Here is a 55,451-nt window from a genome sequence, read left to right as displayed (position 1 = left end):
TGGGCATCTCATCCTCCGCCGTGCATGGTACTGCCCGTCGAGCTAGTGCCCGGCCCCGGTATCGTGGTTCACTGTGCCGTTGGTCATCTGCACCCGGCAGAGAGTCGCGCTGTACGTGGCCGAGTAGGGCGTGTTCGTCCCTGTCCGGGGATCGATCGGCGTCCCATCAGGGAAGTACGCGGTATTGGCCAGGAACGCCAGGAAGTCCGCGCCCGCGGTCGGGCACGCCCCGCTGTTCCGGTACTGGTAGAGGGCCAGGGCGGAGTTGATCGCCCGGACGTTGGCCATGTCCACCGAGCGCCGCGCGTCGGCCTCGGCGCCGAAGTAGTTGGGCAGGGCGATGGCGATCAGGACCCCTAGGATCAGGATCACCGCCAGTACCTCGACAAAGGTGAAGCCCCCTTCACCTGACACACGCTGTTTCATTTCCTTTCACCTCCTGTTGTCGTGTGACTTGCCCTGAGTGGTACGCCTGCTGAACTAGTGCCCGTCCCCGGTGTCGTGGTTGACGCCGTCGTAGTCCATGAGCACCCGACAAATGGGAGCCGGCCTATACGTCTTAGCGTACGGGTCCGGTGTGTTCGTCCGAGGGTCTCTTGGCTGCCCGTCCGGGAAGTACGTGACGTCGGCTAGGAACAACTTCAAGAACTCGCCCTCGTCCGCCGGGCAGGCCCCGCTGTTCCGGTATTTGTAGAAGGCCAGAGCGGAGTTAATCGCCCGGACGTTGGCCATGTCCACCGAGCGCTTTGCGTCGGCCTCGGCGCCGAAGTAGTTGGGCAGCGCGACGGCGATCAGGACCCCCAGGATCAGGATCACCGCCAGGACTTCGACGAAGGTGAAACCGCCTTCACTTGACAGCTGCTTCCTCATTCCCGCTTACCTCCCATTGTCATGTGCCTTACCTTAGGATGGCCCTGGGCAGGCCGAAGACCGGCAGGTACAGGGCCAGCAGGATCAACGCTATGACACCTCCTAACGCCAACGTCAGCAGTGGTTCGGCCAGCGTGACCAGCCGCTTGATCGAGAGGTCTATGTCGCGGTCGAGCAGGTCGGAGACCCGTTGTAGCATCTCGTCCAGGCGGCCGGCCTCCTCGCCCATCGCGGTCATCCGGTACACAATTGGCGGAAAGAGGGCGACCCCCCGCATCGCCTCGCTCAGGCGCTTACCAGAGGAGATCCTCTCCTTGAGGTAGCCGGCCGCGGCCTGCACCTGCGGTTCGGAAACCGACCCGGCCGTGATATCCAGCGCCTGTATTATGGGAACACCGCTGGCGTACATGGCGCCGAACGTCCGCAGGAGGCGGTTTACTTGAAGAAGCCGCACCACCGCACCGATGCGCGGGATCCGGCAGAGCAGGCGCGCCATGGCTGCCCCGAGCTTTGCCAGGGTGCCGGTTTGGACCAACGCCCATCCAGTTGCCGCCGCCGCGACCAGACCCACCAACCAGTATCCCCGCAGCAGTCGGCTGAACCCGATCAGGACCGTTGTGGCCAGCGGGAGGGGGGCTCCGGCCGACCGGTAGACCTTCTCGAACGCCGGGATTACGAAGACGCCGAACACGCTGATGACCACCGCGGCCAGGATGAGGACGAACGCCGGGTAGACCACTAGTGAACCGACCTTCTGTCGCAGCGCCACCTCGCGGTCGAGGTAGTCGGTCAGGCGCAGCAGGGCCTGGTCCAGCACGCCGCCGACCTCGCCGGACCGCACGACCCCGACGTACACCGGCGAGAACACCTTGGGATGGTGGCCCATAGCGGCCGACAGGCTCTGCCCGGCCTCGATGCGGTCGCGCAGGTCGCCGATCACCTCGCGCAGCGTACCGTCTTCCTCCTGCTCGCGGGCCACCTCGAGGCCGCGCAGCAGCGGGATGCCGGACGCCGCGAGCCCGGCCAGGTGGTAGGTGAAGGCCGCCACCTCTTCCAGGCCAGGTCCTTTCCGCCGCCAGGCCGCGACTGCCCAGCGGGTCCGTGGCCGCAACGAGGTGATGAACAGCCCCTGCTCGCGCAGCCGCGCGGTGGCCGCCGCCTCGCTCTCGGCCGCGACCACGCCCCTGACCGGAACCCCGGTGCCGTCCCTGCCCGTGTACGTGTAGGCCGGCATGGCCCGCTCCATCTCAGTCAATCGCCGCGAAGACTACGCGGCGCAGTTCTTCCACGCTGGTCGTGCCGTCGAGCGCCCTGGCCACACCGGCCTCGTTCATGACGCGCATTCCCTCGCGCCGCGCCGCCTCGCGGATAGTGGTGGCAGGACGCCGCTGCAGGATCAGGTCTCGAATCCCGTCCGTCACCTTCATTATCTCAAGCACGCCGGCGCGCCCTCTGTATCCCATGTGGCCGCACTCCGGGCAACCGCGTGGGCTCCAGACTGTGGCCGGCGGGTCGGCCGGAAGCCCCATCTCCACCGCCTGGTCGGGGGTGGCCTCCTGGGGGTGACGGCAGGCCGGGCAGAGCGCGCGTACCAGTCGCTGGCCGATCGAGGCCAACAGGGTGGAGGTGATGAGGTAGGGCTCCACGCCCATCTCGATGAGCCGTACGATCGCACCGGCGGCGTCGTTGGTGTGGAGCGTGCTCAGCACCAGGTGGCCGGTCAGGGCGGCCTGGACCGCGATCTGGGCGGTCTCGCTGTCGCGTATCTCGCCTACCATTACCACGTCGGGATCGTGGCGCATGATTGCCCGCAGCCCAGCCGCGAATGAGACCGCCATCTTCGTTCGCACTGCGATCTGGGTGATGCCCTCCAGGTGATACTCCACCGGATCCTCGACTGTCATGATGTTGCGCGTTCGCTCGTTGATCCGGTTTAGACAGGAGTACAGTGTGGTCGTCTTGCCCGAGCCTGTGGGTCCCGTGACAAGGACCATCCCGTACGGCCTGGCCAGCAGCCCTTCAAGTACCTTCTGCTGGTCGGGGAGAAGGCCCAGCCGCTCCAGCCCCAGCAGCACGCGGTGCTTGTCCAGCACCCGGACGCTCACACGCTCCCCGAAGTTGGAGCCGATCGAGGCGATGCGCAGATCGTGTTCGCGGCCGCCGAACTCGTACAACAGGCGGCCGTCCTGCGGCCGCACCCGCTCGGCAATGTCGAGTCCTGCCAGGGCCTTGATGCGCGAGGTCGCCGCGCCGCCCACACTACGGGACAGCCGCGCCTTGTCGTAAAGCATGCCGTCTATGCGGTAGCGCACGGTGGTGTCGTTGGCCTGCGGCTCTATGTGGATGTCGGTCGCTCCCTCGCGCACGGCGCCCTGGATTACCGAGTCCACCAGTCGCACCATCGGTGGGTCGAGCGGGGAGTCGCCGGCGACCACCGTGGCGAAATCGGGCTCGGCACCGGTGGCCCCCTCGGCCTCCAGGTCCTCGCCCACGGTCTGCGTGACGTTGAACCGCGTGGACAGCAGCCACTCGAAATCCCGCTCCGTGGTGAAGTAGGGCCGCACGCGGGCGCGCAGCAGGCCGGAGAGCCGGTCAATGGCCACGACGTCGGAGGGATCGGGCATGGCCACATGGACTTCCTGGCCGGCGCGCGCGAAGGGTGCCGCCCTCAGCTCTGTGATCACCGACAGCGGGACGCTGCGCAGTACCTGATCGTCAATCGGCGCCGTAACCAGGTTTACGTATGGATTGCTCCGCTGCGTGCCCAGCGCCTCGCCCACGGCGTGCTTCGTGACCAGGCCCCGCCCGATCAGCACCTGGCCCAGGCGCAGTCCGGTCTTGACCTGCTCGGCCAGCGCCTCCTCCAACTGGGCTTCGGTCAGGAGACCGGCCTCGACCAGCATCTGGCCGAGAGGCTTCTGCGTCGAAGTCGGTGCGTATGTCGTTTCTGCCCCGACCCGGCGCACCAGCGCGCCATCCTCCACAAGTGCATCCAGGGCAGCCTGCACATCATCGAGATCGGCGCCCAGGTGCGCCGCGATCGCTGCGGCGGCCGGGAGTTCGCGGGTATGGGCCTGGACATATGCCTGCACGCGGCTCTGCAGCAAGCCGTTGGTCTGCACGGGCTGGCCACGGCTAGCGGAGGGCACGGCGCCTCGGGGTGGAACGCCCGCGTGGCTTGGCGGGCTTGGCGGGCTGATCTTGGGAGTTGGATTCGTGTTTGTGCAGCCAGGAATCTATCTCGTCCTTCTTGAAGCGCCAGCCGCGGCCGACACGGATCGCGGGCAGTTGGCCCAGCCGGATCATCCGGTAGACGGTGATCGCGTGCACCCGCAGATAGCGGGCAACCTCCTGGACGGTCATAATGGTCGGCCTGCGTTCCAACATGGCGCCTCCGAGACAGTGTGCACTATTCAGTACTCTATATGCCATAAACAGTCTTGTTTTAGTCCTGGGTAGCATGACAGAACTTGAATATTCTCGAAGAGGCGTACGGATGCAGCCGTGCCGGGGAGGGAGAGGGCCGTCAGATAGCTGGGATCAGGACCTCAAGCGCGCCCGGATGGACCCGGAAGGTGGCCGGTAGCGTTCCGATGGTCTCGCCGTCCGCTTGGACCGTCAGCGGAGTTGTGCTCGTGACGATGATCTCGCGGCCCTGGGCCTGGCGGACTTTGGGGTGCAGGAGGTGGCGCCCGGAGTAGACCCTGGGCAGCACCCCCAGCGTCTCAATCCGGCTGAGCGGCCCCGCAATCACCACGTGCAGGATACCGTCATCCGCTCGGGCGCTGGGGACCATCCACATCCCCCCGGCGTTCCAGGCGGTGTTGCCGACCGCTATCAGGAAGAGCCGCTCGCGGTCCGGTATCCCGTCGGTGACAATCTCGACCTCAACCGGCCGGTAGATGACCAGCATCTTGAGGATGCCCAGCACGTACATGACCGTGCCGCCGAACACCTTGGGCCACGCGTTCACCTGTTTTGCAACCTCGCCGTCGAAGCCGGCGCCCGCGACCGTCAGGAAGTAGCGGTCGTTAACGACCCCGACGTCGAGGAGCTTGGGGCGTGCCGTCAGAAGCATGCCTGCGGCGGCGGCGGGGTCCCGCGGCAGCCCGAGGGCCCGCGCGAAGTCGTTGCCCGTTCCCACCGGCAGTACGCCCATGACCGGCCGCCAGCTGCGCCGGAGCAGCCCGTTGGCCACTTCGTGCGCGGTGCCGTCTCCGCCGACGGCCAGGATCACCTCGGCGTCCGAGGCCGCGGCCAGCTCCACGGCATGGCCCGGCCACAGGGAGAAGCTCTCGGTGATTTCCCAGCCGGCCGCTACAAGGACGGGCTTGGCGCGGGACCACGCTCGGGTCCCACGGTTACGGCCGGCTATCGGGTTGATGATGGCGTGTACGCGCATTCGCTGGATAGATACCAGAAATCCGCCGTAATTCCTGCTGGGGCGGCAGGAGTTATGGCCTTGTTGCTCGGAGTCTTCGTACATGGAGGACCTTCCTGACGGGATTCGGTCGCTGACGGTCGAGGTCCTGGCGCGCGGCCTGACAGGAAGCGGCCCCCCACGCCCCTCTGCCCCGGACTCCGGCGCGGACAGGGGCGAGGTCTACCGCCTCTTCCATCTTCTGGACCGGTTGCACGAGGTGTTCGGGGGGCGGGTCGCCGTGTATCTGGTTGAGCCGTTCTCGCTGACGTGGATCGCGCGCATCATCCGCCACCGCCCGCGCCGCTACCCGGCGTTCATACTGGGTGGGCGTGAAGTGATCGCCGGGCTCGATGAGGCGGCGGTCCTCTCGCGGGTGGCAGGGTTGCTGGGATCGGTCAAGGAGTTCAGTCAAGACGAGCAGAAGCAAGGATGAGTGGGGGTGAATGGACGGGCTAGAGGTTGAAGGGAGGTAGAGCAGATATGCACCGTACCATCTGGATCGTTGTTGTCGCCGTCAGCCTGGCACTGACGGCTCTGAACGCGGTACCGACCAGGGCACAGGTGACCATCGAGGACCGGCTTGTGTTGATCACGCCCGTGGCACGGACCGTCGCAGACCCCACGGCGGCGGCCTTCACAGAGTTCGCGCGCCGGCAGTTCGGCACCGCCGTGCGCGTGACGATTGTCTCCGCAGGCACTCCCGTGGCCTACGGCCGGATCCGCGAGTGGGGCGGTCGGCCCGAGGCAGACGTCTTTTGGGGCGGCGAGCCCGCGCTGTTCGACGACCTGGCCGAACGCAGGCTCCTAGTGCCCCACGAGGTTCCCGAGGCGATCCTTCGAGAAATCCCGGCCACGATCGGGACGCCCAAGCCCATCCGGCTCAAGGATCCCAAGGGCTTCTGGGTGGGTTGCTGTCTGACGCCGTACGGGCTGGTCTGGCACCCACGCCTCCTGCGGCGTCTTGGGGTGGAGACGATCCGCGACTGGGATGACCTACTCGATTGCCGCCTGAAGGGGCAGATTGCACAGTGCACTCCTGACAGGTCCAGCTCCAACCATGCCTCGTATGAGGTCATGTTGCAGATGCTCGGCTACCAGAAGGGTTGGGAGTGGTCGCAGAAGCTGGGCGCCAACACCGGAATCTTCGTAGCCCGCAGCCGCGACGTGCCCACGGTCGTAGCCAAGGGTGAGTTTGCCGTCGGATTTGCCGTGCCCGCCTACATGGCCTTCGAGGATGTTCTGGGCGGCCACGATCTCAAGTACGTGACCCCAACCGCCGGGTTTGTTACCCCCGAGCCCCTGGCAGTCCTGGCCGGGTCTCGGAGCTTGAGGGCTGCCAGGGCCTTCATCCAGTTCGCGCTCAGCGACGAGGGGCAGCGGGTGATGATGTCGCGCGGGCAGTTCGGCATCGCGCCCAAGTACCGGTTGGAGGGGCCGGCCGGTTCACCGGTGGAGCGCATGGCGGAGTTCGCCGGCGTGCGGTCGTTCTTCGACAGACCGGTCCGGAACGTCTACGACGACGACGTGGCCGAGAAGCGTTACAGCGAGGTCAACGACGTGTTCCGCAAGTTGATCCTCGAGCGGCACAAGGATCTTCAGAGACTGCACTGCCCATAACATCCGCTTGGATCGGGGGCGTGTGCCTCCCGGCGCCCGCCCCCGGCCTCCGCCCAGAGGAGTGACTTCGGATGCAGGTACGGCTGGTTGACCTTGTCAAGCGGTTCAAGGCGGTCGAGGCGATGGCCGGGGTTTCGCTTACCATCGCCGAAGGCGAGTTCTTCACGCTGCTGGGGCCTTCCGGGTGCGGGAAGACCACCACGCTGCGGATCGTGGCCGGGTTCTACGATCCCGACGAGGGGTCGGTCTTCTTCGACGACACGCCGATGAACGGCATCCCGCCCGCAGAGCGCGGCATCGGGATCGTCTTCCAGAACTACGCGCTCTGGCCGCACATGACGGTCTTCGAGAACGTCGCCTACGGCCTGAAGATCCAGCGCACGCCGCGGGAAGAGATCAAGACCCGCGTGATGGGTACCCTTGAGCAGGTTGGTCTACAGGGGCTGGAGTCCCGTACCCCGGGTCAGCTCAGCGGCGGCCAGCAGCAGCGGGTGGCGGTGGCACGGGCGCTCGTGTTGAACCCGCGGGTGCTGCTGCTCGACGAGCCGCTCAGCAACCTGGACGCGAAGGTGCGGGCCCGGCTGCGCAGCGAGATCCGCCGTCTACAGCAGGATCTGCACATCACCACGATCTACGTTACCCACGATCAGGAAGAAGCGATGGTTCTCTCGGATCGTATTGCGGTCATGGACGCGGGCCGCGTACTGCAGATAGGGACGCCGGTTGAGCTCTACGAGCAGCCGGCCGGGCTGTTCGTCGCCGATTTCATCGGCACCAACAATCTGGTGTCCGGTACGGTGACGGAGGTCTCCGGCGAGATGGTGGCCCTGAAGACCACTGCGGGCATCCTGCGGGGAAGGGCGGTTGGTACTGTCAAGCCGGGCAGCGCGGCCGTCGTGGCGATCCGGCCGGAGAACCTGACGCTTGCCGAAGGTCGAGGCGATCTGGGCGTCGTGGTGCGAGGTCGCGTCGCCGTCTCGCAGTATATGGGCAACGTGGTTCGCTACGAGGTGGATGCCGGCGATGGCGTGGTGCTTCTGGTGGACGTCCACGATCCTAGGCGCCACCAGCTCCTGGGCCCCGGCCGGGAGATAACCGTGGGGTTCACCGCGGCGTCCGCGCTGGTCTTCCCCTCGGAGCGCCAGGCATGACGCCGGGGATCGTTCGGGCAACGGCAGCGCATCCCGTGGCGCGGCGGCGCGTGCCTGCAGTTGTAATGGCCCTGCCGATATATGCGTTTCTCTTCTTGTTTATCGCCTTTCCGCTGTGGCGTCTTTTTGTGGACGCGGTGACGACAGAGGAAGGGAAGTTCACCCTCGCCTTCCTTCGGGACTTCGCCACCGACGGTTTCTACCGGCGGTCGCTCGTGAACTCGCTTATCGTCTCGGCCGGTACGGTTGTCGGCTGCATTGTGATCGGGTTCCTGGCTGCTTTCCTGCTCGTGCGGTACGACTTCCCCGGCCGCGAAACATTCTCGTACCTGACCATCCTGCCCATAATCATGCCCCCGCTGGTGGGCATCATGGGACTGGTGTTCGTCCTGGGCCGCGCAGGCACCATCAACGTCATCCTGATGGACTACTTCGGCCTTGCCAAGCCGATCAACTTCATCTACGGCTGGCACGGCGTGCTGCTGGCGATGATCATGCACTACTTCCCGCTCATCACGCTCAACGTCGTGGACGGTCTCAGCAAACTTGACGCCTCGCTTGAGGAGGCCGCCGAGGCGATGGGCTCCCGCGGCCTGAGAAAGATACGCGACATCACTATTCCACTCGTCACCCCGGGCTTCATCTCGGGCGCCACGCTGGTATTCATCCTGGCGTTTGCGGATTTCGCCACGCCGCTTGTCGTCGGGATGCAGGATCTGATTTCGTCCCAGGCCTACCTGAACATAGTGCAGTACATTGATAACCGGCTGTTCAAGATGGGCATTGTAATCGGCGCCCTCATGGCCGCCATGGCTATCGTCTTTCTGGTGATCGCCCGGCGCATCGTGGGGTTGCGCGAGTATGCCGTCGTCTCCTACCGCGCAGTGGAGAGGCGTCCCCTCAGGGGCGTGGCGAGGGTGCTGGCGCCGGCGTTCTTCGTCGTAATCCTAACGGTGGCGTTCCTGCCGTACCTGGGCGTGACCCTGGCGGCGTTCGGGAAGGCCTGGTCGCTCACGCCGTTTCCAACCCGGTTCACGCTGGCGCACATGGATCAGGTACTGCACCTGACGCCCATCTACCTGATCAACACCCTGCGCTGGAGCGCAATCGCGGTGCTGATCATCCTGGCGTTCGGCGTTCCCATCGGATGGGTACTGGCACGTACCACGCTACCTGGGCGGGGGATGATTGACTCCGCTGTCATCCTGATCCTGGCCCTACCCGGGACCGCGCTGGGGATCGCCTACATCCGAGCGTTTCACTTCCCGCTTCCGGTGATCGGTCTTGTGCTGAGCCGCATGTGGATCATCATGCCGCTCGTACTGGCAGTCCGCCGGATGCCGTACACGGTGCGGGCGGTGTATGCGTCCATGCTGGGCCTTCACCGTTCCATGGAGGAGTCGGCCGCGAGCGTGGGCGCCTCCGGGCTGCGGACGTTCTTCGACATCACGCTTCCGCTGATCTGGCGCGGGGTGCTGGCAGGCGCCCTGTTCTCGCTGATGTTCGCGCTCCAGGAGGCGGCGGCGACCATCCTGCTGGTCCTGCCCGGATGGGAAACGATGACGGTGGGCATCTTCACCTTCTACACCTCGGGCACGATCGGGCAGGCCGCTGCCCTGGGGTTCGTCCTGATCCTGCTCTGCGCAGCCACGCTGTACGGGGTCTACCGGCTAACGGGCGCGCGCATGGGCGGCTTGTTCGGCTCGGGCGGGGGGTAGCGTGAGCCCGGCGGGAGGCATGGGCCCGGCGGGAAGCATAGGCCCGGTGGTGCGGCGGCCGGACCGTCTGTACGCCGGGTATGCCTTCGACCTGGACGGCACGGTCTACTTGGGCGAGATCCTGCTGCCGGGAGCAGAGCGCACCGTGGCCTCGTTGCGGGCGGATGGCAGGCCGATTGTTTTCCTGTCCAACAACCCGCTGCGCAACCGGGAGGAGTACGCGGCTAAGCTAACGTCGCTGGGCATTCCGGCTGAACCCGGTGATGTGATCAACTCGTCCTATGTACTGGTCAGGCACCTGCTGGCCACCGCTCCAGGCGCCCGGCTCTTCGTCATTGGGGAACCCTCGGTGCGGTCGGAACTGGAATCGGCGGGATTTGTGCTCACCGATAGTCCCCGCGAGGTGGAGATCGTGGTGGCCTGCTTCGACCGCACGTTTGACTACCGCAAGCTCCAGGTGGCCTTTGACGCGATCCGCTCCGGAGCCCGGTTCGTGGCCACGAACCGGGACGCGTATTGCCCTACGCCGGAGGGCGGGCTGCCGGACTGCGGTGCGATAATTGCGGCGGTGGAGGCCGCTACCGGCCATCCGGCGGAGGAGGTGGTGGGCAAACCCTCACGCATCATGGGCCGCGTGCTGGCCGAGCGGCTGGGCGTGCCGCCCGCCGATAGCCTGATCGCCGGGGACCGGCTGGAGACCGATATCGCGATGGGCCGTGCCTCGGGAATGGTCACAGCGGTGGTGCTGACGGGCGTCACCACTCCCGATGAAGCGCTGGGCGCCGACCCGCAGCCGGACTTCATACTGGAGCGGCTGGACCAGCTGTTGCAGGACTGAGGTGTTGAAGTGAGCGGCAGGATTCCCCTGATAGTTGCCCACCGCGGCGCCTCAGGTGAGGCCCCCGAGAACACGCTGGCCGCGTTCCGGAGGGCCCTCGAGATCGGCGTGGACGGGGTGGAGTTGGATGTACACCTTACCTCTGACGGCGAGCCGGTTGTGATCCACGATCCCATGCTGGACCGTACCACTGACGGCCTCGGGCTGGTTAGGGATCAGACCCTGGCGGCTGTGCGCCGGCTGGACGCAGGGCGGTGGTTTGGCGAGCGGTTTGCAGGTGAGCGCGTTCCAACGCTGGCCGAGGCCCTTGATTTGCTCCGGCCCGTTCGCGTCATCGTCGAAGTGAAGAACGGTCCCATCTACTACCCGGGGATAGCTGCGCGCGTGGCCGCGGAGGTTCGCGCAGCCGGACACCCCTCGGTGACCGCGTCGTCGTTTGACCACCCGGTGCTGGTGGAGCTGAAAGCCGAGGCGACCCGCCTGGGCACCACCTTGGACACCGCTGTGCTGTACGTGGGCCGACCGGTGAACCCGGTCGGCCTGGCCCGCGACGCAGGAGCGGATGCTCTGCACCCACACTGGGCCTACCTGACCCCTGAGCTGGTTGGCGCGGCGCACGCCGCGGGCCTGCGCGTGGAGACCTGGACCGTGGACGACCCGCTGTACCTAGCGCACGTGATGGGGATGGCGCCGGATGGCGTGATGTCCAACCATCCGGGCCGGCTACGTGAGTTCCTGGCAGCGCACGGGCACCCTCTGCCGCCGGCTGCCGCGTCCTAGCGGGTCTTCCAGCCGGACTCTCGGTCGCGCTGCTCCTCGTAGGCATCCCGCTGGCGGCTGACCTCGGCTGCATCCCAGCCCAGCTCGGCCGCCATGAGCGACACCACGGTTTCGACTGCGGCGTAGGCCGCCCCGGCGTCCAGCACCGCCAGCCGCGTGCGCAGGAACATGCAATCGGCCAGTGTCGCGGTCTGCTCGGCCCTGCAGGAGTAGACGACCTCGGCCGCGGTGACCGCGATGCCCGGAACGAGCCGATCGGCCAGGGCAGGTTCGGACTGAATTAGCGCCAGCAGATCGAGGCTCCCTGCCCCGTAGGACTCGAGCAGGTGGATCTGCTGGTCCGCGGCCAGGCCTGATGTGGACAGTGCCGTGCGGGCTTCTTCCAGTCCGGCGGCGCCGGCCAGCGGCAGGTTCGCGGTGCGGCACTGCCGGCGGCTGCCGTCGCGCGCGGTGATCGCGTCCACCGTGTCCTCGGCCATGGCCCGGTAGCCGGTCAGCTTACCGCCGACTATGCTTATCAGCCCTCCAGGGGAGACCGCCACGTGGTGGTCGCGTCCCATCACCGACGTGGGTCCGGATGCAGAGGCAACCAGCGGCCGGATGCCTGCAAACGCGCCGGTCACGTCGCCGTTCCCCAGAGGACGCCTGAGGTATCGGTTGGCGTGGTCCAGCAGGTAGTCGACGTCGGCTTCTGTCACGAGAGGCGACGACAGGTCACCATTGTAGGCGTCATCGGTCGTGCCCAGTACGTGGCGACCCGCCCACGGCACGATGAAAGCCAGCCGGCCGTCGTCGGTCTCCGGGATCACAATGGCTTCCTTGTGCGCCACCGCCCCTGGGCGCAGCACCAGATGCGATCCCTTGCTGTGGCGGATCCGAAACTCGGGTTTGGGGTCCAGCCCTGCGACCTGTTCCCCCCAGATTCCTGCGGCGTTGACCACAAAACGGGCGCTCACCTCGAACGATCGGCCGGTGAGCCGATCCTCGACCGCCGCGCCCATGATGCGACCCCCCTCGCGGCGCAACGCCGTGACCGCGGCGTAGTTGCAGGCCACGGCGCCGTGAGCCCTGGCCGTTGCCAGGACGGCGTGTGTCAGCCTGACGTCGTCGGCGCGCGCGTCGTAGTAGACCAGGGCGCCGCGCAGGCCGTCTGGGTTCAGGTCAGGCACGTCGCGCTCCACCTGCGCGCGCGACATCGTCCGGTGGTGGAGCGCCGGGTCCCTGGCGAAAAGGTCGTAGGCCGCCAGGCCCATCCGGATTCCCAGCGGAGCGAACGGCCGCAGTAGTGACGGGACCCGCACGCCCAGCGGGCGCCGGAGCCCGGCGTAGAGCGGCACGACGAACGAGAGGGGACGGACCAGGTGGGGCGCCAGACGCAGCAGACGCCCGCGCTCGCGCAGCCCCTCGCGCACCAGCGCCAGGTGTCCCTGGGGAAGGTAGCGGATCCCGCCGTGCACGAGCTTCGTGGAGCGGCTGCTGGTCCCCCCGGCGTAGTCGGCCTGCTCGACCAGCCCGACGTGGTAGCCGCGGGACGCCGCGTCCAGCGCCACACCCGCGCCGGTAATCCCACCGCCGATGACCAGTACCTCAACCCCGCTCTCCAGCGCCGTCATGGACTCGGTTCGCGAAACGATCGTCATTGTGGAATCTCGGCGAGCGTGACCCGCCTTCCCTGTTCAGCCGAGAGATACCCGGCGTAGATCACGTCCACCACATCGTAGGCCAGCTCCGCCCCTGAAAGCGGCTCGTCTCCAGTGGAGATCGCGCGGGCGAAGTCGGCCATCTCCTGAGGGTACCCCCGCATCCAGTCCTCGTCCGGGGACGCGAACTGCCAGCCCGCGGTGGTCTCGACCTTCTCGGCGATGTACTCGCCGCTCAGGATGCGGCCGTCCGGCGCGTAGGTCATCACCGAGCTGTTGGGATTGATGTTGGCGTACAGCACCGCGTTGGAGAGGTAGGCCTGCACTGTGTTCTTCACCCCGCCCAACGAGACGTCCGTGGAGAAGACGGTCGCGCGGGTGCCGTCATCGAAACCGATCACGGCTACCGACCAGTCCTCGACATCCTCCCAGGCGTCAACAATGAACCGCTCCGCTCGGCTGCGGAAGGCCTCCGTGGCCGTCAGCCGCGCGGTCTCGGCGGTGACCCACACCGGCCGGATGGGCGTCCCTGCCCGCAACCGCCCCTCGAAGGCCTTTAGGTGCAGGACGGCGCCCACCGGATGCGATCCCATCCGCAACAGCGAGCCGCCGCCGGAGGTGCGCCAGCGGCGCGAGTAGGCCGCATGAGACCCCGAGTGGCTCTCCTCGGCGCGCAGGTCAAGGATCGCTCCGCCGCTCTGGCGGATGAACCTCCGGATCTTCTCGACCGGCGGCGCGTAGACGAAGTTCTCCGCGTAGCAGAGCCGCACGCCGGCCGAGGCGGCGGCGTCCAGGATCTGACGGGCGGTCTGGCGGGCCTTGGTCCACATGTGGATTTTTGGCACGGCTTCACCGACGCGCTCCTCGGTTGAGTCCTCGCCGAAATACCCGGTTAGGGGTTTCTCGACGATGATGTGCTTGCCCGCGTGGGCCGCGGCAACGGCCATCTCCGCGTGGAGGTGGTTGGGCACGCACAGATCCACCGCGTCAATGTCGTCCCGCGCCAGGAGCGCCTCATAGCCGGGGACGACCAGCGGGACGCCGTGTCGTCGGGCAAACGCTTCCGCCCGCTCCCGCCGAGCCGCGCAGACGGCCCAAAGGGCCGCGCGGCCCTCCAGAGTCTTGAGCGCGTGCGCATGGATATCCGCGACGAAGCCTGCTCCTGCCAGCCCGATTCTGACCATTTCTACCCTGCACCTCCAAAACGCCGCCTGAGGGCGCGGAACCTGCCTGCCACCCACCCCGGCAGGGGTGTGCGACTGAGCACCGTCGCCGCTGAAAGGGCCACAAGTATCGCCGAGATCGGTCGGGTGAAGAAGGGCGTGGGGTCGCCCGCTGTGAGCGTTAGCGCGCGCCGGAGGTTGTCGTCGGCCATCGGGCCTAGGATGAACCCCAGCACCAACGGCGCAACCGGGAAGCCGGCCGCCTGCAGCAGGAATCCCAGCACCCCGAACCCCAGCATCACGTACACGTCGAACTGGCGCGCGGCTATGGCGTAGCTGCCCACCACCGCGAGCACATACACGATGGGCATGAGCGCCTGGCGCGGGATCAGCAGAACCCGAACCATCGGCCGCACGAAGATCAGACTGAGAACGAACACGGCCAGCGTGGCCGCCACGAAGATAGCGACGATCTCGGCGATCACGTGGGGGTGCTTGAGCACCAGCAGCGGTCCTGGTTGGAGGCCGTGAATCGTCAGTGCCGCCAGCAGCACCGCTGCCGGAGCGCTGCCCGGCACGCCCAGCGTGAGCACCGGGATCATTGCGCCGCCGATGCAGGCGTTGTCACCGGTCTCGGCGGCGATCAGTCCCTCGATAGAGCCCCCCCCGAACTGCTCCGGCGTGCGGCTGGTGCGCTTCGCCGTGTCGTAGGAAACCCACGACGCAATATCCTCGCCCACGCCGGGGATGACGCCGATTGTGGTCCCGATGAACCCCGAGCGGAGTATGTGCCGCCAGTGCCTCAACACCTCGCGCACCCGGGGGAGCACGCGGTCCAGGTTCGTCTCGACCACCAGCCGCTCATCGCGGCGCATCACGCTGAGGATCTCGCCCATCCCGTAGGCGCCCACCAGCACCGGAATGAGCGCGAACCCGGCCTGCAGCTCGACCCGGCCGAAGGTGAATCGCGGGAAGGCGTGGATGCCGTCCAGGCCCACGGTTGCCAGCAGCAGGCCCAGGAACCCGGCCATCCATCCCTTGATGGGGTCTGTGGGCGCCGTGAGGCTTCCGGCTATCACTATGCCGAAGATGGCCAGCCAGAAGAACTCCCAGCTACCAAACTTGAGGGCAACCTGTCCCAGCAGGGGCGCGAAGACCGCCAGCATTGACACCCCAAACAGCGTGCCTAGAGTGGAAGCGGTGACGGACAGACCGATCGCCTCTGCGGCCCGGCCCTGCATCGCCAGCGGATATCCGTCCAGGCACACCGCCGCCTGCGCCGGGGTGCCCGGGATGTTGATCAGCACCGCCGACCGGCTACCGCCGGTAATCGCGCCCACGTAGGTTGCGATGAGCACCGCGATGGCGTACTCAACCGGGAGGCCGAATGTCAGGCCGGTGAGCAGTGAGAGCGCCATCGTCGCGGTCAGACCCGGGAGCATGCCGAAGACGATCCCGACCTGCCCGCCCAGCAGAACCAAGCCTACCATCACCGGGTTCGTGATCAATCGGGTGAACTCTACAAGGAGGGTCCAGGGTGTCATGGCTTCAGGGCAGCGGAACCAGGAACACCCTCGTGAACACCCAGGTTACGGTGGCCGCAGTGATGAGCGCCGATGCGACGGCCTTCCACGCGCTCGTCCCCCGAAACGCCATGGTCATGGTGAAGACGAAAAGGGCGGTCAGGATCGCGAACGGCATGCGGCCCATAAGGAAGGCGAAGGCAAGGGCAAGTACGAGCGTCAATACGACCCGGCCGGCTCCCCACCGGAGCGCGCGGTCAACCAGTTCTACATCACCCGACCGCGCCCGGAGGTGGCGCAGCCCGCGGAGCGTGAGGGCAAGCGCCTGGGCCAGCAGCACGGCTGCCAGGACCGTGGGCACCAGTCCAGGCGCGTTGAGCCAGGTCCAGTGCATGGTGTGCATCGGCATCCGCAGGGCCCCGACCAGAAAGGCCAGGGAGAGGACGCCGAGCGCCAGGCCCGCGGCCACGTCGGCCGGGGCCGATCGGGATGCCGGCACGTTCACGGCTTCGGGATGCCCAGATCCGCCGGCGACCGCTTGGCCAGGCCCGCGTCGAACAGCGTCCAGGCCACCCTTCTTGCTTTGGCTTCGGTAATGTCAGAAGCCCGCTTCCCGGACAGAGACGCATGCGCGGTGCCCATGTGCTTGGCAAAACTGCGCAGCGTGAACGTGTCCGCGGCGTACAGGAAGGCCTCGTCAACCGCCGCGACCACTGCCGCCGGGAGATCCTTTGGGACCATGACCCCGAAGTACGAGCCGGTTTCCGGGAAGTTGGGAATGAAGGTGGTAATGGCAGGGATGGTACCGTACTCGTTCAGCTCCAACGGGGTGCTCGACATGACCGCCAGCGCGCGCAGCCGTTTGGCCCGCAGCATCTCCGCGGCTTCCATGGAGAGCTGCATCACCACTTCCACCTCGCCCGCCACGGCGGCAACCACCGCGGGCGCCCCGCCCGCGTAGGCGATGTGCCGGTAGGTCGTGCCCGCGGCGAGCCTGAAGGTCTCGGCCGCCAGGTGTCCGGAGCTGCCGGCGCCCGCCGAGGAGACCGTCACGGCGCCGGGCCGTGCCTTCATGGCGTCAATCAGACCCTTCACATCCTTGATCGGCGAGTCGGCCCGCACAGCTATCACGTTTGGAGCGTAGAGAGAGTAGAAGTACAGCCAGTCCCTGTGGGTTAGGTCGAGCTGGCCCAGTACCGCGTAGCTGATGGCCGCCGTGCTCGAGTTGGCGGTCCAGGTGTAGCCGTCGCGGGGCCGGTCCCAGACTTCCTTCATGCCGATCGCGCCGCCGGCGCCCGGGCTGTTGATGATCACGATCTTCTGGCCTAGGGGCTTCTCCATCTGGCTGGCCATGATCCGTGCGGTCATGTCCGTGGAGCCGCCGGCCGCCCAGGGAACGATGATGGTGATCGGCCGGGCGGGCTTCCACGGGGCCGGGCCTGCCTGCCCCGGATCCACGCCTATCAGTCCGGCCACCAGGAACATCAGAATCGCGGTTGTTGCCAATCTTGTCACTTCAGACGCCTCCTTCCGGTTCTTCGCATGCTACGAGCCACTTGACTGCGTCAATTCTACCAACTCTGACCGTTACATTGTACCCTACCGGGGGGTCTGCTATCCTCAATCAATGAACGCGTGGCTTCGGGGTGGCGCTTGGAGGTAGTGCTTGCCAGGCATCAGGGGTTCTGCGGCGGAGTCCGGCGCGCGGTGGAGATGTCCGAGACGGCGGCACGCGGGCACGCCGGCGGCGTCCAGACCTGGGGGCCGTTGATTCACAACCCGCAGGTGGTCGGGCGGCTCGAGGAAGCCGGCATCTGCGTGGCCGATGATCTCCGTGACCTGGGCGGCGAGGTCTTCGTCGTTTCCGCCTACGGGGTGGAGAGCGCGGTGCTGGAGGCCGCCAGGGCGCGCGGCATGGCCGTGGTGGACGCCACCTGTCCGGTTGTCACGCGGGCCCACTCGCTCGCCTACCGCCTGGCCGAGGAAGGCTACCAGGTAATCGCGGTCGGCGATCACGGCCATCCCGAGATGGTGACCCTCAAGGAAGCTCTGGGTGATCGTGTGACTGTGGTGCACGATCGCGCGGAAGCCGCGGCGGTGCGCCTGCGCGGCAAGACCGCCGTGATTTCGCAGACCACGCAATCCGTTTTGAACTTCAGAGAGATCGTGGGCGACCTGGCGCTGCGTACCAGAGAGCTGAAGGTCCTCAATACCCTCTGCCCGGCCATCACCGTCAGGCAAGAGGAGGCCGAGATCATGGTTGGAGAGGTGGGTGCTCTGGTCGTGGTGGGCGGACAACACAGCAGCAACACCACCCGCCTGGCCGAGATCGGCCGGTCGCACTCGTTGCCCACCTATCACATCGAGGCCCCGCGCGAACTCGATCCGGCCTGGTTCGCAGGCGTCGATCGGGTAGGTGTGATGTCGGGCGCATCCACGCCTGACTGGATCATTGCCGAGGTCGTCGAGCGACTCCGGCAGATCGGGCTCGAGATGAAGCAGGCCGCCGACCTGCCGGTTCCATGACCACCCGCGCCTCGTTGCCGGTCGTCGCCATCATCGGCCGACCCAACGTTGGCAAGTCCGCCTTGTTCAACCGGCTGGTCAGCCGGCGGCACGCCATCGTGGAGGATCACCCGGGCGTTACCCGGGACCGGCTCTACGCGGTTGCCGAGTGGGGCGGCCGCCGCTTCACGGTGGTGGACACGGGTGGGCTGCGGTCGGCGACGGCAGAGGGCCTAGAGACCAGAGTGCGGGCGCAGTCCGATGCGGCGATCGAGGAGGCCGACCTGGTCCTGTTCGTGGTGGACGTGCGAGACGGGATCCTGTCCGAGGACCGCGACATCGCCGAGATCGTTCGCCGCGCGCGCTCTCCGGTGCTGGTCGTCGCCAACAAGGTGGACGGACCGGCCCAGGAGATCGGAGCCCAGGAGTTCTTCGAACTGGGACTTGGGGCTCCATTCCCGGTCTCTGCCATCCACGGCCGCGGGACCGGCGACCTGCTGGACGCGGTGATAGCCCTCCTCCCGGCCGAGGCTCCGCTGGCCGAGACCGGAGAGGCGGCCGGGGAACCGATCGCGGTGGCGATCGTCGGCCGGCCCAACGTGGGCAAATCGTCGCTGGTCAACGCGATGCTGGGCGAGGAGCGCGTCGTGGTGGACGCCACGCCGGGCACCACCCGCGACTCGGTGGATACGCCGTGCGAGCGGGGCGGCCGTACCTACGTGCTCGTGGACACCGCGGGACTGCGTCGCCGCGCGCGGGTCGCCGCGGCCGTCGAGGCCTACAGCGCCGGTCGCTCACGGGCCGCAATCGCGCGGGCGGACGTGGCGGTGCTGGTGCTGGACGGCTCCGAACCGGTTTCCGACCAGGACCAGCGAATCGGCCGCGAGATCGCCGATGCCGGCCGCGGCGTTCTGGTGGTCATGAACAAGTGGGACCGCATCGCGTCCTCGCCCGCGCCAGACCGGCCACGCGAGCAGGCGGCCCGGCGGGCCCTGCGCTTCCTGAGCTATGCCCCGATCCTGGCCGTCTCGGCCACGGAGGGGTGGGGGATCGCGGAGGTGTTCGAGGCTATCGCGCGCGTGGCCGAGTCCCACCGCGGGCGAATCGCCACCGGCCCGCTCAACCGGGTCATCGGGAACGCGGTGGCCCTAAGAGAGCCACCCGCGGATTCCTTCGGCCGGCGCCTGAAGGTCTTCTACGCGACACAGCCCGCTACGCGTCCGCCCATCGTGGTGCTGTTCGTAAACGATCCGGCCAAGATGCAGCAGGCCTATCTCCGATACCTGGAGCGGGCCGTCCGGGCGGCTTTCGACCTGACCGGCACGCCGCTGCGGCTGGTGATGCGGCGGCGCAGGGGAGAGGAAGGTCCCGCTTGATCGCTTTGGCCGCCCTCGCCGTGGTGGGCGCCTACCTGCTGGGCGCCGTTCCGTTTGGCCTTCTCGTGGTGCGCGCCGCCACAGGACGCGACATCCGCAAGGAAGGCAGCGGCAACATTGGCGCCTCCAACGTGTACCGCGTTGCCGGCCCGGCGGTCGGCGTCCTGGTGCTCGCGCTGGACCTGCTCAAGGGCCTCCTACCCGTGGTCGTCACGCAACGCCTGGGCCTGGATTCCGCGACAACCATCGTCGCGGGCCTGGCGGCGATCGCAGGACACAACTGGTCGGTCTTCCTGCGGGGCGCCGGCGGGAAGGGGGTCGCCACCTCCTACGGCGTGCTGCTCGCTCTCTCACCGGCCGCCGGTCTGATCGCAGCCGGGATTTGGGTCGCCGTGATCCTCATAACCAGATACGCCTCGCTGGCCTCCCTGCTCGGGGTCCTGTCGGTGCCGGTGGTCATGCGCCTGCGTTCAGAGCCGGCCGTGCACCTCGCCTTCGGTCTTGCCGTTGTGATCTTCGCGTTCTACCGCCACCGCGCCAACATCGGGCGTCTGCTGCGCGGGCAGGAGCTGCGGATTACGGGGAGGCGTGGGGGCGCAGAGAGCAACGCAGAGAGCAAGTAGCCATTCCGTAAAGTTGTTCGGGAATCCGGCCGGGTGCTATACTTGGCGTCGGATGTCGGGCCGTAGCGCAGCTTGGTAGCGCGCCTGAATGGGGTTCAGGAGGCCCCGGGTTCAAATCCCGGCGGCCCGACCAGGCTAGAACACAGACAGGACGCTGAAACCGGCGTCCTGTCTTGCTTTCAGCCGCTGCGGTGCTTCCGGTTCATTCCGGGTGCTTTGGCTTCAGTGGGGGTGTTTTGGCCTCCGTAAGGCAACAGTAAGGCAACAGGAAGGCAACAGAACGCCGCCGGCCTGACCTCCTCTCACGGCGCCACACTGTCAGGGGACCCTCCTGCCGGTCCAAGGACGAGGCGGGCCAGCACCGGGTGGTCCTTTCGCAGCCGCGCCCACCGCACCCGCAGCGCGTGGGGACTGACCTGCCTGCCGCCGGCCTGGGGCCACCTATCCGCGAGGCTTTGCCAGTACGCCATCAGGCCACGACGGCGAGGCGGAGGCGGCCCCGCCTTCCGCATGAGCCGCACGAGGTCCAGGTCCTCCTCAGTCGGCAGCCGGCCGCCAAGAAGCCAGATCGGGGCCTGGCTGGCGCGCTTCTGGCGTACTCGTCTTGGCCCCGGTCTCGCGCCCAGCAGGCCCGCCAGGGCCTCGGCGAGGGTGGTCTCGGTCAGACCCCAGGGCCAGAGGGTGATGACCGCCTGCGGGATGCCGCCGATGGCGCTGGTCCACAGTGCCCGCCAGTGATAGAGGGGCGCCCGCCCCGTCAGGACATACGCCACGGCGTCTTCCTGCGGCCAGCCGGTGAAGGTCGAGAGTTCTTGGACGTGGGGTAGGAGTCGGAGCAGCGGGCCCGAGGCCGCAGACAGGTTCGTCCGGCCTCGCAGGTCCGGCGCGTAGACCGTCAGCGAGGGGGCCGCCACGTCAAGATGCAGGCCGAACTGCTGCTCCATCGCCCCCTGCCACCGCAGGATGGCCCTTGCGGCCGCGCGGCTTGTCCCAGGAGCGCACCGTTCCAGCCACCGCCATGCCTTCGCGTAGCCGCCGCGGGCGGGAGGGAATGGTGGCGTAGATCGGCCCCAGAGGTCCTGACGCGCGGCCTCGGCCATGGGGGCGATGCGCAGGGCGATGAGGTCCGGCCAGGAGGACGCGGGCGGGCGGTCCCGCCCCAGCAACTTGGAGATCCGGCGGAAGGGGCCGGCCTGCGTGTCCGTGTTGAGCTCGCGAAGGAGCGAGGCGATTTTCAGGGCATCAGTCGTCGGCATCGTTGGCCTCCATAGTGAACAACTCCTGCTGGATTTGGTGTTCACTCCGAAGAGAAGATTAGCGGAAAAACGCCCAAGAGGCAAGGAGGCAATGATCACCACGCCGGGTAGAATCGGCCGCACGCGGCCGGCGAAGTCCACCAGGGCCGCCGTACCCGCCATCAGCAACGTGCCGCCTCCGCACAACCCCGAGGCGGAGCAGGCCGTCCTCGGTGGACTGATGCTGGCCGGCCGCGATGGCGATGTTGAGACGGTCGCCTCGGCCCTCGCCGGACTTGGCGTGGGCGACTTCTACGTGCGGGGACACGCCGCCATCTTCTCGACTATCGAGGCCCTCCACCGTGAGGCCAAGATGCCTGACCTTGTGGTTGTTTGTGATTGGCTGCGACAACAGGGTCGCCTCGACGAGGCGGGCGGCGCCGCGTACCTGACGGGCCTGCTCGGCGCTACCTTTTCGCCAGTCACCCTCGCGGAGCATATCCCGCTCCTGAAGCGGGACGCTATGCGGCGTACCCTGGCCGAACTCGGCGGCCACCTGCTGCACCATTCCCGCAATGGTGCAGACCTGGAGGCGCTGATGACCTTCAGCGGCCGGGTACTCGATGACGTTCGAGAGGGCCTGGAATTCGTTCATTCACCCTATAGAGAGAGGTCGTGTACGGATCGAATTTCCGGGGCCGCGCTGGCGGCCGATGAGACCTCGCCTGAGGTGGCCTGGCTGCCGTTCCTCCGGCAGCTCGGCGTCGTGGGCCGTGGCTTGGCGACCCTGCTCTCGGCGCACGGCAAGGCCGGGAAGACGACCCTCCTGCTGTATGCCGTGCGGGCGTTGCTCCCGGCGCTGCCAGGCTTCCGCATCACGTGGATCACGGAAGAGCCGCGTGCCTTGTGGCGGGCCCGCGTGCGGCGGTTCCCAGAGATGGCTTCCCCCGCCTTCACCTTGATCTTCGCCAGCGGAAGACCGTGGCCCGATGTGGTGGCCAGGCTGGCGCGGGAAGAAACGGATCTGCTCGTTGTGGACACCGTCCGGGCCGTCTGTGGCATCACAGATGAAAATGACCAGGCATCGGTCACGGCCGCCATTCAGCCCTTGGTTTTCCTCGCCCGGCGGAAGGGCTGGGCCCTGGTCCTCGTCCACCACCTGCGGAAGAGTGCGGCCGACGTGGGCCTGGGCCATGCGGGTTCCCATGCCCTGGTCGGGCTGGTGGACGTTGCAGTTGAGCTTCACCGTGACCCCCACTCCCGGACGCGCCGGGTCTGCAAGACCGTGAGCCGCTTCCTGGAGACCCCTGCGGAGTGGGTTGTAGACCTCCGCGGGGATGAGATGCAGATTCTCGGCGACCCTGGCCTCCTGGCCGCTGCCGAGACCGTGCGCCGGGTTCACACGGTACTCGATGAGACCCCCCGCAGCCGGGATGAGGTCGCCGCACTCCTAGAGCCGCAACCGTCTCGCGGGGCGCTGCATAACGCGCTGAGTGTTCTCGTGAACGAAGGCAAGGCCACTCTCCACGGCAGGGGCACGAAGGGGAACGTCTACCGGTGGAGTGCACGAAAACATTCATTCATTCACGACCTCTCTTCTATACGTGAACGGATGGAATCTGAACCCGAGGGCACCCGTGCCTGACGCCCTCTTCCTCGACGTTCGCGCTCTGGCGGCCGCCCTCGGCGTCACGCCCGCCACAGTCTACGAGTGGACCCGCGCCATCGGTCCGCAGTCCGTGCCACGCTATCGAATCGGCCGCGGCTATCGGTTCACCCTCGCCGAGGTGGTCGAGTGGATCAGGCGAGAACGGGATGCGCGCGGCCTTCCGGCCGGGCGCCGGGGCCGGGTGCTCACGAAGGGTCGGAGGGCCGCGCCTGATAGGCGTTCAGGAAGTCAGAAGGCCAGAAGTGCTGTCAGACCGCGGGTTTCAGCCGACGGCCCGGCGGCTGTTGCCTTGGAGGTGCCTTCAGATGGCTGAAATGGATCGTCGGCGGTATGCCTCCACCCGGCCACGTGGGCCTGACGGACGCTTCCTGCCGACGCATGGCGCCTACGCCGGAAGGCGGCTGCTGCGGGCGCCTGATAAGCGGCGGTCGGTGGTGAAGCAGGCTGCGGCGTTGCGGGACTTCATCGCCCACTGCCTCGGCTACGTGAATGGCTGGGGTGAGATGCCCGAACCCCAGCGCGGCCTGGTCGAACTCGCCGCCGAGGTCCGGGTCTTCCGCCGGCTGCTTGCCTCTCCGCTGTGGCGTCGCGAAGAGCCGCCGGGGCGGTACGTCAACGTGTCCGAGCTGGAGCGCCGCATCCTCGCGGGCTTGGCCGCAGCGCCTGCACCGGCCGGCCCGGACGTGGCGCGGATGTTGGCAGAGATGCGGGCCGAGGAGGAGCGGCGCCGGTGAGGAGCGTCCGGCTGCTGGTCCTGCTGCTGGCGCTGGCGGTACTGCTGCTGGCGGCTGCCGCTGCTGCCGGCGTCGCGGGACCTTCGCGGCCCGGGTATCAGGAGTCATCCGACCCGCGAGAAACGCCACCTGGTGTGGCTGGTGATGCGGTGGAGGCCGAATGAACGCTGCGCGACGGGGAGCGCACTTCGAGCGCCGCGTGCGCCGGCACTTGGAGGCCGCGGGCTGGTACGTGGTGCGGATGGCTGGCAGCCGCGGGGTGGCCGATCTCCTGGCGCTGCGCCCGGCCGGGACCAGCGCCGAGGTGCGGTTCATGCAGGTCAAGGTGCGGAAGCACGCCCTCGGCCCGAAGGCGCGTGAGGCGCTGGCGAAGACAGCCTGGTACGCTGGCGGCACTCCGTGGTTGGCCTATCGTGGGCCGGCGGCCCGTCGCTACGCCGTGATCCTGGAGGCGCTGCCGGTTTTCGCGGAGCGCGGAGAGGAAGCCCACGCCGAATGAGCACCGTCCTGGCCGACCAGCTCACCCTCGCCCGGTGGCGCCAGGACCGCATGGCGTTTCGATGCGAGGGGATCAGCCTGGAGAACGGCCGACCTCTCGGCGAGGTCTTGGAGCCCTGGCAGCGCGAGGACTTCGTGGCCCTGGACTCCGGCGAGTATCAGCATGCTTATCTAGAGCGTCCGAGAGGCCACGCCAAGACGTTCGACCTGGGTACCGAGGCGGTGGCGGAACTCGTGCTGGGCCGGCCGGGGCAGCGGCTGTTTTGCGCCGCGGCCGACGAGGACCAGGCGCGTCTCCTGTTCGAGGACGTGGCCGACAAGTTCCGGCGGTCGCCGCTGCTGCGCGGCAGCGTGCGCGTGCTCCAGCGGGAGATCGTGGTGCGGGCCACAGGCTCACGCCTCCGGGTCCTGTCCAGCGACGCGCCGACGGCCTACGGGCTGCGGCCCGACTGGATCGCGGTGGACGAACTCGCCGAGTGGCGCCGGCGCGAGTTGTGGGATTCTCTCTGGTCTGCCACCGGCAAGCGCCCGACCTGCCGGATGCTGGTGATCACCACGGCCGGGTGGGACTTCGCTGGCATCGCCTGGGAGGTGCGGCAGGTCGCGCAGCAGGAGGCCGACTGGTACTTCTCGGCGCGCGGCCAGTGCGCGTCCTGGCTTCGGCCCGAGTGGCTGGACCAGCAGCGGCGCACGTTGCCAGCGCACGTCTTCGCCCGGCTGCACGAATCCCGGTGGGTCGAGGGCGCCGGTGCCTTCCTGCTGGCTTCTGAGGTGGACGCCATCTTCACGCCTGACCTGCCGACCGGGCCGGGGCCTGTGGCGGTGGGCCTGGACCTGGGCCTGGCGCGTGATGCTGCGGTGGCTGCGGCGGTGCGCCGGCTGAGTGGCGGCCTCGTCGTGGTCGAGGCGCTGGAGACCTGGCAGCCGACGGCGGGCCGGCGCGTAGACCTGCAGGAGGTCGAGGACGCGGTGGCGGCCCTGGCCCGGCAGTTCGGTGCGCCGGTGATTCTCGACCCCTGGCAGGGCGTCCTGCTGGGCCAGCGCCTCCGCGCCCGAGGTGTTAGGGTCGAGGAGTACCAGTTCACGGCCGAGGGCCGGCGCCGGTTGTTCTCGGTGCTGCTGGACCTCATCCGCACCGGCCGTCTGCGGTGCCGGCCGCACGAGGCGCTGCGCCGGGAGTTGCTGGGCCTGGAGGTGGCCGAGACTTCGGCTGGCTGGCGCGTAGATCACCGGCCGGGCCGGCATGATGACCACGCCATCGCGGTAGGTCTTGCCGCGCAGCAGGTGGCCGCGGCGCCGGTGCTTGCAGGGCGCTGGAGCGATGTGAGTGGGATCAACGCGGACCTGCACGAGGCGGCGCAGGTCTGGCCCGGCGATACCGTGCTTGGCCAGCGCCGGCCGCGTGGATTGTGAACATCGCGGTGAGCGAAGGGAGGCGGAGCATGGCACGAAGACGGAAGGCGGAGGCGGTGATGACGATCAACGCCGGACGGGCGCTGAGGGACGACGAGCAGGTGCTGGCCGAGAGGGTGGCCACCTGCGAGGCAGACCTGGTAGCAGCGCGGGCCGCGGTCGTCCGGCTGCGAGGGGCGCAGGATCAGGCGCTGCGGGATGGCGCCGGTAGCCGCGAGAAGGCGTTGGCGATGGTGGGCGACATCCTGGTCGCCGAGCGCACCATCGAGGTGCTGGAGCGCGAGCGGGCGGTCCTCTCCGGCGAGGAACTGGCGCTTCGGGCACGCCGTGAGGCCGAGGCCCTGCGCGAGTTCGGGCGCCAGGTCGCACAGCAGGTCCAGGGCCTAGCGAACGCCGCGGCGGCCGTTGATGCACGGCTGGGCGGCTTGCGCGACGAACTGGCGCACTTCACCGGGCGCCTGGAGGCGCTCTTCGCGGCCACGGCAGGCATTCTCCCTCAGCCGGCGGCCGTGGGCTTCCTGGGCCGCTGGATGTGGTGGGACACGGTGGGCGAGGTCGTCGGCCGGCTGCTGTTCGAGCTCAGAGGCCGCGGCACCGTCGCGCTCCCGCTGGGCACCGCCGGGCAACGCTTCGCCGGCCCCGTGAGCAACCCCGCCGCGATTATCGCCAGCATCGCGCGCGACCTGCGCCGGCCCGAGGCCCTGGCACGGCGGTTCGAGGGCGCGCCGGCGCTGACAGAAGCCGTCCAGCGGGCGCTGACAGAAGCCGAAGGGAGTGAGCATCATGCCCAAACGACGTAAGCCCAACGGATTGGCAGAAGCCGCGGAGATGGCGGTGCTAGGCGCGGAGGCCCGAAAGGCGCTCCGCGAGACCCTCCGGCCACTCCGCCTAGCGCTCGAAGCGCTGGAGGAGGTCGGTGGCGACCCTCGGGCCGCAGCCGCAGAACTGGCCGAGCGGCGAGGCATCAGCCGCGACGATGCTATCGAGGCCATCGCCGGGCTCCCGTACGTCGAGAAGACCTTACGGCGAATGGCGGCGGAGATGGACGACTCGGCCCGCGACGCCTGGGGGGAGGCCGCCGAGGCGGGCGACCCCGACGCGGCGGACATCGTCGAGATGATCGAGGAACTAGACGCGCTGATCCCGCTGCTCGAAGAACTCGCGGCGCGCCAGGAGCCGGCCGGGGATGCCGCGGGCGAGCCGGCGGACGAGGGAGGCGCCCTCAGCCCGGACGAGCAGCGGGAGGTCCGCGCCATCGTGGCCGCGCTAGGCGTCGGCGAGGAGGAGGCGGCGCGCATGGTGCGGCGCGGGGACTGGAGCGCGCTCGCGCCCGCCCGAGAGGAGGACTGAGCCATGCCGCGGCTGTTGCGACGCATAGACGCCCGCGAGGTATCCTTGGTAGAACGAGCGGCCAACCGCCGCAAGTTCGCCCTGCTGAAGGCGAGGAACAGCACACACGAGACACCCGAGGAGGGGAGCAACATGAAGCTGCTTGAGGACGCGAGGGAGGGCATCGCCGGCATCCGCACGGCACTGAATTCCGGTGAGATTGGCGACGCCGCGGACCTGCTCGACACGTTGGAGGGCCTGCTGGAGGCCGCCTTGTCCGAGGAGGACGAGGAGGCAAAGGCGGCCCGCCGCAGGCCCGAGGATGAGGACGAGGACGGGAAGCCGAATCGGAAGCCTGCCACCAAGACCGAGCGGCTGATCGAGCAGCAGGCCAAGGCGCTAGTCCAGAAGAGCGCAGGCACCGAGAGGCCGTTGACGAAAGAGCAGGCCATCGCGACGGTCCTCCGGCACAACCCCGAACTCTGGGAGGACCACGACAAGGAATACTACGCCACCCGGCGCTAGATGCCGCGGCGCAGGGACGGTCGGAGGCAGGTGCAGAGGCGGGCCTTCGGCTACCGGCAGGGCGAGGGGCGCACCCCGGACCCGATGCCGGTACCCGGCCCGCCGCCGCTGTCCGAGGCCGAGGCGACCGAAGCCATCCGGCAGGCGCTCTCCGGCGGCCCGCTCACCTTCCGCGCGCTCCGGGCGGCGCTGCCGCGCGTCGAGGAGGCGGTCCTGGCCCGGCTACTGGGGTCCATGCGGGTGCGCGGCGAGGTCCGGCTGCTGGAGGAGGGCTGGTCGCTGCCGACGAGGTGGGGCCTGGCCCGCGGCGTCGCCGACCCCGACTGACGCCCGGGGGGGTATCTAGACCCCGGCCCGCCTCCGAGAAACCGCTCCTGGTACGTCCTGGAGGCCGGCCCCCCGTCCCGGCCCTCCCACAGCGCGCCGGAGAAGGCGCCTGGCGGCCCCTAGGACAGGCCGGACGCCCCGCACGCTTCCAGGTACTCCTCAACGCGCGCCTCCGGCAATCGGGCGATGGTCTGCCAGCGGGAAGCAGCCATCTTCTCGATGCCCTGGGCTTTCAGCGATGGCGGAAGCTTGGTAACATCATGATACCGAGTTCGTGCTTTCGCAGCGTCGCCCCCGGTTCGTTTCTCCATCCTCTTCAGCAGCCCGCCCAGTTTGTGCGGCGCTGCCTGCCCTGAGCGGCCCCAGGACAGGCCGGAGGCCCCGCACGCTTCCAGGTATTCCTCGACGCGCGCTTCTGGCAAGGTGGAAATCGTCTGCCAGCGGGAGGCCGCCATCTTGTCAATGCCTTGATCTGCGAGAGTCGGAGGGAAACCAGTAACATCGTGTTGCCGGTTCTTTGAGGGCTGGCCGCCACCAGCTTTCTCCATCCCCTTCAACAGCCCGCCCAGTTTATGCGGCGCTGCCTGCCCTGAGCGGCCCCAGGACAGGCCGGAGGCCGCGGAGGGTATGTTGCCCTCCCCCCGCTCCTGGAACCGCGCCACGGCCTGTTTCAGAGCCTGAAACACGAAGCGACGAACCGGCCGGGACTGTCCCGGACCTCCTCTTGCAATCCTGGCCACGCCTGCTATACTCGATAGCAGGAGGTGAGCACGATGCCCACACGCAAGCCCACCCGCGGGAAGGCGCCCGATCTTCCGCGCCACCCCCAAGAGACCGTCGTGCTGTTCGTGCGCGGGCTTCCCGCGTCACTCCTGCGCGAGGCGCGAGCGCTGGCCAGCCTGCGCGGGGTGAACGTCCGAGTGGTCCTCGTCGAGGCCCTGCGCGAGTACCTGCGGAAGGCGCCAGACTGGAGGCGATGAGCGATGCCGCGATGGCCCACGGAAGGATCTCCGTGGCGCTCTGAACTGCACCGGCTTGCGGCAGAGGCCACCGATCTGCCCAGGGAGCAGGCCTACAAGCGCCTGGGGGAACTCCTCCACCAGGCGACCTCAGAAGAGGACAGGGCCATCATCGCGGGATTCGGCGAGGCCCTGGAGATGGCGCGCATCCGTCGGCGCCGGTACGGCCAGGGGCAGGCGGGGAGTGTCGGCTCCAGGGCCAGGAAGCCATCACGACGTAGGAGGTGAACTGTGCCAGACGTGGGCAAGAAGCCGGGAGAAGGCGAGCCCTTCTGGGTCGCGTCCACCTACCAGCCTCAAGAGCAGAAACGGCTCGGCACGAGCGCCGCAGTTGCCTGGTGGCGGCGGCAGCACCTCATCGTCAAGGTCGTGCTGGCGCTCTTCGCGCTGGGCATCGTTGGCAATGCCCTGAATCTCGCCCAACTCGGCGGCCCGAGGCGTCCGGCCGGTCCTCCCGCTGCTGTTGTACCAGTCCGCCCAGGTGCGGTTCAGGAGATGCTAAGTCAGCTTGTGCAAATCTCTTTCGTGCGGTCGGTCCGGGCCGATCCCTCGACCAGTACCCTGACGATAGTCGTCGAGGACCAATGGTATCGCGCGGCTCCCTACGAGCAGCAACGAGCAGTAGAAATGTTCGCTGCCTTGTACGTCCAGGCGCAGAAGCAGGAAGGGCATCATGTGCCGGAGGCGATCTACGTCGATGTTCTCGATGGCTTTGGCACCAAAGTCGCCTCCTACAACGCCCTGCGGGGTGTCCGAATTGAACGATCACGGTAGAATCGCCAAGCACGTGACGGAGGAGGTGAAGCGATGGGCAGCGTGAGGTTCAACGAAGGGCGCGGCACATGGTTTGTTGACTACATCGCCGCCAACGGCGAACGGGTCCGGCAGACCATCGGGCCGGGTGAAGAGGGCAAGCGCCTGGCCCGCAAGGTCCTGGCGCAGCGGGAAGCCGAGGCGCAACTCGGGATTCACCATCTCCCGCCGTCGCGGACGCAACACTTCGACGAGGTGGCCGCGGCCTGGCTGGAGCGGATGCGGCCGCCGCGGGTCCAGGCCAAGACGTTCGAGGACTACGAGGACGCGGTGGAGCGGCTCCTGCCCTTCTTCGCAGGCAAGCGCCTCGGCGCCATCACGCGCGAAGACGTGGAGGCTTGGCTGGTCTCCGGCCAGCGTGCGCGGCGGCATCATCCGAAGCAGAAGAAGGAGCCTCAGCCGCTGTCAGTCACGACGATGAACGACACGCTGAACATCCTGCGGATGATCCTCGCCGATGCGGTCGAGCGCGGGGCGCTGGCCTCGAATCCTGCGGTGAAGGCGAAGCCGCTGCCGACGCGCAAGGGCGCCGAGGGCCGGGTGCAGTACCTCACGCCTGAGCAGGTAGACCGGCTGCTGGCCATCGCACAGGAGCCCTATCGGACGCTGTACCATCTCACCGTCAACGCCGGTTTGCGCCGCGGCGAAGTCTTGGCGCTGAAGTGGGACGACCTCGACCTGGCGAACCGGCGCCTGCGCGTGAGGGCAAGTCGCAAGCGCGAGCGGCTGGGCGAGAGGTACGTCGTGCATGACGCGGCACCGAAGACGAAGGGATCGGCGGCCGTGGTTGACGAGCTCTCGCCCTCGGTGGTGCAGGCGTTGCTCGCGTTGCCGGCCAGCGATGATCCGGGGCAGCCCTACGTCTTCCGCAACCGGGCCGGCGGGCCGATTGACCCTCACAACCTCCGGCACGCCTTCACCCGCCACCTCAAGCGCGCGGGCATCCCGCCAGTGAAGTTCCACGCGCTGCGGCACTCGACGGCGACGCACCTCATCGCGATGGGGGAACACGCCAAGGCCATTCAGGCCCGGATGCGTCACGAGCGGATCGGCACGACGATGGACACCTACGGGCACCTGATGGCCGGGGCGTTCCAGGGGATGGGCGAGCGGATGGACGCCTGGTTCCGGGCGCAAGCCGGCGCCAAAGAAGGCAACAGGAAGGCAACAACGGGGCACCGGCAGAAGGAGCGAACGTCAGAACCCGCGTCCTGACTGCATCCTCGCCGTCGGACGTGCGGGAACGCGCCTGAATGGGGTTCAGGAGGCCCCGGGTTCAAATCCCGGCGGCCCGACCAGGTCAAAAGATAGACAGGACGCGGGTTCTAGCCGTTGGGCGGGGCTCGCGTTCGTGCTTCTTACTGGGTTCGTGTACGTGTTTCCACGCAGCCGCGTGCTCGTGTCCCTGCTGCCCGAAAGCGCAGTCAATTGGCTTCGGCACGCTGCTCATGGAACTTCGCCAGCCAAGAAGCCTCGCAGGTTCTGGAAGGACGCGGAAACCCTGCGGGTGCGTGCCGAACGAAGCGCAGCGGGCCGCCAACGGGTAGGCTGCGTGGGCCCGCTGACGTCACGCGCTCACGTTGTGTTCCACTCTGGGCGTTGAGCGCCCAGCAGGGTGCGGTAGAATGCTCTATTTCACCCCTCGACGGAGCAGAGGACGGTGCGTGGATACGATCTCAAGCACGACGCCATGTTCAGCTACGTCTGGTTGGTGAACCGCCTGATGCGCACCCGCCGAAAGAAGTGCTTGACGAGTATACGCAAATTGCGTAGGATTTGCTTCGGTGGAGTTCATCGAGGCACCGCTGTTCACACAGCTCGTCCCGGAGTACCTGAGCGACGACGGCTACAGGATGCTCCAGCTCCACCTGGCTCGCGATTTCGAGGCAGGAGCCGTCATCGCTGGGACTGGCGGATTCCGAAAGCTCCGTTGGGCGGATCGCAGGAGAGGCAGAGGGAAGCGTGGCGGTCTGAGCACGACAAGGACGAAGTGGCAGATTTGAGCCCCGACCAGAAGCGTCTCCTCAGGGCCGCGATCGAGCAAGAGACCCGACAGCGCGCACAGCGTCGGGGGACGCGGAGGGAGTAGGCAATGGCCAAGAGCAGGAAGCGAGTCAAGGCAACGAAGGAACGGAACATGTTCCGTGAGCTCATGGCGGGTGTCCAGGCGATGCGCGACCATCGGGAGGGGCGCGTGACCCTTCGGACCCACGAGGTGGAGCCCATCGTAGTTCCGCCCGTCGATTCGGATTTCGTTCGCGAGACGCGGGAAGCCCTCCACATGTCGCGCCAGGTCTTCGCCTTCAGGATTGGGGTCAACCCGAGGACCCTCGAGCGGTGGGAGCAGGGCCGGAGCAAACCCAATGAACAGGCCGCTGCCCTCATCTGGCTCGTCCGGAAGTACCCGGACACCCTACAGCGACTCGAGTCACTGAGCGTCCCAGCCTGAGGGAGCTACCCGCTCCCTCTCGTGGACGAGTCCCTTGGGAGCGCCAACTCCCAACGACACTCAGGAGTTCTGGAAAGGCCTTTGGTTGGCGTCAGCGGCTGGTGCCTTCCTGGTGTCTTAGCCGGGCGAAGAAATGCGGATCGAGCCCAAGCAGAAATCGGGTTCAGGGGGTCCCGGGTTCAAATCCGGGTGGCCCGACCAGGTGAAAGGCCAGACCGGACGCGGGTTTCGGCGATTGTGCCGGGTCCGCGTTGTCGTGTGTCTGTAGGTTTGGTGCCTTACCAGTGTGCCTTGGGGCGGAGCGTAGGCACCACTATGCCGCGCGATTCACGCCCCAGGCACGGCCCGCTCCAGCAGACGGGCGAGGTAGCGCGACTTCATCTGCCGGCTCGCCATCGCCTGCTTCACGGGCGGCAGCCGCAGGATGACGCCGAGCACCGCGGCCATGGCCCGGTGGCTGGCGAGGGCCCCGTTGTCGAAGATCAGGTGCTGGAGCGTGCCGCGCTCGATGGCCATCAGCACCGTCCGGTGCGCCGAGTTCACGGGCGAGATAACCCTGACCCCTCGGGGGGAGAGCGACAGCGCCTTCGGCGGGCACGCGCGCACGCAGACCCCACAGCCTAGGCAGATCGTCGAGTCCACGCGCGCCTTCTTCGACAACTTCGGCCGCCGGGCATCGTTGGTTGATACTAGGCCGATGGCCTCCACGGGACAGGCCGCAGCGCAGGTGCCGCACCCGGTGCACGCGGCCGACGCCACGACAGGCAGCCAGTTCGTTGTCTGGATGGGGTTGAGCACCGCGAACCGGCGCGCCGCGATCATCGCCTCGCAGCAGCACCCGCAGCAGTTGCAGATGAAGCTCACCCCACGCTGCACGTTCTCGCCGAACTGGACCAGGCCCCGGGCCTGGGCTTCCTGGAGAAGGTCGAGCCCCTCGGCCGGGTCGACAGGCCGGGCATAACCATTGCGGACCAGCGACGCGGCGCCGCCGCCGAAGGTCATGCAGTTGTTCTTCGTCGCGTCGCAGTCCCTGCCGAGGTGCTCCATCTTGTGCCGGCAGTAGCACACCCCCACGCCCCGGTGGGTTGCGGTGCGCACCACCTCGCTTGCGCGCTCCCAGTCCAGCACGGTGAGGATGCCGTCGGCCGGAAGCACCGCCTCCTGCACGAACGTCCGGCCCGGCTTGGTCTCGCCGGTGAACAGGGCCTTGATGAAGTCCTCCTCCACATTGAGGTACTGGTGGTACAGCTCGGCGAGGGCTTTCTGGTCCACGTCGGACCTGACACGCATCATCGAGAACTCGAAGAAACCCGCCATGGGCGGGGGCAGGAAGAACGTGTGCTGCCCATCCGGACCTTCGGTGTCCACGAGGATCGCCCTGCCCGCGAGGGTGTCGAGAACCTTCAGCGCCTCCGCCTCACCGATGCGCCACGCCTTCGCCGCCTGGGCCGCAGTGAACGGCCTGATCGGCAGGCGCGCCACGAGGCCGGCCTCGCGCTCGCTGAAGAGCATCGCGAGGATCCTGAACAGCACCTCGGACGCCGGGGCGCCCTGGGGGAACCGGTTGAGCCGGTCCGCGAGCGAGGCGTAACCGGACTTCAGGGTGGCGTGCGCCATCAGATCCTCCTGCCGGCCGCGTCAGAGCGTAGGCACCACAAAGGCCCTTATTGGCCCTCCCTTCGGGGACAGCGACGATTCCGACCGCTTCTGCATGCCCACCGCATCGCTGGCAGGACGGCCACTCCACGGTACGGAGCGGATGATGAGCCTGTCAAGAGGTCCACCGCCAGGCATCCGAGGTCCTTGGACCCTGCGCATGCCTGCTGGATCGCGGCCGACAACCTGTTGCCTTCCTGTTGCCCAAACGTTTACGATTACCCCTGGTTCATGCCAAGCAGGACGAAGCGAACCCAGAGATTACCCTATAGCCGAGTTGAAGATCTCGAAGCGCAGGTGCGTGCCCTCGGGGGCCACCACGTTGAAGGATGGGGGGAGAAGATGGCAGTCAGGGAGTTCGAGGAGTCACGCGAGGAGATCGAGAGGATCCTGCAGGAGCAGACGGTGGGCTTTCTGGGGTTGTCGCTGGACGGACAGCCATATGTCGTCCCGCTGAACTACGCGTACGTCTCCGGCAAGGTTCTATTCCACTGTGCGCTGACCGGAAAGAAGCTGGACTACCTGAAGGCGAACCCGCGGGTTTGTTTCACCGTCGGGCGTCAGGTCGGGGAGGTCAGGCGGCATCCAGAGGGCGATCCCTGTCACCAGGACAATGACAGCGTCATCTGTCACGGCAGGGCGCGTGTGATCGAGGACCTCGAGGAGCGCAGGAGGGCGCTGAACGACTTCAACCAGTGCCTGCGGTCTGGTGCTGGGGAGATATCTCTGGAAGACGCATCCAAGTGCCTGGTTGTTGAGATCGCAATCACCGAGATGACGGGCAGGCAGGAGCGAGAGAAGAAGCGCACCTACTGGCGGTACCGATTCCATCCGTAGCGCCGGTGGGGCTCTACCGCGTTGTCCACCGCATAGGGTCCACCTTGGTCCCGTTCACGCGCAGCCCCCAGTGGAGGTGGGGGCCGGTGGACAACCCTGTGCTCCCCACACGGCCCAAGATTTCGCCCCTGCCAACCTTCTGCCCGACGCGCACGCCTATCTCCGACATGTGCAGGTACGACGTGACAACCCCCAGGCCGTGATCCACCAGCACCGCGTGACCGCTGAGCGGAAGAAACTCGGCCAGGCGCACGATGCCGCGGCCGGCTGATCGGACCGGTGTGCCTGGTGGCGCCTGGATGTCCACGCCTCCATGGAAACCCCTGACCTGCTTCTGGTAGATGCTCAGCACGCCGTATTCAGAGGTGAGCTTACCTTCGAGCGGCAGGGTGAACGGGTCTGTCCAGAGATGGGACGGATGCAGGACCCGCAGCGCTTGCACAACGCGCCTGCGCTCACGCTCCGCGGCCTCTTGCGTCAGCAGGGGTGCCAGGGCGGGATCAAAGGTGATCTCGCGCCTTGGAAACGCTACGCGGACGACCGTGACCGTGCGCCGGGCGGTGAGACTCGCCAGCCCCAGGTCGGACACCTCCACGGTCAAGGTGTGGCGGCCTGGCGGCGTGTTCGGGTCGGTGCCCAGGACCGTGCGCCACCCAGACTCCCCGGCGCGGTAGGCAGGCCACCGTCGCCCGGCAAAGCGGATCTCCACGCGTGCCGCCGGCGCGGATGTCCGCACGAAGAGCCCTAGCGCCTCACCCTGGCGCACCGAGGACCGTGACAGTTCGACCGCGACGAACGGCTGCGCCCCGCCGGTAGCCGGCGAGGCCCCTAGGATAAGGGCAACCCCCGGGATCAGGGCAGCTCCCAGGACGAGACAGCTCAGGACCCGGGAGGAGAAGCGCCGCCGGCGGCGAACGAGCCAGACGAGTAGGTCATTTCGACAGTCTGCCAATGTGATCCCCACGGCCATTCATCGTTTTGCCAAGTGGTACCAGGTTCCGGCGGTCCTCGTCAACCTGAACTGGTACTATGCCATCCAACCCCACGTCAAGGACAAGGCACACGGCGGGCCGTTCGAGACGCCCTTCGTCCACGCCGACGAGTGCGAGACCTCGTACTCGCTGGCTGTGTTCCCCGAGACGATCCGCATGGAGGATGCGGTGGACACCGAGGTCCATAGTTTCCTGCCGCCTGGCCATGTGGACTCGGCCGCAAACGCCTACCAGAGGGCGATCCCATGGTACGGGCACGCCGGCCTGGGGACGATCGAGATCGTGGGCAATCCCGAGGGCGTGGTGGGCAGGGCTACGCTGGCGGACGCCGAGAAGGCCCGGCCGGGCGTCGAGGCCCTGCTCGACTACATGGTGAGGCTGCACGACGACATCATGCCCCGTTTTCCTCCGGGGGTGCTGCCGGACGCCTCGCTCGTCACCCAGCGGTTCACGCAGGCCGAGGTGGACGAACTGCTGAAGGGTCCGCTGGCCGGCGGGAAGCACCTGTACACGGTGGCCTGGCCGCCGCGATGATGACGTACGACGTGGTTACCTTCGGCGAGGCGATGGTGCGCCTCTCGTCGCCGGACTACCGGCGGCTGGAGCAGACCCCCACCCTGGATGTCTCGGTTGGCGGCGCGGAGCTCAACGTGGCCGCCGGCGTGGCGCGGCTCGGGCTGGCCTCTGCCTGGGTGAGCCGTCTGCCTACCAACCCGCTGGGGCGATTGATCGCCAACAAGGGGCGCGAGTTCGGGGTTGACGTAGGCCACGTCATCTGGGTAGATGGTGAGCGCGCCGGGTTGTACTTCATCGAGCACGGGGCGGCTCCGCGTGCCACCCAGGTGATCTACGACCGCAAGGAATCGGCGTTCGCCGGGATAAGGCCGGGGATGGTGGACTGGAGGGCTTTGCTCTCGCGGGCACGTCTTCTCCACGTGGGCGGCATTACCCCAGCGCTGAGCGCATCGGCCGCACAGACACAGCGGGAAGCCCTGGTCGCAGCGCGCGCGGCAGGGTGTCTGGTGAGCTACGACCTCAACTACCGCGCCGCGCTGTGGAGCCTCGAGGAGGCCCGTGCCGCGCAACTGCCGATAATGGAGTTTGTGGACATTCTGGTAACCTCGCTTCCGGATCAGCCCAACGTGACCGAGTTGATCTCGGGGGAGAGCGGCACCGACCCTGCGGAGGTCGCGCGACGCCTGGCGGAGCGGTTCGGTTTCCGCGCGGTGCTGGTGACGATGCGGGGGACACCGTCTGTGTGGCGCACGACGTGGACCTCGATTGTCTGGGCCGCGGGGGAAGTGCTCGCAGACCGGCGCTACGAGATCGAGGCAGTGGACAGGATCGGAGGAGGGGACGCCTGCGTGGCCGGGTTCCTGGTGGGCTACCTCGAAGGCGACCCGGGTCGTGGAGTACGGCTCGGAAATGCTCTGTCTGCGCTGAAGCAGACGTCGCCCACCGACTGGCCGTGGCCGACACGCGCCGAGGCCGAAGCCCTGATCGCCGACGGTGGGACGCACCTGGTACGCTGATCGCCGGCCTTTGGGGCCGAGGGGAGGATGGAGTTTGATCCGCGTTGCCTTCACCGACGTGATCTTTGAGGACCGAGAGGCGATTCGGCTCGACGGGTGCGAGTTCAGCCTCCACGGTCCGCTGCGCACGGCCGATGAGATCGTGGCCGCGGCCGATGGGGCCGATGTACTTTGCATGCGCGACCAGTTCGGACGCGTGACCGGCGAGATCCTGGGCCGTCTCCCGAACCTGAAGCTCATCGTGACGCGGTCGGCCGGGTACGACCACATTGACTTGGCCGAGACCGCTCGCCGCGGAATCCGGGTGTGCAACGTGCCGGACTACGGCGCCCACATGATCGCCGAGCTGGCATTTGGGCTGCTGCTGGCCGTGGCGCGCAACATCGTGCGGGGAGACGAGCGGTACCGTCGGGAACGGCGCTTTTCCGACGAGGGGCTGAGGGGTATCGAGCTGCACGCCAAGACCCTGGGCGTGGCCGGCACCGGACGCGTCGGACTGCACGGCATCCGTATCGCCAAGGGGTTCGGGATGCGGGTAATCGCTCACGATGTGATCGAGAACCCCCAGGCAGCGAAAGATCTCGGTTTCGAGTACGCGCCGCTCGAAAGGGTGCTGGCGGAGGGGGACGCGGTAACGCTCCACATCCCTCTGACCGTCGGAACGCACGGTTTCCTCGACGCCCGCCGCCTGGCGATGATGAAGCCGGGGGCGATCCTGGTCAACACCTCGCGCGGCGCGATCGTGGACACGCAGGCGCTCATCGAGGCCCTCCGGTCGGGACACCTTGGAGGCGCCGGGCTGGACGTGCTGGAGGGCGAGCGCAGCATCTATCACGACTTCTCCGGACTCAACGTGGTCGTAACCCCGCACATCGGCTGGTACACCGACGGCGCGGTTGGGCGCATCCTGTCCATAACGCTTGGCAACATCGCGGCTTTTGCCGTTGGGAAGTGCACCAACCTGGTGGGATCGTGAACGCAGTCCACGCATGACCGGCGGCCTATGGGCGATTGCCTCAGGCGTGGGCTTCGGGCTGTTCCAGTCCGTCAACAGCCGTGCGGTGCGCGGGATGGATGTCATCCGATCCACATTTGCGCAGCTACTTATCAGCACGGCCGTCCTATTGGGAATCGCCCTCGCAACCGAGGACGCGGCCCGGCTGCTTTCCGCGCCCCCCTCGGCGTTGGCCAACTTCTTCCTGGCCGGCTTCTTTCACTTCTTCCTCGGATGGACGTTGCTCAACGCCAGCCAGAAGCGAATCGGCGCGGCGCGCACGACGCCGTTGCTGGCCGCCGTGCCGCTTTTCGCCACGGTTCTGGCCGTGTTTGCCCTACGCGAGCTGCCCGGCCTGCCAGCTCTGGCAGGCGTAGGGCTCGTGATTGTTGGTGTGGTCGTGATCTCCGGCATAGGGAGTCCTTCGGCGCCGCTTTCGGGCGCTCAGGCCGGGTGGCGCGCGTCCCTGTGGGGGCTGGGGACGGCGCTCTGCTGGGCGATGAGCCCGGTCTTCATCCGAAAGGGACTGGAAGGCCTCCCGTCCCCGTTGCTCGGCGTCACGGCCGGGCTTGCCGGATCTGCGGCAGCGTACGGGCTTCTTCTCTTCCCACGACTTCTTCTGGGCGGGCGAGGCTCGCCCACAGGCCGGCCGGTTGGCCGCGAGGCCATGCTGTTCAAGCTCGCGGCCGGTATTCTGGTGGGGCTATCCACGTGGGCACGCTGGATCGCCGTGGACTTGGTACCGGTGGCTGTCGCTCTGGCCCTCAGCCAGGTCTCGGTACCGGTTGTGCTCCTGCTATCTCCGTTTGTTGGTGGCCGTCGGGTAGAACAGGTCACAACGCGCCTCTGGCAGGGTTCGGCACTGATCATTGCCGGTTCGTCCGTGCTGCTCTTCTACAGGTGATGAGTCTGTTGGCAAGGGGGTCTTGGTCATGACAATGGACGGGCACGCACACATCATCGTGCCGGAAGCCACGCGCGATGCAGGAGTCGAGTCGTGGCGGCCCCACGTGTACTGGGAGCAAGGGAAGCAGACCGTCGAAGCAGGCGGGCGGCAGATCAGGTCCGCGCTCCATGAGTTCGTCCAGATTGAGGCGATACTGCGGTTCCAGGAATCCAGGGGCATGGACCGCACGCTGCTCTGCCCGTGGGTTCCCCTGCTTGGCTACGAGCTCGAAGCGGAGGAGGGGCTGCGCGCCTGCCGGGTTCAGAACGACGCGCTGGCCCGGCTTGTCGAGTCCTACCCCGGCCGCGTCGCAGCCCTCGGCGCGGTGCCGCTGCAGGCACCTGAGGTGGCCGCGCGCGAGCTCGAGGCGCTGATGGCAGGGCGCCGGCTCCGAGGAGTCGAGGTTGCCGCCGGCGTGCGCGGAGTGCCGCTTGGGGACGACCGCTTCCTGCCGTTCTGGGAGGCCGCCGAGGCCTCCCATGCGCTGGTGTTCATCCACCCGACCACGCGGGGCTTTGATATGGCGGCGCTGGGCGGGTACTACATGTGGAACACCGTGGGCAATCCCCTGGAGACTGCGATCACCGCCGCCCAGATGGTGATGGCCGGCGTGATGGAGAGGTACCCGCGGCTCAAGGTGCTCCTGGCCCACGGCGGTGGGGCCCTCATGTGCGTGCGCGGGCGGCTGCGACACTCGCACTCCTTTCAGAGCGACGCCCGTTCCAGGTTACGGGAATCCCCCGATGCCTCGCTGCGCCGCCTCTACTACGACACCGTGACCCACGACGCGGACCTGTTGCGGTCGCTGGTGGACTACGCCGGAGCGGACCACGTCCTGCTCGGGTCGGACTACCCGTTTGACATGGGGGTCGCGGATCCGGTAGGGGACGTGCGCGGGCTCGGGCTTCCTGCCGGCGATGAGGCGGCAATTCTGGGCGGTAACGCACTGCGGCTGCTTGGTGAGGAGGAGGCGCGGCATGCCTGACGAGAGGGTCGCCGCGGCCGTGGCCAGCCTGTACGCGGCGCACCGGCTCCTCGACCCGTCGGCTGAGCGCGTGGAGATCCCCTTCGAGGGCGCGCCCCTGGTGGGCAACCTGCGCCGGCCTCCCGGCGCGTCACGCCCGCCGCTGGTGCTCCTAATCCCGGGGCTGGATTCGACCAAGGAGGAGTTCTTCCATTGGGAGGCCGTGTTCCTCTCGCGCGGGATGGCGACCTTCTCGCTGGATGGACCCGGGCAGGGCGAATCAGGGTACACTACCTGCATCCGGCACGACTATGAGGTTGCGGTGACCGCCGCCCTTGACACGCTTGCAGGGCGCGGCGGCTTCGACCCCTCCCGCGTGGGAGCCGCGGGCGTGAGCCTCGGTGGGTACTACGCTCCCCGCGCGGCCGCCTACCATCCCATGCGGCTTCCGCCCGACATCGAGGTGGGGCTCGATGCAGCGGCGACCTTCCGCCTTGTGGACCCGGTCTTTCCGTTCGGGGTCTACGCGGCCGTGGTGGAGATCGACCGGACTACCGGGCAGGTGCACGTGCTTAGACTGGTCGCGGTGGACGACGCTGGCACAATAGTCAATCCGCTGCTGGCCGAACAGGTGATCTACGATGCCGAGGGCCAGTTGCTGACGGTGACCTTCGCGGACTACCCGATGCTCCGGGCCCATCAGGTTGTGGATGTTACCACCGAGTTCCTGGAGACGCCTTCGCCGTTCAACCCGCTGGGAATCCGGCACGTGGAGATGCCGCTGGTGCCGGAGAAGATGTGGCATCTGGTGCGCGGCGCCTAATCGCCGCCGTGAACTACTCGCCCTGATCGAGCGAGTAACCCGGCTCGCCGTCGAACGTGTAGAGGTTCTCGGTCTTGATGGAATCCAGTCCTGCGTTGGCGATCCGCTGCAGCAGCGCGATGATCTGACCGTGCGCGATGGTCCCGCCTTCGGTCCGCGACAGGAAACGGCATCGCCAGTGGTCCACGCACAAGGTCTCGGAAAACCCGCCGGGGTACACCTTGACGCCGCGGTTGCTTATCATGCCCAGCCTAAGGTCACCTCCACTGAGGGCTTCCACCTGCCCGCCCAGTTGGTCGGGCGAGCCCCCCCGCCAGTGAACAAAGACGTCCACTCCCACTAACGCCTTCTTCGCGCGAAGCCGTGAGGTGGCGACGGCCCCGACTGTCTCCCTGGGCGCCGCCTGGTATGTGACCGCCTTGAGCCGCTCGGGCACCTGGCCCAGCCGATCGGCAACCGCCCGTGCGAACTCACCGGTGCCGACCTTCTCCCGGCTGACGCCCTCGGCGTAGATGTCGGAGGTGTGCACCCCATCCTCGATCGTACGGAGCCAGGCATTGTGCACGCGCTCCGCCACGTCCGGCTGACCTATGTGGACCAACATCATCACCGCACCCAGCAACAGGCCCGAGGGATTCGCCACGTTCTGACCTGCGCGGCGCGGCGCCGAACCATGGATGGCCTCGAACATGGCGCACTGGTCGCCGATGTTGGCCGATCCTGCCAGCCCCACCGATCCGGCGATCTGCGCGGCCACGTCCGAGAGGATGTCGCCATACATGTTGGGCAGCACGATCACGTCGAATGCCTCGGGCGTGTCGGCCAGTTTGGCGGCACCGATGTCAACTATCCAGTGTTCCTTGGTGATCGCGGGATACTGCGTGCCGATCTCGTCGAAGACCTTGTGGAACAGCCCGTCGGTCATCTTGAGGATGTTGTCTTTCGTGAAGCAGGTGACCTTCTTGCGGTCGTGCCGCGCAGCGTACTCAAAGGCGTATCGGACTATCTTTTCGGTCCCGGGTCGGGAGATGATCTTCAGGCTCTGATAGACGTCGTCTGTCTGGCGATACTCGATCCCTGCGTACAGGTCCTCCTCGTTTTCGCGCACGATCACGACGTCCATCCCGGGATGCTTGGTATCCACAAAGGGGTGGTAGGCCGAGCACGGCCGCACGTTGGCGTACAGCCCCAGCATCTTGCGCGTGGTCACGTTGAGGCTCTTGTAGCCGCCGCCCTGGGGCGTTGTGATGGGGGCCTTGAGGAACACCTTCGTGCGGCGAAGCGACTCCCATGCTCCGGGCTCGATGCCGCTGCTGTGACCCCGGAGGAAGACCTTCTCGCCGATCCCGATCGTCTCGATGTCGATCCGGGCGCCAGCCTCGCTCAGGACCAGCAGTGTGGCGGCCATGATCTCCGGGCCGATGCCGTCGCCGTGCGCCACGGTGATGGGGATGTTCTGGTTCATGATGGTTCACGCTCCCTGCGCATGATCGGAGGATCTTCTCCTATTCTCTCCTGCGGGAGGGTTCTTGTCACCCTCACCCCGTTGACACGCGCCGGCGGGCAGCGTACGCTGATGGGAGTACCCCTCCCCCCAGGGGGGGGTACGGCGGGGGCAGGGGAACAGAGAGGAGCACGCCCGTGAAGGCGGTCACTCCGGTGGCAAAGCACGGATCGGTCGAGAAGCGGCGGAAAGTGCTGGTGAGGCTTCGCAGCGTCGCGGGGCACGTCTGCGGGGTCGAGCGCATGGTGGAGGGCGATGCCTACTGCATAGACGTGATACGGCAGGTCCAGGCCGTGCAACGGGCCCTGGACAGGGTGAACGCCATGCTGCTTGAGGACCACCTGGAGCACTGCGCAACGACCGCAATACGCTCCAGCGACGCGCGGGAGCGTGAGCGCATCATCACCGAGTTGCTCGAGGTCTTCAAGACGTCGAGCAGGCTCTAGCCTGGGAGCGAGGCAGCACCATGGCGAACGGTCGCACCGCCTTGCGGCGGATCGAACTGCCGGTCGAAGGGATGTCGTGCGCCTCGTGCGTGAACAGGGTGGAGGAGGGCCTTCTCAAGACGGCCGGGGTGAGCGCGGTGCAGGTCAACTTCGCCTCGGAGCGCGCCTTGGTTGCCTTTGACGCCGCGCAGGCCACCCTGACCGACCTGATCGCCGCGGTACGCGCCGTCGGCTACGAGGTCCGGAATGAGCGCCTGGTTATACCCATTGCCGGGATGTCCTGCGCTTCGTGCGTGAACACGGTCGAGACGGCTCTACGGACGGTTGAAGGCGTCCTATCAGCTTCGGTGAACCTGGCGCGAGAACAGGCGACGGTCGAGTTCATACCCGGCGTTGCCACGCCGCAGGCGCTGTGGCGCGCCGTGCGTGACGCGGGCTACGAGCCACTGGCCGCCGAGGAGGGCGCCGTTGACCGCGAGGCCGAGCGCCGCGAGCGCGAACAACGCGCGTTGCGCATCCGCCTGGTGGGCGCGACGCTGCTCTGCCTCCCGATTCTCTGGGGCAGCCTCCCGCATATGGGAGTCCACGTCTGGGCGCCGGCCTTGCTGCACAACTGGATGGTGCAGTTCGCCCTGGCGACCCCCGTTCAGTTCTGGGCGGGTTGGCGGTTCTACCGCGGGATGTGGGCGGCGACACGACACGGGACCGCCGACATGAACACCCTCATCGCGGTGGGCACTTCGGCGGCGTATCTATACAGCGTCGCCGCTACCTTCTTCCCGCAGTGGTTCACGGGCGGCGGGCTCGAGCCAACGGTCTACTACGAAACCGCTTCGATAATCATCGTCTTCATTCTGCTCGGGCGGTACCTGGAGGCGCTGGCCAAGGGCCGTACCAGCGAGGCGATCCGTCGCTTGATCAGGCTGCAGGCCAAGACCGCCCGCGTGATCCGGGACGGCTCCGAGGCTGACATACCGATCGAGGATGTGGTTGTGGGCGACGTCGTGGTCGTGCGCCCAGGCGAGAAGATCCCGGTGGACGGCACCGTGCTCGATGGGTTCTCAACGGTGGACGAGTCAATGATCACCGGGGAGTCCATGCCCGTGGAGAAGGCCGCCGGCGTCGAGGTGATAGGCGCGACCCTCAACAGGACCGGGACCTTCCGGTTCCGCGCCACGAAGGTGGGACGCGACACCGCGCTGGCGCAGATCATTCGGCTGGTCGAGGAAGCCCAGGGTACCAAGGCGCCGATTCAGCGCCTGGCCGACAGGGTGGCCGCCTACTTCGTGCCGGTGGTGATCGTGATCGCGCTGGTCACCGGCGGGGTCTGGTTGGCAATCGGCCCGCAGCCCGCGCTGACCTATGCCCTGCTCACCTTCGTGGCGGTGCTGATAATCGCGTGCCCGTGCGCGCTCGGACTGGCCACACCCACGGCGATCATGGTCGGGACCGGGCGGGGTGCCGAGGCCGGGATCCTGATCCGCGGCGGCGAGGCGCTGGAGATCGCGCACCGCATCACCGCGGTGGTGCTCGACAAGACCGGTACGCTTACGCGCGGGACACCCGCGGTAACGGACGTCCTTCCGGCCGAAGGGTTCGACGAGACAACGCTGCTGCGACTGGTGGGTGCGGCCGAGCGCGGGAGCGAGCATCCGGTAGGAGAGGCAATCGTCGCCCGCGCGCGGAGCAGCGGAATCGCCCTCGGCGACGCCGCCGCGTTCGAGGCCGTGCCTGGTCAGGGCATCGAGGCCACGGTCGAGGGGCGGCAGATCCTTGTCGGCAACGCCGCGTTGATAGCCCGCCACGGGATCGCGGCGGACGCCCTGGCCGCGCGCGCCGACGGCTTGGCCGCGGACGGCAAGACGCCGATGCTGGTGGCGGTGGACGGCCGGGCTGCCGGGGTGATCGGCGTGGCCGACACCCTAAAGCCGTACAGCCGGGAAGTCGTGGCCGCGCTCCACCGGATGGGTCTCCAGGTAGTAATGCTCACGGGCGACAACCGGCGGACCGCCGAAGCGATCGCGCAGCAGGTGGGAGTCGACCGCGTTCTGGCCGAGGTCAAACCCGACGAGAAGGCCGCGCACGTCGAGGCGCTGCAGCGTGAAGGGCACGTGGTGGCCATGGTGGGAGATGGGATCAACGACGCGCCCGCCCTGGCGCGCGCGGACCTGGGCATAGCGATCGGCGCCGGGACCGACGTGGCCATCGAGTCCGCGGGCATAGTGCTGATCGGCGAGGATCTGCGCGGGGTGCTGTCGGCGATTGCCCTCAGCCGTCGCACGATGCGTACGATCCGGCAGAACCTGTTTTGGGCGTTCGCATACAACGTCGCCCTGATTCCCGTTGCCGCCGGCGTGCTGTATCCTTTTACAGGCATGCTGCTGAGCCCGGTCCTGGCCGCGCTGGCGATGGCTGCCAGTTCGGTTACGGTGGTGAGCAACAGCCTGCGGCTACGGGGATACCGACCTGCGGGTACCATCTCTACGGAGGGAGTGACGCTGAGATGACTACGAAGACTTTCGACGTTCCCAAGATCCACTGTGATGGCTGCGTGCGCACCGTGACCAAGGCTCTTGCGCAGTTGCCCGGCGTGGCGAAGGTCGAGGCCAGCGCCGTGACAAAGAAGGTCCTGGTGGAGTTCAATCCGACGGAGCTGGATGAGGCGCGCCTCCGCGAGGCCCTGCAGGCCGCCGGGTATCCTGTCGTCTAGGTCGGGATGGGACCAATGGGCAGCAGGCGGCACCAGGCGGTCCTGATGGGCAGCCTCGTGGTCTTCCTTGGGTTGCTGGTCTTCGTAACCTTACGTACTAATCGGCCGGCCTCGCTCAGCGTTGCGCTGGCGCGGGGAGAGATCCCGGTAGCACCCCTGCTCGTGCTCCCGCGCCTGGATGCGGAGGGGAGAGTGGACCTGGGGGCGCTCCGCGGCCGGGTGGTCGTGTTGAACTTCTGGTCGTCCTGGTGCATACCGTGCCGTGAGGAGGCACCCGCCCTGGAGGCCACCTGGCAGCGGTACAGGGAGCGGGGGGTCATGGTGGTGGGCGTGAACGTGCAGGACCTGACGCCGGCGGCGTTGCGGTTCCTGCACGAGACCAAAACTACCTACCCCACGGTTCGCGACAAGGACAACACAGTCTACCGGGCCTACGGCCTCACCGGCGTACCGGAGACCTTTTTCGTTGACCGCTTTGGTCGCATCGTGCGCAAGTTCCCCGGCGTGGTGACCGACCCCCAGGAGTGGTTTCGGGCCGTCGAGACGGCGCTGACGCGGCAGCCCTAGCTGATGCCGTCGGGGCTCTGCCCGCGGCCGGTCCTATGTTATACTCGCTGCAGGACGCGCGCCCGTAGCTCAGGGGACAGAGCGGCTGGCTTCGGACCAGCAGGCCGGGGGTTCGATTCCCTCCGGGCGCTCCAGCCACCAGGGTCGTCTACGCCACGCATCCTATGCCGTATCGGGTGTTGGGTGGATACCGATACCTGCCTGTTCCGACTAGCCTAGGGGTTGAGGCGGCCACTGCCGGGTAGATACCCCAAAGCCGTCTCTATATCACCTGCGAAAACAGCGCGCATTCAGATGATTTCGCACGCGAGGAGGACTTTGCATGTCGGAGACCACACAGCGACAGATGGTTGCCATTGAAGGGAACGAGGCGACCGCGTCAGTCGCGTTTCGTACCAACGAAGTTGTGGCCATCTACCCCATCACACCGTCTTCGGGGATGGGGGAGTTCGCGGACGAGTGGTCGGCTCAGGGCAAAGCGAACGTCTGGGGCTCGGTGCCCATAGTGGTCGAGATGCAGTCCGAGGGAGGCGCCGCCGGCGCCGTGCACGGCTCCCTGCAGGCAGGCGCCCTGACGACGACGTTCACCGCTTCCCAAGGGCTGCTGCTTATGATCCCCAACATGTACAAGATTGCCGGCGAGCTGACCGCGTTCGCGATGCACGTCTCCGCCCGAACGCTGGCCACGCACGGGCTCTCGATCTTCGGCGACCACTCCGACGTAATGGCGTGCCGGCAGACCGGCTTCGCCCTGCTGGCTTCCAACTCGGTGCAGGAGGCCCACGACATGGCCCTGGTCGCTCAGGCGGCCACGCTGAAGTCGCGTCTGCCATTCCTGCACTTCTTCGACGGGTTCCGCACTTCGCACGAGGTGGCTAAGATCGAGTATCTCAGCGATGACGACCTGCGCGCAATGCTTCCAACTGACTTCATCGAGGATCACCGCCGCCGTGCCATGACGCCGGACCGCCCGGTACTGCGTGGGACGGCGCAGAACCCCGACGCCTACTTCCAGGCGCGGGAAGCGGTCAACCGGTTCTACACGGCCTGCCCTGACGTGGTGCAGGAGACCATGGACCGGTTCGGGGAGCTCACCGGCCGCCGGTACCACCTCTTCGACTATGTTGGGGACCCGGAAGCCGAACGGGTTGTCGTGCTGATGGGCTCGGGGGCCGAAACCGTCCACGAGACCGTGGAGTGGCTGCTGACCCGCGGGGAGAAGGTCGGCGTGCTCAAGGTCCGCCTGTACAGGCCGTTTTCTTCCAGGGCCTTCGTCGCGGCCCTGCCATCCTCGGTCAAGGCGATCGCCGTCTTGGACCGGACCAAGGAGCCCGGAGCACCGGGCGAACCGCTGTACATGGATGTGGTTGCCGCCCTCCGGGAGGCCCAGGAAGAGGGTTTTGCCCGCTTCTCCGTGCCGCCGACCGTGAGCGGCGGGCGGTACGGCTTGGCTTCCAAGGAGTTCACCCCGGCCATGGTCTGCGCGGTATTTTCAGAGCTGGCCGCAACCAAGCCTAAACCCTGCTTCACGGTTGGAATCACCGATGACGTAACGGGTCTGTCGCTGCCCTTCGATCGCGACCTGGACACCGAGCCGGATGACGTCTCCAGGGCGGTATTCTTCGGGCTGGGCGCCGACGGCACTGTGGGCGCCAACAAGAATTCAATCAAGATCATCGGGGAGGAGACGCCCAACTTCGCCCAGGGGTACTTTGTCTACGATTCCAAGAAATCGGGGGCCATGACCATCTCGCACCTGCGGTTTGGGCCCAGGCCGATCCAGTCCGCCTACCTCATCAAGCACGCGAGCTTCGTAGCGTGCCATCAGTTTGTCTTCATGGAGAAGTACGATGTGCTCAGATATGCTGCTCCTGGCGCGGTCTTCCTCCTGAATTCGCCATACGGTCCGGAGGAGGTCTGGGACCATCTGGCCCGTGAGGTGCAGGAGCAGATCATCGAGAAGCGCCTGACGTTCTACACCATTGACGCAGTGGAGGTAGCGCGCAAGACAGGCATGGGCGGCCGCATCAACGCGATCATGCAGACCTGTTTCTTCGCGATCTCCGGTGTGCTGCCGCGAGACGAGGCTATCAGTAAGATCAAGGAGTCCATAGAGAAGACCTACGGCAAGAAGGGCGATGAGGTTGTCCGCCGGAACTGGCAGGCGGTGGACGAGACTCTTGCCAACCTGCACCTGGTAGATGTGCCGGAGAAGGTTACTGCCACGAAGTCACTTCCCCCGACCATCTCTACCGATGCTCCGGAGTTCGTGCAGCGCGTGATCGGGGTGATAGCGGCCAACATGGGCGACCTGCTCCCGGTTAGCGCCTTTCCCGTTGACGGCACCTGGCCGGTAGGGACAACCCAGTGGGAGAAGCGCAACATCGCCCTGGAGATCCCGGTGTGGGACGCCGAGATCTGTATCCAGTGCAACAAGTGCGTTCTCGTCTGTCCGCATGCAACCATCCGGGCCAAGTACTACGATCCGGAGCTCTTGAAGGGCGCGCCGCCTACCTTCAAGTCCACGGCCTTCCGCAGCCAGGAGGTCAAAGGCTTAGAGTACACGCTGCAGGTGGCCCCTGAGGACTGCACCGGCTGCAGCCTGTGCGTGATGGTCTGCCCGGTCAAGGACAAGACCAACCCCAAGCACAAGGCGATCAACATGGCGCCCCAGATCCCGCTGCGGGAGCCCGAACGAGAGAACTGGGCGTTCTTCCTGTCACTGCCGGAACCGGACCGTACCCGAATCAAGTTGGACGTGAAGGGATCGCAGTTCCTAACGCCGCTCTTCGAGTACTCGGGAGCCTGTGCGGGCTGCGGGGAGACACCGTACGTCAAGCTGCTCACCCAGCTCTTCGGGGACCGCCTGCTGATCGGCAATGCCACCGGGTGCTCGTCCATCTACGGTGGGAATCTGCCGACGACGCCCTACGCCACGAACAGCGACGGCCGCGGCCCCACCTGGTCCAACTCGCTGTTCGAGGACAACGCCGAGTTCGGCTTCGGGTTCCGCCTGGCCCTGGACTCGCTCTCCGAGCAGGCCGAAGATCTCGTGCGGACACTTGCACAGCAGGTCGGCCCCGACCTGGCCGACGCCATCTTGAAGGCCGACCAGTCGAGCGAGGCCGGAATTGCCGCCCAGCGCGAGCGGGTAGTCTCACTCCGCAAGAAGCTGGCCGGAGTGAACACGCCGGCCGCGCGCCGCCTGGAACTAATCGCCGACTACCTCGTGCGGAAGTCCGTCTGGGTGGTGGGCGGAGACGGCTGGGCCTACGACATCGGATACGGAGGCCTGGACCACGTCATGGCCATGGGCCGCAAGGTGAACATCCTGGTGTTGGACACCGAGGTATACTCCAACACCGGCGGCCAGCAGTCCAAGTCCACGCCGCGCGGGGCCGTCGCCAAGTTCGCTTCGGCGGGCAAGCCCATCGCCAAGAAGGACCTGGCCATGATGGCGATGACCTACGGCAGCGTCTACGTGGCGCGGGTGGCCTTCGGCGCCAAGGACACGCACACCGTGAACGCCTTCCTTGAAGCGGAATCCTACCCTGGAACCTCGCTGATCATCGCCTACAGTCCGTGCATCGCCCACGGTTACGACCTGGCCATGGGGATGGAGCAGCAGAAGCTGGCCGTGGAAACAGGCTACTGGCCGCTGATCAGGTACGACCCGCGGCGTCTGGAGGAGGGCAAGAGCCCGATGCAGCTTGACTCAGGGCCGCCCAAGGGTGATCTGGCGAAGTTCCTCTACAACGAGACGCGATTCCGCATGGTGGAGGGTATCGATCCTGAGAGAGCGCGCGCTCTGCTGGAATCAGCCCGCCGCGACGTGCAGACACGCTACAAGCTCTATGAACTCCTGGCCAAGTGAAGGGAGGGGGTAGTTTGGATCTCTCCACGACCTACCTTGGATTGAATCTCCCACACCCGTTGATATCGGGTGCCTCGCCTATGGCGCAGAATCTGGACACCGTCAGGCGGCTGGAGGACGCGGGCGCGGCCGCCATCGTGATGCACTCGCTGTTCGAGGAGCAGATCAGCCAGGAACAGCTCGCCGCCATCCACCACGTCGAGGCGCACACCGAGTCCTTTGCCGAGGCGCTCTCCTATTTCCCCCGGGCCGGCGAGTTCGCCCTGGGTCCGGAGCAGTACCTGGAACAGGTCTCGCGCATCAAAGCGGCGGTGGGCGTGCCCGTCATCGCTTCTCTCAACGGGGCCACCGTTGGAGGGTGGGTGGAATACGCGCGGCTGATCCAACAGGCAGGCGCGGACGCCCTCGAACTAAACGTCTACTTCCTGGCCACGGACCCGCAGGAGACAGGCGTAGCGGTCGAGAGGCGCACCCTGGATGTCCTGCGTTCGGTAAGGCAGGCCGTCACCATGCCGGTGGCGGTGAAGCTCTCCCCATTCTACTCGTCCGTGGCAAACCTGGCCACCGAGCTCGCCGGGGCCGGCGCCGACGGACTGGTCCTGTTCAACCGCTTCTATCAGCCGGAGATTGACATCGAGGAGCTGGAGGTCGTTCCGCGGATCGAGCTGTCAACCAGCGCGGAGTTGCTGCTGCGTCTGCGGTGGCTGGCGGTTCTGTTCGGGCGTGTGCAGTCCTCGCTGGCCGTCACCGGTGGGGTCCACTCCGCCACAGACGCGATCAAGGCAATCATGGCGGGTGCCGACGCGGTGCAGATGGTTTCGGCCCTTCTGGTGCGCGGCCCGCAGTATCTGCGAACCGTGCTGGCGGAGATCGAGTCCTGGATGGAGGCACACGAGTACGTGTCGCTCCAGCAGATGCGCGGGAGCATGAGCCTGACCCACTGCCCAGATCCCCAGGCATTCGAGAGGGGCAACTACATCCGTGTGCTGCAGGGCTGGCCTCATGCCGCGCGTACGTGATTTCCTGACGATCGGCGCCCTGCCTGCGGGTCCCCACTCCGCCATCACCGACGTTCCCGGGGTGCGGGTAGGGCACGTCTCGCTGCGGGAGGGCGACCTTAGGACCGGTGTCACGGCCGTGGTGCCCCACGGGGGGAACCTCTACCGCCGGAAGGTAACCGCGGCCGCCGCGGTGCTCAACGGCTACGGCAAATCGGCCGGCCTCATGCAGATCGAGGAGCTGGGTTCGGTCGAGTCCCCGATTCTGCTCACGAGCACCTTGAACGTGCCTCGAGTCGCCGACGCCCTGATTACCTACATGATCGGCCAGGATCCCGAGATCGGGGTGAACGAAACGGTCAACCCGGTGGTTCTCGAGTGCTTCGACGGTTACCTGAGCGATGCCCGCGCGCGCGCCGTCGGCGAAGACCACGTGCTGGCTGCGGTTGCAGCGGCCCAGGAAGGGCCGGTGGAGGTGGGCTGCGTCGGCGCCGGCGTTGGGATGCGGTGCCTGGGGTTCAAATCCGGGGTCGGGGGGGCGTCGCGAGTGCTTGCCGAACCCGGATTTCGCCTGGGGGTGCTGGTTGTTCCCAACTTCGGGTTTCCAGGAGACCTGGTTGTGGACGGGGTTGCGGTGGGACGCGAGCTGACCGCCGTTGCCCAACCGTCCGAGCGCGGCTCGTGTGTGTTTGTCGTCGCCACCGACGCGCCGCTCTCGGCGCTGGACCTGCGCCGGATCGCCTGGCGATGCTTCATGGGGATGGCCCGCACCGGCGCCATCAGCGGACATACCAGCGGCGATCTGGCGGTGGCGTTCTCTACAAACCCGCGCCAGGAGCCCCAGCAGCGCAACACCCTGAACCTGCTCTTCCGTGCCGCCGTCGAGGCCTCGGAGGAGGCCATCCTGGACGCGCTGTTCGCAGCCGAGACCACGACGGGCCGGCACGGGCATGTGATGCCGGCCCTGCCCATTTCCGAGACGATCGAGATCCTGAAGCGGCACCAAACGCCCGGAGTGCGCACCTGAGGATGAAGGTAAGAAGCGGTCGGTGGGCGAACGCGGTACTCATGACCATGACTATTACAGGAGGCGATGGGTGATGATCAGAGTGTTGATAGGTATCATAGTCGTCCTTGCGCTTGTCAGCGGCGGGACGCATGCCGGATCGCTCCAGGCCGGGGCGGGTTTCACCCCGACGTTGGTCGCGCAGGTGCCCGGAGGGCGCGTCACGGTGGACTTCTGGTACGGCCTCACACGGCCGCTGGGGGACATCCTCGAGGGAATCGCAACCGACTTCAACAACTCGCAGACCAAATACCGCGTGAACCCGGCCTTCAAGGGAGCGTATCCCGAGACGATGCAGGCGGCGATCGCCGCTTTCCGCGCAGGGAACGCGCCCCACATCGTTCAGATGTTCGAGGTAGGGACGGCCACGATGATGGCTGCCCAGGGGGCCATCAAGCCGGTCCACCAGCTGTTCAAGGAGGCCGGCATCTCCTTCGACCCGAGCATCTACCTGCCGGCGGTGCGGGGCTACTACAGCTCGCCGGACGGCAAGATGATCTCGATGCCGTTCAACAGCTCGACCCCGATCACGTTCTACAACAAGGACGCCTTCCGGCGGGCGGGCCTGGATCCGGAGAAGCCGCCGCAGACCTGGGCCGAGCTGCGGGCCGCCGCAACGCGCATCCGGCAGACCAACGCCGCTCCCTGCGGGTTCACCATGGCGTGGCCGACGTGGACGAACCTCGAGAACCTCAGCGCCATCCACGATGTGCCGCTGGCGACGAAGATGAACGGGTTCGAGGGCATGGACACCGAGATGCAGACCAACAGTCCGCTCTATGTCCGGCACCTCCAGACACTTGTGGACATGCACCGCGAGGGCACGTTCAAGTACGGCGGCCGCGACTCCGCGGGCGACGCGCTGTTCCCCTCGGGCGAGTGCGCCATCATACACGCCTCGTCCGGCATGCGCGCCCGGGTGATCCGCGAGGCGAAGTTCTCGTGGGGTGTGACCTACCTCCCCTACTACGACGACGTGAAGGGTGCGCCCAAGAACTCGATCATCGGCGGCGCGTCGTTCTGGGTAATGACCAGCCCGCGGCGAACCGCCGACGAGTACAAGGCCGTCGCGGAGTTCTTCAAGTTCATCAGCCAGCCCGAGATTGTGGCCAAGTGGCACATGGAGACCGGGTTCGTGCCGATCACCTTTACGGGCATGACGCTCGTCCAGGCACTGGGATACTGGCAGGCGAACCCCGGTGCTGACATCCCGTTCAAGCAGCTGACCCGGTCGCGGCCTACCCGGAACACCATGGGGCTGCGGTTGGGGAACATGCCTGAGATCCGGGTTATCTTTTACGAGGAGTGGGAGAAGGCGTTTCAGGGGACGCAGACGGCGAAGCAGGCGATGGACGCCGCGACCCGGCGCAGCAACGAGGTCCTACGGCGTTTCGAGCGGGCGAACGCCCCGTAGAATAGGGGCACAACCAAACTTCGGGCTCAGACCCGGACTCCCCGTGTCACGCGGCGAGGCCGGGTCTGAGCTTGTGAGCATAAGATGACCAAGCGCTCGATCTTCAACAACAAGTTCCTCCCCTACGTCCTCCTGGCGCCGCAGCTGGCGATTACCATCGTGTTCTTCTTCTGGCCGGCTGGCCAGGCCGTCGCCCAGTCGCTGCTGCGGCAGAACCCGTTTGGCACGCGCACGGCGTTTGTTTGGTTCGAGAACTTCGCGCACGTTCTCAGCGACGATGCCTACCTGCAGGCCGTGGGGAACACTATCTTGTTCTCGGGAGCGGTGATCTTGCTGGCGATGGGCTCGGGGTTGCTTCTGGCAGTGACCGCCGACAAACCCATCCGCGGCGCCGGCGTCTACAAAACCCTCCTGATCTGGCCTTACGCGGTGGCCCCCGCCGTGTCCGCGTCGCTGTGGCTGTTCATCTTCCACCCGACGATCGGCATCCTGGGGCGGACGCTCAACCAGGTTGGCATTCACTGGGACTACACGCTCAACGGCACCCAGGCGCTGTTGCTGGTCATCCTGGCGGCCGCATGGAAGCAGGTCAGCTACAACTTCATCTTCTTCCTTGCGGGACTGCAGTCAATTCCACGGTCTGTGCTCGAGGCCGCCTCGGTGGACGGGGCTACGCCCCGGCAGCGGTTCTGGAAGGTGATCTTCCCGCTGCTCTCCCCGACGACGTTCTTCCTGATCGTCGTCAACGTGATATTCGCCTTCTTTGACACATTCGGCGTGATCCACTCGCTAACGCGCGGCGGGCCCGCTAAAGCCACCGAGACCTTGATCTACAAGGTGTACGTGGATGGAGTTGTCTACCTTGATCTCGGCGGCTCCTCGGCGCAGTCGGTGATCCTTCTGCTGGTGGTAATTACCCTGACCGCCATGCAGTTCCGATACATTGAACGGAGGGTGCACTACTGATGGCTCGGGCGTCGCGCCTTGGTGGGGGCTGGCAGGCACATCTGATCCTGATCCTGGGGGTTGCGATCTTCGTGTTTCCGGTCTTCGTCGCGCTAATGGGCTCGACGTACGACGTGGGGACCATCGCGCGCGGCGAGATGCCGCTCCGGCCCGGCCCGCACGCCATCGAGAACTACAGCCAGGCATGGTCTTCCGGCGAGGGGACACGGGTCACGGGCGCGGCGCCCGTTCGGCGCATGCTGCTGAACAGCCTGATCATGGGGCTTGTGATTGCGACCGGCAAAATCACAATCTCTATCATCTCGGCGTTCGCCGTCGCGTTCTTCGCCTTTCCGCTTCGCATGTTCTTCTTCTGGATGATCTTCATCACGCTGATGCTGCCGATCGAGGTGCGCATCATCCCCACTTACGCCGTGATCTCCAACCTCGGTATGCTCAACACGTACCAGGGGTTGATCGTACCCCTTATCGCGTCCGCAACCGCTACGCTCATTTTCCGGCAGTTCTTCCTGACCGTTCCCGACGAGCTGGTGGACGCGGCGAAGATGGATGGCGCGGGCCCTATGCGGTTCTTCTGGAGCATCCTGATGCCGTTGTCCACCAATACCATCGCCGCGCTCTTCGTGATCCTGTTCATCTACGGTTGGAACCAGTACCTCTGGCCGCTGCTGATCACGACCAGCAAGGAGATGAACACCATCGTGATCGGCATTACAAAGATGATAGGCGTGGGGGATGCACAGAACGACTGGAACCTCATCATGGCGACGGCGGTGATGGCGATGCTGCCGCCGGTCGTGGTGGTCGTCATCATGCAGCGCTGGTTCGTGAAGGGCCTGGTGGAGTCCGAGAAGTAGGGCGAGCGCGCTGCGTTTGAGTAAAGTCCAGGGTAGCAGTTGAGGGGATTTCGGTAGCGAAGCAGAA

The 55,451-nt window shown here is 66.9% G+C and carries 58 protein-coding genes and 2 tRNA genes (1 of these 60 running past the window's edge); 43 read left to right on the top strand and 17 right to left on the bottom strand.

What is annotated here, in order from left to right; all coding sequences use genetic code 11:
• From RDU83_06370 to RDU83_06340, 7 genes are all read right to left on the bottom strand, one after another.
• Positions 1 to 7, bottom strand: partial view of a GspH/FimT family pseudopilin gene (locus RDU83_06370; GenBank protein ID MDQ7840637.1) — the 5' portion only. 434 nt of this gene lie to the left of the window's left edge; the window shows 7 of its 441 coding nt (coding positions 1-7); its start codon is at positions 5 to 7; its stop codon lies off the left edge, out of view.
• 35 nt (positions 8 to 42) lie between these two features.
• Entirely contained in the window at positions 43 to 426 is a 384-nt protein-coding gene (locus RDU83_06365; GenBank protein ID MDQ7840636.1) for a prepilin-type N-terminal cleavage/methylation domain-containing protein, read from the bottom strand.
• A 54-nt stretch (positions 427 to 480) separates the two neighbouring features.
• Positions 481 to 870, bottom strand: a complete 390-nt coding sequence (locus tag RDU83_06360) for a prepilin-type N-terminal cleavage/methylation domain-containing protein (GenBank protein ID MDQ7840635.1) — start codon at positions 868 to 870, stop codon at positions 481 to 483.
• Between the two features lie 28 nt (positions 871 to 898).
• Positions 899 to 2,104, bottom strand: coding sequence for a type II secretion system F family protein (locus RDU83_06355; GenBank protein ID MDQ7840634.1), 1,206 nt, complete (start codon positions 2,102 to 2,104; stop codon positions 899 to 901).
• Between the two features lie 13 nt (positions 2,105 to 2,117).
• A complete protein-coding gene (locus RDU83_06350) occupies positions 2,118 to 3,992 on the bottom strand; it encodes an ATPase, T2SS/T4P/T4SS family (GenBank protein ID MDQ7840633.1) in 1,875 nt (624 codons plus the stop codon).
• A 13-nt stretch (positions 3,993 to 4,005) separates the two neighbouring features.
• On the bottom strand, positions 4,006 to 4,257 hold the full coding sequence (locus RDU83_06345) for a helix-turn-helix domain-containing protein (GenBank protein MDQ7840632.1): 252 nt from the start codon (positions 4,255 to 4,257) through the stop codon (positions 4,006 to 4,008).
• Between the two features lie 139 nt (positions 4,258 to 4,396).
• A complete protein-coding gene (locus RDU83_06340; GenBank protein ID MDQ7840631.1) occupies positions 4,397 to 5,272 on the bottom strand; it encodes a diacylglycerol kinase family lipid kinase in 876 nt (291 codons plus the stop codon).
• Positions 5,273 to 5,354: 82 nt separating this feature from the next.
• On the opposite strand from RDU83_06340, the gene RDU83_06335 reads away from it, so the two are divergent.
• From RDU83_06335 to RDU83_06310, 6 genes are all read left to right on the top strand, one after another.
• Positions 5,355 to 5,726, top strand: coding sequence for a hypothetical protein (locus RDU83_06335; protein ID MDQ7840630.1), 372 nt, complete (start codon positions 5,355 to 5,357; stop codon positions 5,724 to 5,726).
• Positions 5,727 to 5,773: 47 nt separating this feature from the next.
• Entirely contained in the window at positions 5,774 to 6,910 is a 1,137-nt protein-coding gene (locus RDU83_06330; protein MDQ7840629.1) for an extracellular solute-binding protein, read from the top strand.
• 71 nt (positions 6,911 to 6,981) lie between these two features.
• The gene (locus RDU83_06325) at positions 6,982 to 8,061 is read left to right on the top strand and encodes an ABC transporter ATP-binding protein (protein ID MDQ7840628.1); all 1,080 of its coding nucleotides are present in this window, start codon (positions 6,982 to 6,984) and stop codon (positions 8,059 to 8,061) included.
• A complete protein-coding gene (locus RDU83_06320; protein ID MDQ7840627.1) occupies positions 8,058 to 9,779 on the top strand; it encodes an iron ABC transporter permease in 1,722 nt (573 codons plus the stop codon). Before RDU83_06325 ends, RDU83_06320 begins: the two co-directional genes overlap by 4 nt.
• Before the next feature lies 1 nt (position 9,780).
• Positions 9,781 to 10,617, top strand: coding sequence for an HAD-IIA family hydrolase (locus RDU83_06315; GenBank protein MDQ7840626.1), 837 nt, complete (start codon positions 9,781 to 9,783; stop codon positions 10,615 to 10,617).
• A 9-nt stretch (positions 10,618 to 10,626) separates the two neighbouring features.
• Positions 10,627 to 11,397: a glycerophosphodiester phosphodiesterase family protein gene (locus RDU83_06310; GenBank protein ID MDQ7840625.1), complete on the top strand. Its 771-nt coding sequence runs from the start codon at positions 10,627 to 10,629 to the stop codon at positions 11,395 to 11,397.
• On the opposite strand, the gene RDU83_06305 is transcribed toward RDU83_06310, so the two are convergent.
• From RDU83_06305 to RDU83_06285, 5 genes are read right to left on the bottom strand one after another with little or no spacing between them, the layout of a single operon-like run.
• Complete coding sequence (locus tag RDU83_06305) at positions 11,394 to 13,037, bottom strand: glycerol-3-phosphate dehydrogenase/oxidase (GenBank protein ID MDQ7840624.1); 1,644 nt, start codon at positions 13,035 to 13,037, stop codon at positions 11,394 to 11,396. The genes RDU83_06310 and RDU83_06305 overlap by 4 nt on opposite strands.
• Positions 13,034 to 14,221: a Gfo/Idh/MocA family oxidoreductase gene (locus tag RDU83_06300; GenBank protein MDQ7840623.1), complete on the bottom strand. Its 1,188-nt coding sequence runs from the start codon at positions 14,219 to 14,221 to the stop codon at positions 13,034 to 13,036. Before RDU83_06300 ends, RDU83_06305 begins: the two co-directional genes overlap by 4 nt.
• A 2-nt stretch (positions 14,222 to 14,223) precedes the next feature.
• Entirely contained in the window at positions 14,224 to 15,744 is a 1,521-nt protein-coding gene (locus RDU83_06295; protein ID MDQ7840622.1) for a tripartite tricarboxylate transporter permease, read from the bottom strand.
• 4 nt (positions 15,745 to 15,748) lie between these two features.
• Positions 15,749 to 16,222 carry a tripartite tricarboxylate transporter TctB family protein gene (locus RDU83_06290; protein ID MDQ7840621.1) on the bottom strand — a complete coding sequence of 158 codons (474 nt, stop codon included), beginning with the start codon at positions 16,220 to 16,222 and terminating at the stop codon, positions 15,749 to 15,751.
• A 2-nt stretch (positions 16,223 to 16,224) separates the two neighbouring features.
• The gene (locus RDU83_06285) at positions 16,225 to 17,238 is read right to left on the bottom strand and encodes a tripartite tricarboxylate transporter substrate binding protein (GenBank protein MDQ7840620.1); all 1,014 of its coding nucleotides are present in this window, start codon (positions 17,236 to 17,238) and stop codon (positions 16,225 to 16,227) included.
• Positions 17,239 to 17,385: 147 nt separating this feature from the next.
• On the opposite strand from RDU83_06285, the gene ispH reads away from it, so the two are divergent.
• From ispH to RDU83_06265, 4 genes are all read left to right on the top strand, one after another.
• Positions 17,386 to 18,249 carry a 4-hydroxy-3-methylbut-2-enyl diphosphate reductase gene (ispH, locus tag RDU83_06280; protein MDQ7840619.1) on the top strand — a complete coding sequence of 288 codons (864 nt, stop codon included), beginning with the start codon at positions 17,386 to 17,388 and terminating at the stop codon, positions 18,247 to 18,249.
• A complete protein-coding gene (gene der, locus RDU83_06275; GenBank protein ID MDQ7840618.1) occupies positions 18,246 to 19,604 on the top strand; it encodes a ribosome biogenesis GTPase Der in 1,359 nt (452 codons plus the stop codon). Before ispH ends, der begins: the two co-directional genes overlap by 4 nt.
• Positions 19,601 to 20,227 (top strand): glycerol-3-phosphate 1-O-acyltransferase PlsY, encoded by a 627-nt coding sequence (plsY, locus tag RDU83_06270; protein ID MDQ7840617.1) that lies wholly within the window; start codon positions 19,601 to 19,603, stop codon positions 20,225 to 20,227. The genes der and plsY overlap by 4 nt, the downstream gene beginning before the upstream one ends.
• A 56-nt stretch (positions 20,228 to 20,283) precedes the next feature.
• Positions 20,284 to 20,360: transfer RNA gene (locus tag RDU83_06265), tRNA-Pro, on the top strand.
• Positions 20,361 to 20,529: 169 nt separating this feature from the next.
• On the opposite strand, the gene RDU83_06260 is transcribed toward RDU83_06265, so the two are convergent.
• Positions 20,530 to 21,483, bottom strand: coding sequence for a hypothetical protein (locus tag RDU83_06260; protein ID MDQ7840616.1), 954 nt, complete (start codon positions 21,481 to 21,483; stop codon positions 20,530 to 20,532).
• A gap of 91 nt (positions 21,484 to 21,574) precedes the next feature.
• On the opposite strand from RDU83_06260, the gene RDU83_06255 reads away from it, so the two are divergent.
• The 9 genes from RDU83_06255 to RDU83_06215 all read left to right on the top strand — a co-directional run bounded on the left by RDU83_06255 (position 21,575) and on the right by RDU83_06215 (position 27,957).
• Positions 21,575 to 23,107 carry a DnaB-like helicase N-terminal domain-containing protein gene (locus RDU83_06255; GenBank protein MDQ7840615.1) on the top strand — a complete coding sequence of 511 codons (1,533 nt, stop codon included), beginning with the start codon at positions 21,575 to 21,577 and terminating at the stop codon, positions 23,105 to 23,107.
• Positions 23,108 to 23,436: 329 nt separating this feature from the next.
• Complete coding sequence (locus RDU83_06250; protein ID MDQ7840614.1) at positions 23,437 to 23,865, top strand: hypothetical protein; 429 nt, start codon at positions 23,437 to 23,439, stop codon at positions 23,863 to 23,865.
• A complete protein-coding gene (locus tag RDU83_06245) occupies positions 23,862 to 24,029 on the top strand; it encodes a hypothetical protein (GenBank protein ID MDQ7840613.1) in 168 nt (55 codons plus the stop codon). The genes RDU83_06250 and RDU83_06245 overlap by 4 nt, the downstream gene beginning before the upstream one ends.
• Positions 24,026 to 24,364 (top strand): hypothetical protein, encoded by a 339-nt coding sequence (locus RDU83_06240; protein MDQ7840612.1) that lies wholly within the window; start codon positions 24,026 to 24,028, stop codon positions 24,362 to 24,364. Before RDU83_06245 ends, RDU83_06240 begins: the two co-directional genes overlap by 4 nt.
• Positions 24,361 to 25,776 (top strand): terminase large subunit, encoded by a 1,416-nt coding sequence (locus tag RDU83_06235; protein MDQ7840611.1) that lies wholly within the window; start codon positions 24,361 to 24,363, stop codon positions 25,774 to 25,776. The genes RDU83_06240 and RDU83_06235 overlap by 4 nt, the downstream gene beginning before the upstream one ends.
• 29 nt (positions 25,777 to 25,805) lie before the next feature.
• Complete coding sequence (locus RDU83_06230; protein ID MDQ7840610.1) at positions 25,806 to 26,576, top strand: hypothetical protein; 771 nt, start codon at positions 25,806 to 25,808, stop codon at positions 26,574 to 26,576.
• Positions 26,560 to 27,126 (top strand): hypothetical protein, encoded by a 567-nt coding sequence (locus RDU83_06225; protein MDQ7840609.1) that lies wholly within the window; start codon positions 26,560 to 26,562, stop codon positions 27,124 to 27,126. The genes RDU83_06230 and RDU83_06225 overlap by 17 nt, the downstream gene beginning before the upstream one ends.
• Positions 27,127 to 27,129: 3 nt before the next feature.
• Complete coding sequence (locus RDU83_06220) at positions 27,130 to 27,630, top strand: hypothetical protein (GenBank protein ID MDQ7840608.1); 501 nt, start codon at positions 27,130 to 27,132, stop codon at positions 27,628 to 27,630.
• Between the two features lie 30 nt (positions 27,631 to 27,660).
• A complete protein-coding gene (locus tag RDU83_06215; GenBank protein ID MDQ7840607.1) occupies positions 27,661 to 27,957 on the top strand; it encodes a hypothetical protein in 297 nt (98 codons plus the stop codon).
• Between the two features lie 119 nt (positions 27,958 to 28,076).
• Here RDU83_06215 and RDU83_06210 read toward each other — a convergent pair whose 3' ends face one another.
• A complete protein-coding gene (locus RDU83_06210; protein ID MDQ7840606.1) occupies positions 28,077 to 28,697 on the bottom strand; it encodes a hypothetical protein in 621 nt (206 codons plus the stop codon).
• 33 nt (positions 28,698 to 28,730) lie between these two features.
• On the opposite strand from RDU83_06210, the gene RDU83_06205 reads away from it, so the two are divergent.
• The 6 genes from RDU83_06205 (at position 28,731) to RDU83_06180 (ending at position 32,238) form a co-directional block, all read left to right on the top strand.
• Positions 28,731 to 28,937, top strand: a complete 207-nt coding sequence (locus RDU83_06205) for a hypothetical protein (protein ID MDQ7840605.1) — start codon at positions 28,731 to 28,733, stop codon at positions 28,935 to 28,937.
• Positions 28,938 to 28,940: 3 nt separating this feature from the next.
• Positions 28,941 to 29,204: a hypothetical protein gene (locus RDU83_06200; GenBank protein MDQ7840604.1), complete on the top strand. Its 264-nt coding sequence runs from the start codon at positions 28,941 to 28,943 to the stop codon at positions 29,202 to 29,204.
• Between the two features lie 3 nt (positions 29,205 to 29,207).
• A complete protein-coding gene (locus RDU83_06195; GenBank protein MDQ7840603.1) occupies positions 29,208 to 29,750 on the top strand; it encodes a hypothetical protein in 543 nt (180 codons plus the stop codon).
• A 33-nt stretch (positions 29,751 to 29,783) separates the two neighbouring features.
• Positions 29,784 to 31,004, top strand: coding sequence for a tyrosine-type recombinase/integrase (locus RDU83_06190; protein MDQ7840602.1), 1,221 nt, complete (start codon positions 29,784 to 29,786; stop codon positions 31,002 to 31,004).
• Positions 31,005 to 31,573: 569 nt separating this feature from the next.
• Positions 31,574 to 31,792: an addiction module toxin RelE gene (locus RDU83_06185; GenBank protein MDQ7840601.1), complete on the top strand. Its 219-nt coding sequence runs from the start codon at positions 31,574 to 31,576 to the stop codon at positions 31,790 to 31,792.
• An 89-nt stretch (positions 31,793 to 31,881) separates the two neighbouring features.
• On the top strand, positions 31,882 to 32,238 hold the full coding sequence (locus RDU83_06180) for a helix-turn-helix domain-containing protein (protein MDQ7840600.1): 357 nt from the start codon (positions 31,882 to 31,884) through the stop codon (positions 32,236 to 32,238).
• A gap of 327 nt (positions 32,239 to 32,565) precedes the next feature.
• On the opposite strand, the gene RDU83_06175 is transcribed toward RDU83_06180, so the two are convergent.
• Positions 32,566 to 33,855, bottom strand: a complete 1,290-nt coding sequence (locus RDU83_06175; protein MDQ7840599.1) for a 4Fe-4S dicluster domain-containing protein — start codon at positions 33,853 to 33,855, stop codon at positions 32,566 to 32,568.
• Between the two features lie 381 nt (positions 33,856 to 34,236).
• Here RDU83_06175 and RDU83_06170 point away from each other — a divergent pair, with 381 nt between their 5' ends.
• Entirely contained in the window at positions 34,237 to 34,731 is a 495-nt protein-coding gene (locus tag RDU83_06170) for a pyridoxamine 5'-phosphate oxidase family protein (GenBank protein MDQ7840598.1), read from the top strand.
• A 13-nt stretch (positions 34,732 to 34,744) separates the two neighbouring features.
• Here RDU83_06170 and RDU83_06165 read toward each other — a convergent pair whose 3' ends face one another.
• Entirely contained in the window at positions 34,745 to 35,695 is a 951-nt protein-coding gene (locus RDU83_06165; GenBank protein ID MDQ7840597.1) for a M23 family metallopeptidase, read from the bottom strand.
• Here RDU83_06165 and iolN point away from each other — a divergent pair.
• From iolN to RDU83_06135, 6 genes are read left to right on the top strand one after another with little or no spacing between them, the layout of a single operon-like run.
• Complete coding sequence (gene iolN, locus RDU83_06160) at positions 35,685 to 36,257, top strand: 3-dehydro-scyllo-inosose hydrolase (GenBank protein MDQ7840596.1); 573 nt, start codon at positions 35,685 to 35,687, stop codon at positions 36,255 to 36,257. The two genes, RDU83_06165 and iolN, sit on opposite strands and share 11 nt — an antisense overlap.
• A complete protein-coding gene (locus RDU83_06155) occupies positions 36,254 to 37,255 on the top strand; it encodes a sugar kinase (protein ID MDQ7840595.1) in 1,002 nt (333 codons plus the stop codon). Before iolN ends, RDU83_06155 begins: the two co-directional genes overlap by 4 nt.
• Before the next feature lie 34 nt (positions 37,256 to 37,289).
• Positions 37,290 to 38,231 (top strand): NAD(P)-dependent oxidoreductase, encoded by a 942-nt coding sequence (locus RDU83_06150; protein MDQ7840594.1) that lies wholly within the window; start codon positions 37,290 to 37,292, stop codon positions 38,229 to 38,231.
• 13 nt (positions 38,232 to 38,244) lie between these two features.
• Entirely contained in the window at positions 38,245 to 39,153 is a 909-nt protein-coding gene (locus RDU83_06145) for a DMT family transporter (protein MDQ7840593.1), read from the top strand.
• A gap of 28 nt (positions 39,154 to 39,181) precedes the next feature.
• On the top strand, positions 39,182 to 40,180 hold the full coding sequence (locus RDU83_06140; protein ID MDQ7840592.1) for an amidohydrolase family protein: 999 nt from the start codon (positions 39,182 to 39,184) through the stop codon (positions 40,178 to 40,180).
• Positions 40,173 to 40,982 (top strand): alpha/beta fold hydrolase, encoded by an 810-nt coding sequence (locus RDU83_06135; GenBank protein ID MDQ7840591.1) that lies wholly within the window; start codon positions 40,173 to 40,175, stop codon positions 40,980 to 40,982. Before RDU83_06140 ends, RDU83_06135 begins: the two co-directional genes overlap by 8 nt.
• 13 nt (positions 40,983 to 40,995) lie before the next feature.
• On the opposite strand, the gene RDU83_06130 is transcribed toward RDU83_06135, so the two are convergent.
• Positions 40,996 to 42,447 carry an NADP-dependent isocitrate dehydrogenase gene (locus RDU83_06130; GenBank protein MDQ7840590.1) on the bottom strand — a complete coding sequence of 484 codons (1,452 nt, stop codon included), beginning with the start codon at positions 42,445 to 42,447 and terminating at the stop codon, positions 40,996 to 40,998.
• Between the two features lie 176 nt (positions 42,448 to 42,623).
• On the opposite strand from RDU83_06130, the gene RDU83_06125 reads away from it, so the two are divergent.
• The 11 genes from RDU83_06125 (at position 42,624) to ugpE (ending at position 55,384) form a co-directional block, all read left to right on the top strand.
• A complete protein-coding gene (locus RDU83_06125; protein MDQ7840589.1) occupies positions 42,624 to 42,932 on the top strand; it encodes a metal-sensitive transcriptional regulator in 309 nt (102 codons plus the stop codon).
• A gap of 20 nt (positions 42,933 to 42,952) precedes the next feature.
• Positions 42,953 to 45,439, top strand: a complete 2,487-nt coding sequence (locus RDU83_06120) for a heavy metal translocating P-type ATPase (protein ID MDQ7840588.1) — start codon at positions 42,953 to 42,955, stop codon at positions 45,437 to 45,439.
• Positions 45,436 to 45,642 carry a heavy-metal-associated domain-containing protein gene (locus tag RDU83_06115; GenBank protein ID MDQ7840587.1) on the top strand — a complete coding sequence of 69 codons (207 nt, stop codon included), beginning with the start codon at positions 45,436 to 45,438 and terminating at the stop codon, positions 45,640 to 45,642. The genes RDU83_06120 and RDU83_06115 overlap by 4 nt, the downstream gene beginning before the upstream one ends.
• A gap of 15 nt (positions 45,643 to 45,657) precedes the next feature.
• Complete coding sequence (locus RDU83_06110) at positions 45,658 to 46,209, top strand: TlpA disulfide reductase family protein (protein MDQ7840586.1); 552 nt, start codon at positions 45,658 to 45,660, stop codon at positions 46,207 to 46,209.
• Between the two features lie 58 nt (positions 46,210 to 46,267).
• Positions 46,268 to 46,343, top strand: a tRNA-Arg gene (locus RDU83_06105).
• A gap of 188 nt (positions 46,344 to 46,531) precedes the next feature.
• A complete protein-coding gene (gene nifJ / locus RDU83_06100) occupies positions 46,532 to 50,083 on the top strand; it encodes a pyruvate:ferredoxin (flavodoxin) oxidoreductase (GenBank protein MDQ7840585.1) in 3,552 nt (1,183 codons plus the stop codon).
• Positions 50,080 to 51,102 (top strand): dihydroorotate dehydrogenase-like protein, encoded by a 1,023-nt coding sequence (locus RDU83_06095; GenBank protein ID MDQ7840584.1) that lies wholly within the window; start codon positions 50,080 to 50,082, stop codon positions 51,100 to 51,102. The genes nifJ and RDU83_06095 overlap by 4 nt, the downstream gene beginning before the upstream one ends.
• Positions 51,086 to 52,108 (top strand): P1 family peptidase, encoded by a 1,023-nt coding sequence (locus RDU83_06090; protein ID MDQ7840583.1) that lies wholly within the window; start codon positions 51,086 to 51,088, stop codon positions 52,106 to 52,108. Before RDU83_06095 ends, RDU83_06090 begins: the two co-directional genes overlap by 17 nt.
• Positions 52,109 to 52,181: 73 nt before the next feature.
• Complete coding sequence (gene ugpB, locus RDU83_06085; GenBank protein ID MDQ7840582.1) at positions 52,182 to 53,561, top strand: sn-glycerol-3-phosphate ABC transporter substrate-binding protein UgpB; 1,380 nt, start codon at positions 52,182 to 52,184, stop codon at positions 53,559 to 53,561.
• An 84-nt stretch (positions 53,562 to 53,645) separates the two neighbouring features.
• A complete protein-coding gene (gene ugpA, locus RDU83_06080) occupies positions 53,646 to 54,527 on the top strand; it encodes a sn-glycerol-3-phosphate ABC transporter permease UgpA (protein ID MDQ7840581.1) in 882 nt (293 codons plus the stop codon).
• Positions 54,527 to 55,384, top strand: coding sequence for a sn-glycerol-3-phosphate ABC transporter permease UgpE (gene ugpE, locus RDU83_06075; protein MDQ7840580.1), 858 nt, complete (start codon positions 54,527 to 54,529; stop codon positions 55,382 to 55,384). The genes ugpA and ugpE overlap by 1 nt, the downstream gene beginning before the upstream one ends.
• Positions 55,385 to 55,451 lie beyond the last annotated feature (67 nt).

Source organism: bacterium (genome assembly GCA_031082185.1).
GTDB lineage: Bacteria > Sysuimicrobiota > Sysuimicrobiia > Sysuimicrobiales > Humicultoraceae > VGFA01.
The sequence above is the reverse complement of the archived record's forward strand: the minus strand, read 5'-3'. Positions and strand labels throughout refer to the sequence as shown.

Bases quoted from the DNA above. Each gene is read 5' to 3' on its own strand.
- RDU83_06170 (MDQ7840598.1), top strand. From the start codon at position 34,237: ATGGCAGTCAGGGAGTTCGAGGAGTCACGCGAGGAGATCGAGAGGATC.
- nifJ (MDQ7840585.1), top strand. From the start codon at position 46,532: ATGTCGGAGACCACACAGCGACAGATGGTTGCCATTGAAGGGAACGAG.
- ugpB (MDQ7840582.1), top strand. From the start codon at position 52,182: ATGATCAGAGTGTTGATAGGTATCATAGTCGTCCTTGCGCTTGTCAGC.
- RDU83_06205 (MDQ7840605.1), top strand. From the start codon at position 28,731: ATGCCCACACGCAAGCCCACCCGCGGGAAGGCGCCCGATCTTCCGCGC.
- RDU83_06340 (MDQ7840631.1), bottom strand. From the start codon at position 5,272: ATGCGCGTACACGCCATCATCAACCCGATAGCCGGCCGTAACCGTGGG.
- RDU83_06225 (MDQ7840609.1), top strand. From the start codon at position 26,560: ATGCCCAAACGACGTAAGCCCAACGGATTGGCAGAAGCCGCGGAGATG.
- RDU83_06355 (MDQ7840634.1), bottom strand. From the start codon at position 2,104: ATGCCGGCCTACACGTACACGGGCAGGGACGGCACCGGGGTTCCGGTC.
- RDU83_06220 (MDQ7840608.1), top strand. From the start codon at position 27,130: ATGCCGCGGCTGTTGCGACGCATAGACGCCCGCGAGGTATCCTTGGTA.
- RDU83_06345 (MDQ7840632.1), bottom strand. From the start codon at position 4,257: ATGTTGGAACGCAGGCCGACCATTATGACCGTCCAGGAGGTTGCCCGC.
- RDU83_06230 (MDQ7840610.1), top strand. From the start codon at position 25,806: ATGGCACGAAGACGGAAGGCGGAGGCGGTGATGACGATCAACGCCGGA.
- RDU83_06300 (MDQ7840623.1), bottom strand. From the start codon at position 14,221: ATGGTCAGAATCGGGCTGGCAGGAGCAGGCTTCGTCGCGGATATCCAT.
- RDU83_06145 (MDQ7840593.1), top strand. From the start codon at position 38,245: ATGACCGGCGGCCTATGGGCGATTGCCTCAGGCGTGGGCTTCGGGCTG.
- RDU83_06335 (MDQ7840630.1), top strand. From the start codon at position 5,355: ATGGAGGACCTTCCTGACGGGATTCGGTCGCTGACGGTCGAGGTCCTG.
- RDU83_06325 (MDQ7840628.1), top strand. From the start codon at position 6,982: ATGCAGGTACGGCTGGTTGACCTTGTCAAGCGGTTCAAGGCGGTCGAG.
- RDU83_06190 (MDQ7840602.1), top strand. From the start codon at position 29,784: ATGGGCAGCGTGAGGTTCAACGAAGGGCGCGGCACATGGTTTGTTGAC.
- RDU83_06255 (MDQ7840615.1), top strand. From the start codon at position 21,575: ATGATCACCACGCCGGGTAGAATCGGCCGCACGCGGCCGGCGAAGTCC.
- RDU83_06180 (MDQ7840600.1), top strand. From the start codon at position 31,882: ATGGCCAAGAGCAGGAAGCGAGTCAAGGCAACGAAGGAACGGAACATG.
- RDU83_06240 (MDQ7840612.1), top strand. From the start codon at position 24,026: ATGAACGCTGCGCGACGGGGAGCGCACTTCGAGCGCCGCGTGCGCCGG.
- RDU83_06235 (MDQ7840611.1), top strand. From the start codon at position 24,361: ATGAGCACCGTCCTGGCCGACCAGCTCACCCTCGCCCGGTGGCGCCAG.
- RDU83_06295 (MDQ7840622.1), bottom strand. From the start codon at position 15,744: ATGACACCCTGGACCCTCCTTGTAGAGTTCACCCGATTGATCACGAAC.
- RDU83_06330 (MDQ7840629.1), top strand. From the start codon at position 5,774: ATGCACCGTACCATCTGGATCGTTGTTGTCGCCGTCAGCCTGGCACTG.
- RDU83_06305 (MDQ7840624.1), bottom strand. From the start codon at position 13,037: ATGACGATCGTTTCGCGAACCGAGTCCATGACGGCGCTGGAGAGCGGG.
- RDU83_06320 (MDQ7840627.1), top strand. From the start codon at position 8,058: ATGACGCCGGGGATCGTTCGGGCAACGGCAGCGCATCCCGTGGCGCGG.
- RDU83_06115 (MDQ7840587.1), top strand. From the start codon at position 45,436: ATGACTACGAAGACTTTCGACGTTCCCAAGATCCACTGTGATGGCTGC.
- ugpA (MDQ7840581.1), top strand. From the start codon at position 53,646: ATGACCAAGCGCTCGATCTTCAACAACAAGTTCCTCCCCTACGTCCTC.
- RDU83_06200 (MDQ7840604.1), top strand. From the start codon at position 28,941: ATGCCGCGATGGCCCACGGAAGGATCTCCGTGGCGCTCTGAACTGCAC.
- RDU83_06365 (MDQ7840636.1), bottom strand. From the start codon at position 426: ATGAAACAGCGTGTGTCAGGTGAAGGGGGCTTCACCTTTGTCGAGGTA.
- RDU83_06140 (MDQ7840592.1), top strand. From the start codon at position 39,182: ATGACAATGGACGGGCACGCACACATCATCGTGCCGGAAGCCACGCGC.
- RDU83_06110 (MDQ7840586.1), top strand. From the start codon at position 45,658: ATGGGCAGCAGGCGGCACCAGGCGGTCCTGATGGGCAGCCTCGTGGTC.
- RDU83_06175 (MDQ7840599.1), bottom strand. From the start codon at position 33,855: ATGGCGCACGCCACCCTGAAGTCCGGTTACGCCTCGCTCGCGGACCGG.
- RDU83_06120 (MDQ7840588.1), top strand. From the start codon at position 42,953: ATGGCGAACGGTCGCACCGCCTTGCGGCGGATCGAACTGCCGGTCGAA.
- RDU83_06360 (MDQ7840635.1), bottom strand. From the start codon at position 870: ATGAGGAAGCAGCTGTCAAGTGAAGGCGGTTTCACCTTCGTCGAAGTC.
- RDU83_06130 (MDQ7840590.1), bottom strand. From the start codon at position 42,447: ATGAACCAGAACATCCCCATCACCGTGGCGCACGGCGACGGCATCGGC.
- RDU83_06155 (MDQ7840595.1), top strand. From the start codon at position 36,254: ATGATGACGTACGACGTGGTTACCTTCGGCGAGGCGATGGTGCGCCTC.
- ugpE (MDQ7840580.1), top strand. From the start codon at position 54,527: ATGGCTCGGGCGTCGCGCCTTGGTGGGGGCTGGCAGGCACATCTGATC.
- RDU83_06090 (MDQ7840583.1), top strand. From the start codon at position 51,086: ATGCCGCGCGTACGTGATTTCCTGACGATCGGCGCCCTGCCTGCGGGT.
- RDU83_06250 (MDQ7840614.1), top strand. From the start codon at position 23,437: ATGGCTGAAATGGATCGTCGGCGGTATGCCTCCACCCGGCCACGTGGG.
- RDU83_06135 (MDQ7840591.1), top strand. From the start codon at position 40,173: ATGCCTGACGAGAGGGTCGCCGCGGCCGTGGCCAGCCTGTACGCGGCG.
- RDU83_06260 (MDQ7840616.1), bottom strand. From the start codon at position 21,483: ATGCCGACGACTGATGCCCTGAAAATCGCCTCGCTCCTTCGCGAGCTC.
- der (MDQ7840618.1), top strand. From the start codon at position 18,246: ATGACCACCCGCGCCTCGTTGCCGGTCGTCGCCATCATCGGCCGACCC.